Annotated in this window: 51 protein-coding genes and 1 CRISPR repeat array (1 of these 52 running past the window's edge); of the genes, 13 read left to right on the top strand and 38 right to left on the bottom strand. The window is 38.7% G+C overall.

The window, feature by feature from the left end:
* Nucleotides 1–221 precede the first annotated feature (221 nt).
* Complete coding sequence (locus BQ9859_RS03810) at nucleotides 222–554, bottom strand: type II toxin-antitoxin system PemK/MazF family toxin (protein WP_075876952.1); 333 nt, start codon at nucleotides 552–554, stop codon at nucleotides 222–224.
* Entirely contained in the window at nucleotides 551–1,543 is a 993-nt protein-coding gene (locus tag BQ9859_RS03815; protein WP_075876953.1) for a LolA family protein, read from the bottom strand. Before BQ9859_RS03815 ends, BQ9859_RS03810 begins: the two co-directional genes overlap by 4 nt.
* Before the next feature lie 95 nt (nucleotides 1,544–1,638).
* On the opposite strand from BQ9859_RS03815, the gene BQ9859_RS03820 reads away from it, so the two are divergent.
* Nucleotides 1,639–1,833, top strand: coding sequence for a hypothetical protein (locus BQ9859_RS03820; RefSeq protein WP_075876954.1), 195 nt, complete (start codon nucleotides 1,639–1,641; stop codon nucleotides 1,831–1,833).
* Nucleotides 1,834–1,869: 36 nt separating this feature from the next.
* Here BQ9859_RS03820 and BQ9859_RS03825 read toward each other — a convergent pair whose 3' ends face one another.
* From BQ9859_RS03825 to BQ9859_RS03885, 13 genes are all read right to left on the bottom strand, one after another.
* A complete protein-coding gene (locus BQ9859_RS03825; RefSeq protein ID WP_075876955.1) occupies nucleotides 1,870–2,061 on the bottom strand; it encodes a heavy-metal-associated domain-containing protein in 192 nt (63 codons plus the stop codon).
* A gap of 54 nt (nucleotides 2,062–2,115) precedes the next feature.
* Complete coding sequence (locus BQ9859_RS03830; RefSeq protein ID WP_075876956.1) at nucleotides 2,116–2,835, bottom strand: aspartate kinase; 720 nt, start codon at nucleotides 2,833–2,835, stop codon at nucleotides 2,116–2,118.
* Between the two features lie 64 nt (nucleotides 2,836–2,899).
* Entirely contained in the window at nucleotides 2,900–3,463 is a 564-nt protein-coding gene (locus BQ9859_RS03835; RefSeq protein WP_075876957.1) for an NUDIX hydrolase, read from the bottom strand.
* 2 nt (nucleotides 3,464–3,465) lie between these two features.
* Entirely contained in the window at nucleotides 3,466–4,533 is a 1,068-nt protein-coding gene (mutY, locus tag BQ9859_RS03840) for an A/G-specific adenine glycosylase (RefSeq protein ID WP_075876958.1), read from the bottom strand.
* A 78-nt stretch (nucleotides 4,534–4,611) separates the two neighbouring features.
* Entirely contained in the window at nucleotides 4,612–5,757 is a 1,146-nt protein-coding gene (locus tag BQ9859_RS03845; RefSeq protein ID WP_075876959.1) for a D-alanine--D-alanine ligase, read from the bottom strand.
* Nucleotides 5,758–5,774: 17 nt separating this feature from the next.
* Entirely contained in the window at nucleotides 5,775–7,358 is a 1,584-nt protein-coding gene (locus BQ9859_RS03850) for a Mur ligase family protein (RefSeq protein ID WP_075876960.1), read from the bottom strand.
* Nucleotides 7,346–8,068 (bottom strand): alpha/beta fold hydrolase, encoded by a 723-nt coding sequence (locus tag BQ9859_RS03855; protein ID WP_075876961.1) that lies wholly within the window; start codon nucleotides 8,066–8,068, stop codon nucleotides 7,346–7,348. The genes BQ9859_RS03850 and BQ9859_RS03855 overlap by 13 nt, the downstream gene beginning before the upstream one ends.
* Nucleotides 8,069–8,292: 224 nt before the next feature.
* A CRISPR array of direct repeats spans nucleotides 8,293–9,444; the repeat unit is 36 nt; unit sequence GTTCAAAAAATACAATAAAATACAATCCTTAAGAAC.
* 29 nt (nucleotides 9,445–9,473) lie between these two features.
* Nucleotides 9,474–10,358: a hypothetical protein gene (locus BQ9859_RS03860; RefSeq protein ID WP_235846385.1), complete on the bottom strand. Its 885-nt coding sequence runs from the start codon at nucleotides 10,356–10,358 to the stop codon at nucleotides 9,474–9,476.
* Nucleotides 10,339–10,692, bottom strand: a complete 354-nt coding sequence (cas2, locus tag BQ9859_RS03865) for a CRISPR-associated endonuclease Cas2 (RefSeq protein WP_075876963.1) — start codon at nucleotides 10,690–10,692, stop codon at nucleotides 10,339–10,341. The genes BQ9859_RS03860 and cas2 overlap by 20 nt, the downstream gene beginning before the upstream one ends.
* Nucleotides 10,679–11,581: a type II CRISPR-associated endonuclease Cas1 gene (gene cas1, locus BQ9859_RS03870; protein ID WP_143404370.1), complete on the bottom strand. Its 903-nt coding sequence runs from the start codon at nucleotides 11,579–11,581 to the stop codon at nucleotides 10,679–10,681. Before cas1 ends, cas2 begins: the two co-directional genes overlap by 14 nt.
* A 98-nt stretch (nucleotides 11,582–11,679) precedes the next feature.
* Complete coding sequence (cas9, locus tag BQ9859_RS03875; RefSeq protein WP_075876965.1) at nucleotides 11,680–15,660, bottom strand: type II CRISPR RNA-guided endonuclease Cas9; 3,981 nt, start codon at nucleotides 15,658–15,660, stop codon at nucleotides 11,680–11,682.
* Between the two features lie 119 nt (nucleotides 15,661–15,779).
* Nucleotides 15,780–17,318 carry a sensor histidine kinase gene (locus tag BQ9859_RS03880; protein ID WP_075876966.1) on the bottom strand — a complete coding sequence of 513 codons (1,539 nt, stop codon included), beginning with the start codon at nucleotides 17,316–17,318 and terminating at the stop codon, nucleotides 15,780–15,782.
* Between the two features lie 3 nt (nucleotides 17,319–17,321).
* On the bottom strand, nucleotides 17,322–17,981 hold the full coding sequence (locus BQ9859_RS03885; protein WP_075876967.1) for a response regulator transcription factor: 660 nt from the start codon (nucleotides 17,979–17,981) through the stop codon (nucleotides 17,322–17,324).
* Between the two features lie 301 nt (nucleotides 17,982–18,282).
* On the opposite strand from BQ9859_RS03885, the gene BQ9859_RS03890 reads away from it, so the two are divergent.
* The gene (locus BQ9859_RS03890) at nucleotides 18,283–19,539 is read left to right on the top strand and encodes an IS110 family RNA-guided transposase (protein WP_075876486.1); all 1,257 of its coding nucleotides are present in this window, start codon (nucleotides 18,283–18,285) and stop codon (nucleotides 19,537–19,539) included.
* Between the two features lie 226 nt (nucleotides 19,540–19,765).
* On the opposite strand, the gene glmM is transcribed toward BQ9859_RS03890, so the two are convergent.
* Genes glmM through BQ9859_RS03910 form a run of 4 tightly spaced genes read right to left on the bottom strand, consistent with a single transcriptional unit; the run spans nucleotide 19,766 to nucleotide 24,174 of the window.
* Nucleotides 19,766–21,100, bottom strand: coding sequence for a phosphoglucosamine mutase (gene glmM, locus BQ9859_RS03895; RefSeq protein ID WP_075876968.1), 1,335 nt, complete (start codon nucleotides 21,098–21,100; stop codon nucleotides 19,766–19,768).
* A gap of 17 nt (nucleotides 21,101–21,117) precedes the next feature.
* Nucleotides 21,118–22,452 (bottom strand): CdaR family protein, encoded by a 1,335-nt coding sequence (locus tag BQ9859_RS03900; protein ID WP_083662642.1) that lies wholly within the window; start codon nucleotides 22,450–22,452, stop codon nucleotides 21,118–21,120.
* Nucleotides 22,449–23,381: a diadenylate cyclase CdaA gene (gene cdaA / locus BQ9859_RS03905; RefSeq protein ID WP_083662644.1), complete on the bottom strand. Its 933-nt coding sequence runs from the start codon at nucleotides 23,379–23,381 to the stop codon at nucleotides 22,449–22,451. Before cdaA ends, BQ9859_RS03900 begins: the two co-directional genes overlap by 4 nt.
* Before the next feature lie 28 nt (nucleotides 23,382–23,409).
* Complete coding sequence (locus BQ9859_RS03910) at nucleotides 23,410–24,174, bottom strand: HAD-IIB family hydrolase (protein ID WP_075876969.1); 765 nt, start codon at nucleotides 24,172–24,174, stop codon at nucleotides 23,410–23,412.
* A 219-nt stretch (nucleotides 24,175–24,393) separates the two neighbouring features.
* Between BQ9859_RS03910 and BQ9859_RS12585 the strand changes: the two genes are divergently transcribed.
* The 3 genes from BQ9859_RS12585 to BQ9859_RS03920 all read left to right on the top strand — a co-directional run bounded on the left by BQ9859_RS12585 (nucleotide 24,394) and on the right by BQ9859_RS03920 (nucleotide 26,057).
* On the top strand, nucleotides 24,394–24,555 hold the full coding sequence (locus BQ9859_RS12585) for a hypothetical protein (protein ID WP_178682797.1): 162 nt from the start codon (nucleotides 24,394–24,396) through the stop codon (nucleotides 24,553–24,555).
* A 109-nt stretch (nucleotides 24,556–24,664) separates the two neighbouring features.
* Nucleotides 24,665–25,591 (top strand): RluA family pseudouridine synthase, encoded by a 927-nt coding sequence (locus tag BQ9859_RS03915; protein ID WP_075876970.1) that lies wholly within the window; start codon nucleotides 24,665–24,667, stop codon nucleotides 25,589–25,591.
* Nucleotides 25,566–26,057, top strand: coding sequence for a pyridoxamine 5'-phosphate oxidase family protein (locus tag BQ9859_RS03920; RefSeq protein ID WP_075876971.1), 492 nt, complete (start codon nucleotides 25,566–25,568; stop codon nucleotides 26,055–26,057). The genes BQ9859_RS03915 and BQ9859_RS03920 overlap by 26 nt, the downstream gene beginning before the upstream one ends.
* Here BQ9859_RS03920 and ftsH read toward each other — a convergent pair whose 3' ends face one another.
* The 3 genes from ftsH to BQ9859_RS03935 all read right to left on the bottom strand — a co-directional run bounded on the left by ftsH (nucleotide 26,058) and on the right by BQ9859_RS03935 (nucleotide 30,620).
* Complete coding sequence (ftsH, locus tag BQ9859_RS03925) at nucleotides 26,058–27,917, bottom strand: ATP-dependent zinc metalloprotease FtsH (protein WP_075876972.1); 1,860 nt, start codon at nucleotides 27,915–27,917, stop codon at nucleotides 26,058–26,060.
* Nucleotides 27,918–28,052: 135 nt separating this feature from the next.
* Complete coding sequence (gene asnB / locus BQ9859_RS03930; RefSeq protein ID WP_075876973.1) at nucleotides 28,053–29,882, bottom strand: asparagine synthase (glutamine-hydrolyzing); 1,830 nt, start codon at nucleotides 29,880–29,882, stop codon at nucleotides 28,053–28,055.
* A 66-nt stretch (nucleotides 29,883–29,948) separates the two neighbouring features.
* On the bottom strand, nucleotides 29,949–30,620 hold the full coding sequence (locus BQ9859_RS03935; RefSeq protein ID WP_075876974.1) for an MBL fold metallo-hydrolase: 672 nt from the start codon (nucleotides 30,618–30,620) through the stop codon (nucleotides 29,949–29,951).
* A 170-nt stretch (nucleotides 30,621–30,790) separates the two neighbouring features.
* Between BQ9859_RS03935 and BQ9859_RS03940 the strand changes: the two genes are divergently transcribed.
* Entirely contained in the window at nucleotides 30,791–31,777 is a 987-nt protein-coding gene (locus tag BQ9859_RS03940) for a LacI family DNA-binding transcriptional regulator (protein WP_235846387.1), read from the top strand.
* Between the two features lie 237 nt (nucleotides 31,778–32,014).
* On the opposite strand, the gene BQ9859_RS03945 is transcribed toward BQ9859_RS03940, so the two are convergent.
* The 8 genes from BQ9859_RS03945 to BQ9859_RS03980 all read right to left on the bottom strand — a co-directional run bounded on the left by BQ9859_RS03945 (nucleotide 32,015) and on the right by BQ9859_RS03980 (nucleotide 41,311).
* Complete coding sequence (locus BQ9859_RS03945; protein ID WP_143404371.1) at nucleotides 32,015–33,877, bottom strand: IS1182 family transposase; 1,863 nt, start codon at nucleotides 33,875–33,877, stop codon at nucleotides 32,015–32,017.
* 210 nt (nucleotides 33,878–34,087) lie between these two features.
* Nucleotides 34,088–34,564: a flavodoxin domain-containing protein gene (locus BQ9859_RS03950; protein WP_075876976.1), complete on the bottom strand. Its 477-nt coding sequence runs from the start codon at nucleotides 34,562–34,564 to the stop codon at nucleotides 34,088–34,090.
* Nucleotides 34,565–34,932: 368 nt separating this feature from the next.
* A complete protein-coding gene (locus BQ9859_RS03955; protein ID WP_075876977.1) occupies nucleotides 34,933–35,676 on the bottom strand; it encodes an SIS domain-containing protein in 744 nt (247 codons plus the stop codon).
* A 1-nt stretch (nucleotide 35,677) separates the two neighbouring features.
* Nucleotides 35,678–36,952 (bottom strand): PTS ascorbate transporter subunit IIC, encoded by a 1,275-nt coding sequence (locus BQ9859_RS03960; protein WP_075876978.1) that lies wholly within the window; start codon nucleotides 36,950–36,952, stop codon nucleotides 35,678–35,680.
* A gap of 16 nt (nucleotides 36,953–36,968) precedes the next feature.
* Nucleotides 36,969–37,256 carry a PTS sugar transporter subunit IIB gene (locus BQ9859_RS03965; RefSeq protein WP_075876979.1) on the bottom strand — a complete coding sequence of 96 codons (288 nt, stop codon included), beginning with the start codon at nucleotides 37,254–37,256 and terminating at the stop codon, nucleotides 36,969–36,971.
* Nucleotides 37,257–37,276: 20 nt separating this feature from the next.
* Nucleotides 37,277–37,714: a PTS sugar transporter subunit IIA gene (locus BQ9859_RS03970; RefSeq protein WP_075876980.1), complete on the bottom strand. Its 438-nt coding sequence runs from the start codon at nucleotides 37,712–37,714 to the stop codon at nucleotides 37,277–37,279.
* Nucleotides 37,715–37,724: 10 nt separating this feature from the next.
* Nucleotides 37,725–39,653: a BglG family transcription antiterminator gene (locus tag BQ9859_RS03975; RefSeq protein ID WP_075876981.1), complete on the bottom strand. Its 1,929-nt coding sequence runs from the start codon at nucleotides 39,651–39,653 to the stop codon at nucleotides 37,725–37,727.
* A 194-nt stretch (nucleotides 39,654–39,847) separates the two neighbouring features.
* Entirely contained in the window at nucleotides 39,848–41,311 is a 1,464-nt protein-coding gene (locus BQ9859_RS03980; RefSeq protein ID WP_075876982.1) for a hypothetical protein, read from the bottom strand.
* Between the two features lie 282 nt (nucleotides 41,312–41,593).
* Here BQ9859_RS03980 and BQ9859_RS03985 point away from each other — a divergent pair, with 282 nt between their 5' ends.
* The 3 genes from BQ9859_RS03985 to BQ9859_RS03995 are packed head-to-tail and all read left to right on the top strand — an operon-like array spanning nucleotide 41,594 to nucleotide 45,944.
* Nucleotides 41,594–43,510: a sucrose-specific PTS transporter subunit IIBC gene (locus BQ9859_RS03985; RefSeq protein WP_075876983.1), complete on the top strand. Its 1,917-nt coding sequence runs from the start codon at nucleotides 41,594–41,596 to the stop codon at nucleotides 43,508–43,510.
* Nucleotides 43,503–44,951: a glycoside hydrolase family 32 protein gene (locus BQ9859_RS03990; protein ID WP_075876984.1), complete on the top strand. Its 1,449-nt coding sequence runs from the start codon at nucleotides 43,503–43,505 to the stop codon at nucleotides 44,949–44,951. Before BQ9859_RS03985 ends, BQ9859_RS03990 begins: the two co-directional genes overlap by 8 nt.
* Before the next feature lie 12 nt (nucleotides 44,952–44,963).
* Nucleotides 44,964–45,944: a carbohydrate kinase family protein gene (locus BQ9859_RS03995; protein WP_075876985.1), complete on the top strand. Its 981-nt coding sequence runs from the start codon at nucleotides 44,964–44,966 to the stop codon at nucleotides 45,942–45,944.
* A gap of 197 nt (nucleotides 45,945–46,141) precedes the next feature.
* On the opposite strand, the gene mreB is transcribed toward BQ9859_RS03995, so the two are convergent.
* Nucleotides 46,142–47,113, bottom strand: a complete 972-nt coding sequence (gene mreB / locus BQ9859_RS04000; RefSeq protein ID WP_075876986.1) for a rod shape-determining protein — start codon at nucleotides 47,111–47,113, stop codon at nucleotides 46,142–46,144.
* 20 nt (nucleotides 47,114–47,133) lie between these two features.
* Nucleotides 47,134–47,712, bottom strand: a complete 579-nt coding sequence (gene lepB / locus BQ9859_RS04005; RefSeq protein ID WP_083662646.1) for a signal peptidase I — start codon at nucleotides 47,710–47,712, stop codon at nucleotides 47,134–47,136.
* A 286-nt stretch (nucleotides 47,713–47,998) separates the two neighbouring features.
* Here lepB and BQ9859_RS04010 point away from each other — a divergent pair, with 286 nt between their 5' ends.
* Nucleotides 47,999–49,201 (top strand): L-serine ammonia-lyase, iron-sulfur-dependent, subunit alpha, encoded by a 1,203-nt coding sequence (locus tag BQ9859_RS04010; RefSeq protein WP_075876987.1) that lies wholly within the window; start codon nucleotides 47,999–48,001, stop codon nucleotides 49,199–49,201.
* A gap of 32 nt (nucleotides 49,202–49,233) precedes the next feature.
* Here the strand turns inward: BQ9859_RS04010 and BQ9859_RS04015 are convergent, their stop codons facing one another.
* Both BQ9859_RS04015 and BQ9859_RS04020 read right to left on the bottom strand, forming a co-directional pair.
* The gene (locus tag BQ9859_RS04015; protein ID WP_075876988.1) at nucleotides 49,234–49,758 is read right to left on the bottom strand and encodes a P-loop nucleotide/nucleoside kinase family protein; all 525 of its coding nucleotides are present in this window, start codon (nucleotides 49,756–49,758) and stop codon (nucleotides 49,234–49,236) included.
* 17 nt (nucleotides 49,759–49,775) lie between these two features.
* On the bottom strand, nucleotides 49,776–50,540 hold the full coding sequence (locus tag BQ9859_RS04020; protein ID WP_075877049.1) for a sulfite exporter TauE/SafE family protein: 765 nt from the start codon (nucleotides 50,538–50,540) through the stop codon (nucleotides 49,776–49,778).
* Between the two features lie 172 nt (nucleotides 50,541–50,712).
* On the opposite strand from BQ9859_RS04020, the gene BQ9859_RS04025 reads away from it, so the two are divergent.
* The 3 genes from BQ9859_RS04025 to BQ9859_RS04035 are packed head-to-tail and all read left to right on the top strand — an operon-like array spanning nucleotide 50,713 to nucleotide 53,239.
* Nucleotides 50,713–51,876 carry an NAD(P)-dependent malic enzyme gene (locus tag BQ9859_RS04025; RefSeq protein WP_075876989.1) on the top strand — a complete coding sequence of 388 codons (1,164 nt, stop codon included), beginning with the start codon at nucleotides 50,713–50,715 and terminating at the stop codon, nucleotides 51,874–51,876.
* Complete coding sequence (locus BQ9859_RS04030; RefSeq protein WP_075876990.1) at nucleotides 51,873–52,715, top strand: fumarate hydratase; 843 nt, start codon at nucleotides 51,873–51,875, stop codon at nucleotides 52,713–52,715. The genes BQ9859_RS04025 and BQ9859_RS04030 overlap by 4 nt, the downstream gene beginning before the upstream one ends.
* Complete coding sequence (locus BQ9859_RS04035) at nucleotides 52,715–53,239, top strand: Fe-S-containing hydro-lyase (protein WP_202613448.1); 525 nt, start codon at nucleotides 52,715–52,717, stop codon at nucleotides 53,237–53,239. Before BQ9859_RS04030 ends, BQ9859_RS04035 begins: the two co-directional genes overlap by 1 nt.
* 251 nt (nucleotides 53,240–53,490) lie before the next feature.
* Here BQ9859_RS04035 and BQ9859_RS12590 read toward each other — a convergent pair whose 3' ends face one another.
* The 4 genes in view from BQ9859_RS12590 to BQ9859_RS04055 are tightly spaced (each overlapping or abutting the next) and all read right to left on the bottom strand, a layout consistent with a single transcriptional unit that may run on beyond the window.
* Nucleotides 53,491–54,573 (bottom strand): ABC transporter substrate-binding protein, encoded by a 1,083-nt coding sequence (locus tag BQ9859_RS12590; protein ID WP_075876991.1) that lies wholly within the window; start codon nucleotides 54,571–54,573, stop codon nucleotides 53,491–53,493.
* The gene (locus tag BQ9859_RS12595; RefSeq protein ID WP_075876992.1) at nucleotides 54,554–55,360 is read right to left on the bottom strand and encodes an ABC transporter permease; all 807 of its coding nucleotides are present in this window, start codon (nucleotides 55,358–55,360) and stop codon (nucleotides 54,554–54,556) included. Before BQ9859_RS12595 ends, BQ9859_RS12590 begins: the two co-directional genes overlap by 20 nt.
* Nucleotides 55,357–56,199 carry an ABC transporter permease gene (locus tag BQ9859_RS04050; RefSeq protein WP_075876993.1) on the bottom strand — a complete coding sequence of 281 codons (843 nt, stop codon included), beginning with the start codon at nucleotides 56,197–56,199 and terminating at the stop codon, nucleotides 55,357–55,359. The genes BQ9859_RS12595 and BQ9859_RS04050 overlap by 4 nt, the downstream gene beginning before the upstream one ends.
* Nucleotides 56,199–57,671 carry the 3' portion of an ABC transporter ATP-binding protein gene (locus tag BQ9859_RS04055; protein ID WP_075876994.1) on the bottom strand. The gene runs 105 nt beyond the window's last position, so 1,473 of the gene's 1,578 nt are visible here — the last part of the coding sequence; the start codon falls outside the window, past its right edge; it ends in the stop codon at nucleotides 56,199–56,201. Before BQ9859_RS04055 ends, BQ9859_RS04050 begins: the two co-directional genes overlap by 1 nt.

Consider the following 57,671-nt stretch of genomic DNA (forward strand, 5'->3'; position numbering starts at 1 on the left):
CAAAAAATTAAATCAACCAATAACAAATTATTATCTAACAGATAAACAAATAAAAATGATGCATACTCGATAATCAAATATCGAGTGTTGCACCATTTTTTACTATTCAACCTCTAAAGTCAGGTATAATAGCATGCACAATTTTATTTGGCAATAGTTTTCCCCATTTTTCTTTTCTGATCTTTTTATACAAAAGGGAAAAGCGAACATTGCTGTTCGCTTTACACATTTAAACTGACGCGGATTGCCTGACTTACTTTTGCTAATGTCTCTTCATCTAAGGTACAGATCCAATGCATCAGACGGCTTTTATCAATTGTCCGCAACTGTTCACATAAGATCATCGAAACGTGACTCAAATGTTTTGCACTAAAAATCACATGAGTAGGAATCGGAGGTTTGCTCATCTTTTTCGACACCGGTGCAATGATCACTGTTTTTGAATAGCGATTGCCTTTATCATTTTGGACAACGACAACAGGCCGTATTCCTCCTTGTTCACTGCCAACGACCGGCGATAAGTTTGCATAGTAGACATCACCCCTGCGGATCACTTCATCACGACCACCTGCATGCTCGATAGAATCGCAGCCATTTCCTGCGCATCTAGATCTTCACTATAAATCGTATACTGCACGGAATCCATCACCGCATTCATCTGTGTACCGTCATATTGACCGATCATGCCAATCGAATCGATCAGATCTCCGCTCATGATCACTGTTTGTGTCGTATCTTCACTTTCTGCGATCTGTTCAACGATCGTAAAGCTTTTATCCCCGCTATATTCTAATATATGCTGCAATGTTCCGTTGTTTTCAACAACGGAGCTGTTGGTCAGCGTTGCATCCATCGTTTCCATCGGAAGCAGCGGGAGATCTTCCTGCATCGCTCCTGTCGCTGCAGTTTGTTTTTCTAATTGCTGCGGAACTGCAAAATCTTCTTTTTTCAGACCTGGTTCATAGTCTACTTTATGAAATACAAGTTTCAGTTGCGACACATGATCGTCATTAAATATTTCCAGATAGGAGATCTTTGCATCAGATGTGAATACCATCTCCTGCTGTGTAAAATTATGGTTATTCGGATAGGTGACTTTCGCACTTACTTGATACCCGTCTTTTGTTTTTTCCACCTGTGTTCCTTTTTCTTCCATGATCTCACTCATCGATTGCAGCAAATAAGGCTTTAAGGAATTGGTCGGCCAATTTCCCTCAAACTTAAAAATTTGATTTAATGATGGCGTAATGACGTAGACCCCATCCTCATTGCGAATAATTTCCTGTTCCTGATTCAGGTCTTTATCCGTCAAAGATACCTTAAAATACTCTTGGTCTTCTTCTTTTAAGTACTTCACATTGATCGCATAGCTTCGGATATCTTCCCCTTTCGTAAGTTCCATGTCCCCTTCTAACAAATAGCTTTTCAAATTTGCTGTCGTCTCTTGAAATTGTTGTTCAAATGGTTTTTCTTTCAATAAGAGAAGCAAAGCTGCGACAAGCACAAGTGCACCAGCGATCAGAATGATTGCTTTCTTTTTCATTTTCGACTCCCTTTCTTTCATCCTAATGTATGTAAGACCAAGCTGAAACATGCATATTCACTTGACTCATTCATACAATGTCATGGGGAGATATCATGAAAAAAATCAAAATCATCGCTTTGCTGCTGCTTGTGTTATTTGCTATCGATCATATGTGCTATATCTTTTTCTCTTTTCCTTCCATTTATCACTATGCCACTTTACATCCAGCTTTCGAAAAATGGTATGCTTTGATGCTTGGCCTCGGCGCAATCATTTCATTATTATACCTGGGAAAAGAGGACACATAAAAACAGCAGATATCATAAGATGCCTGCTGTTTCTTTTTATTTTACTGTATACCCAATATCGCCGATGACGCCACGTGCTTTCATCACATCATCCTGTGTGCCTTCCACGATGACTGCCTTTCGTGGAAGATCCACTGTATACTTAACAGATGTTTCCGATAAAGCACGATCAATTTTTGCGGCACAATGTTCACACGCCATATCTTCAACTAAAATAATTGTCTGCATCTAATTTCACCTCTTTGTTCCTATTATAGCACTCTGTTTTGACAAATGCTATTTTTATGCAATGATCGTACCTGTTTCTTTCGTGAAGGTGCCGCGCAGATGGATCTGTATATTTTTTTCTTTCGCATACTGTACACAGCGGTCATGCAATACACGTACTTTCATATTTAACATTTCATCATATGTCAGATGATCATAGCGTTTTGCGAGCGGAGACAGCTTTGGATCTATATCATACACCCCGTCCACATCTGTATAAATATCTACTTGTTTCGTTCCCAGCATATCTGCAAATAAGACAGCGCTGAAATCACTGCCGCCTCTTCCTAACGTCGTTACATCTCCGCATGGCGCCTGTGCAATAAAGCCGCTGGCTACTGCCACATCATGATGAGCCAATGTCTGTTTGATACAGCGCGGCGAAAGAGAAAGCACATTTGCATATTCATAGTGATAATCCGTCAAGATCCCATTTTTATGAAACGGAAGTGCATAGGCCGCTATCCCCATATTCAGCAATTCGCTGCATACGATCAAAGCAGACAGCTGTTCGCCCATGGAGACCAGCCGTGCCTTTTCTTCCTTTGTCAATCGTGAAGAACCCATGCTTAACAATGTATCTGTCGCATAAGGACTAGGATATCGCCCCATTGCCGATACGACCACCAATACTTTTGCCTGTTTTAACTCTTCGATAATGTGTGAATATGCTTGTTTTCTTGCTTTTTCATCACTTAAGGAAGTGCCTCCAAACTTCATGATCTTGATATTCATATCTCCACCCCACAGTCCTTATACCCTATGCAGAAACAAGAAAAAAGGATAGGCATTTACATGTCTATCCAATCTGAGAGGCCTTGTTGTTCAATTTTTCATATACCGGCAGCATCTCTTGTTCTTTCACTATTTTTGCTATCTGAGCAGCCGGAAACCATTTAGCTCCTTTCACTTCATCTTCTTTGTGAGACAAAGGAGCAAGCGGATCGCCATAGAACAAATAGGTAACATTGATATGCAGATGTGCACTGACAAAACGATCATTTTTCCAATGCCGCGGCACCCGCAACACATCAATGGCTAGTGGTGTTGGATCAGCCAGCTGTAATGCTTCTATTCCTGTCTCTTCTTTCCCTTCGCGCTGAGCTACCTGCCACAGGTTTGCATCCCCATCACAGTGCCCGCCGCTCCATCCCCAGGAATCATAAATACGATGATACACGAGCAGCACTTGTTTTCGATCCTTGGACATGATCCATGGCGACGCACATAAATGAATGATTGGATTCTCTCTTGTCAATAAATTATGAAAAGAAGAAAATGCCTGCAAGATCAGCTGCCGGTCTACTTGTTCTTGTTGATTATATGGGATATAGTTTTCAAACAGCTCTTTTAACTCTTGCATATTTATTTTCCTTCTTTCATTTTGATCCAGGTGCAGGCAGCATCATAAAAAGTCCGATAAGCAGTAGGGATCGCATAATTGTCTTCGATTTCTTCTATGCTGTGATAATGGTGATCTGTATCCATTGTCTCAATCAGAAAGGCATGCATATGCCATTCGACATGTGAAAATATATGTACATGGGGATGTAAAGCGATGATCTGCTGCGACTGCGGATACATTTCTACAATTTGTTTTTGATCCAGCTTTCCTTCCTTCATCGGAAAACCATATAAATTAGCTAACAATCCTTTGGAAGGCCGCTGAACTAATGCGATCCTATTTTTGTAAACAAATACCAATACCGTATATTCCTCCACCCGCCGTGCTTTTTTCTCTCCTTTTTTCGGAAATTGATCTTCTACTCCCCTTCGATGCGCTTTGCATTGCAAAGAAAGCGGACAACGTTCACAATCCGGTGTTTTATTCGGCATACAGATCAAAGCGCCTAATTCCATGATTGCTTGATTGAAATCACCGGCATCCTCTGCATTTGGCAGAAATGCACTTACATAGTCTCGATAATGTTTTTTCGTTATTTCTTTGCTGACATCTTCCTCATTTGCCAGTATTCGTGAAAAAACGCGCAATACGTTGCCATCCACTGCACAAACACGCTCTTGATACGCAATAGAGGCAATTGCACCGGCAGTATAGGGGCCAATGCCTGGCAACGTACACAATTGAGCATACGTTTTCGGCAGCTCTCCATCATACTGTTCCACACATGCCTGTGCGCATTTTTTCATATTCCGCACGCGGTTATAATATCCTAATCCTTCCCAAAGCTTATGCAACAGATCATCGTCAACAAGCGCCAGGTCTCTTAGAGTCGGCAAAACAGCAAGAAAGCGTTCATAATAAGGAATTACCGCTTCTACTCTTGTTTGTTGCAGCATGATCTCGCTTACCCAAGTACGATACGCACTCACTTGTCTTCTCCAAGGCAGATCGCGATGTTCTTTGCGATACCATCTCAACAAATTTTGCTGAACCTGTTGGATTTCTTCTTGTTTCATTGCTATTTCCATCTGCTGCAGCACTCCTTTTACAAATCGTTTTCATTATAAGTAAAAAGTGCCGTAAACGCAAACACGGCACTTTCCATCTTACATGATTTTCTTTCCTATTTTCTCTGGAGCTTCTTGCAAAACATTGCTTTCATAGCTGGTGATATGCTTTCCTCTTTTACGATAAGCCTGTATGCCATCTTGAATGATCAGATCTAACAATTGTGAAAATCCAACACCTTCCCATTCCCACAAATAACAAGATAAAGAGCCAGGAATGGTATTTAATTCATTGACATACAGTTTTTCCTGTCCTTTATCATACAAATAATCAATGCGTGCCACACCCTGAATTTCAAACAATCGGGCAATTGCTACTGAACACTTTTGTACTTCTTCCACCAGTTTTTCTTCCCGGACCCACAAACGTTTTTGATTTATACTCTGTTTTTCCGTTTTGCCGATATATTTTTCGTCATAGCCAAGCAAATCACCATGATGGATCACCTCTTCTACCGCACTGCTGCGATATCCATAAGGTGTATGCAAAATGGCACAGTTTAATTCACGCATATCTTCCAAACATTCTTCTACCACGACATGTTCGCCATAATTCCAGGCCTGTTGAATGGCCTGTTCACATTCCGATGCAGAATTTACTTTTTCAATGCCGATGCTGGAACCAAGCAGTGCCGGTTTTACCATCAATGGATAACGCAAAGAAGCTATCTTCTTTGCGCAAAGTTCTGTTTCCTCTCCTTCCCGTATCTCAATAAAGGGGACAACCGGGAAGCCTGCCTCTTTTAATAAGCGTTTCTGTATTCCTTTATCTTGGCCGATCGCAGAACAAAGAAGATCGCTCTCGCAAAATGGAAGCTGCAGCATGCGGCAGAAACCAGCTGCACTGCCATCTTCTCCATTGATTCCATGAAACAAAGGCAATACCACATCAAAAGGAATCGCAAAACCTAGCCAATTTGCTTGATTCTTTACTAACATCGGCTGTCCTTTTCTTCGTTCAATATGCACAGGATGCAGCTTTTCACATAAGCTCTGCAAGTCACGATAGTTTGCCATATGCCGCAACGCTTGTCCATGATAAAACTGCCCCTGTTTGCTCACATAACATGGAATGACTTCATATTTTTGTGTATCCACATTTTCCATCACCATCAATGCTGTCAAGATACTGATTTCATGTTCTACACTGTTTCCGCCAAACATACACAATACACGTATCTTCATTTTCTCACCAGTCCATTCTATGCAATCCCTTTTATTTCATGATTAAAAATATCAGGAATGTCATTTTCGATCAAAATTGTTTTCTTTCGAGAAGTCAAACTCTTTGCGAATGTAATTGCCTCCTGCATCGTGCCGCAAACATGGATCTGCTCTTCTGGAAACTGCTGTTCGATCAAAGAACCATAAATTTCTTTGGTCTGCTCCTTTCCTACCAATACGACTTCATCTGCACTTTTCGCAATTTCTTCCCCAAAAGCACGGCTGTGCGATTGCTGCAATTCGCCTAACTCCATAAAACCAGGCGTAATGATTACACGCCAATTCGGCATTTCTTTTAATACCCTGCATGCTGCCAGTGCGCCTTGCAGATTGGAATTATATGCATCATCGATCAAAATATCCGCACCCATTTTTTTCATTTCTAACCGGTGTTCAACAAACGGCAAATGTTCCACCGCCTGTTGCAGATCAGCCATCGGCACATGTAAGATCCTTGCCAAAGCAATCGCTGCTGTTATATTCAGAATATTGCATTCGCCTAGCAGCCGGGTATGGAACGGATAACATTTATGACCAATCTCTAAAACAAAATGTGTGCCCTCTTCTCCCATATTTGCAGAAATTATTCGCACATTTGCCTTTTTTGAATACCCATAAGTGTAAATGCTTGCTGTTGTATGCAATGGATAGGAACAGATAAACGGGTTATCCACATTCAGGATGCCGATGCCCTCCGGAGGCAACATTTCTACCATCTTCATCTTTTCTTCCACAATTGCTTCCTGCGAGCCAAACGTCTTCAAATGCTGGGGTCCGATTGCTGTTACAATTGTGATCTTGGGTTGAACAAACGAAAGCAGCTCTGCTAATTCCCCGCTGTGATCGCTTCCCATTTCACAAAGAAACACTTCATGCAACGGATCCAATTCTTCACGTATCGTTCTGGTTATGCCCATTCGATTATTATAGGAATGCGGTGTCTTCAGCGTATAATAATGATCTTTTAATAATGCATATGCAATATATTTCACACTTGTCTTGCCATAGCTGCCGCTGATGCCTACCCGGATCATTTGCGGACAGGCATTTAAACGTGCTTTTGCATCTTGTACATAACTATTTTGGATCATATGTTCCATCGGCAGCACCACATAAGATGCTATCGGCAGCAAGATCCATGGTATCATCCACAGCAGCGGCAAACAGCAAATATAGAGTTCATAACTCAACGTATAACGCATCCCGATAATGGTGATTCCAGTCAGCAGAAGCAGACAGATACTAAAACGGCACATCCGGTTTGTAAAACGTAACATGAATGATCGCTTCTTATCTTTTAGACGCTGGAACTGCACATACAGATAAATAAGCGTAAAACAAAAAACAGAGGGACTGCGCGCTTCTTCCACCTTTAAAAACAAAAGCAATAAAAAAGGCAGTAAGAGCTGGATCCGTTTCCAGACACGCTGAATGGAAAATTCATCCGCAATCCAGTTTCGATAACGATCCAAATGATAATGACATTGTTGAAACACCCCTAAGGAAGCATACAGATCATGCCCCTGCATTGCCAAGACACCAATCAGTTCTAACCACAACATCTGCTCACCCCCAAAAACTGCTGGATATCTTCTATAAAGCGAAACCCTTGATGATAATATGCAAAATGATCTTCTCCCCGATAAACGATCAGTTTTGCCTGCGGCAATAATGACTCCATCTTCCTGGCCATCCAAAGCGGCGTCTGCTGATCTTCACTGCCCCAAACCAACAATACCGGACAGTGAATATCAGGCAATAATGAAGACAGATCTTCATTTACCGCTTGTACCAATACCTTTTTTAATGCAGGATCTGCATTTCGATAGTCACTGCTCCCAAAGTGAATGGGCAACTTCAGCTTTTGATTGATGCGATACGCCTTCTGTTTTGCACGCTTCCATAGCGATAAAGGTGCCCGTAATCCTGCTGCCCCCGTTAAAACCATTTTTTTCACTGGAAATCTTGCCGCATAACGGATTGCGATACGTGCTCCAAACGAATGTGCAATCAAAATGGGATTCTCTATTTCATACCTGTTTAAGAGTTCAAAAAGACAGGTAACATAATCATCCATACCCCATCCTTCCCGCAATGGAATACTTTCTCCAAAACCTGGAAGATCCAGATTTACCACACGATAAGATTCCTGCAGCTGACATTGCAATAAGCGCATCATCGAAAGATCTTGTCCCCAGCCATGCAGCAACACAACACCCTGTCCTTCCCCACTACACTCCACATGAAGATGTACACCATCCATTTCAACCATTGACTTCCTCCCATGAAATCATATGCAAAGAATCGACAAGAGATGACATTCCAACATCTTCCTATAATAAAAAGGTCATAAACAGGAATCCCATTCATGACATAAATAGATATTTAACTAAATACTAAACAACCTCTACATGATTGATTATAACTTCTCTAAGGTCATATGATATAAAAATACGATTTTTAAGATCATAAAGTTCATATTCAAACAAAAACAATAGTTCAAAAATACAATAAAATACAATCCTTAAGAACGACGATCATCATAAATCGTTGTATCGCTTGGTTCAAAAAAAACAATAAAATACAATCCTTAAGAACCGATAAAATGTATTATGTAATATATGTGAGGTTCAAAAAATACAATAAAATACAATCCTTAAGAACACTCGTTGTAAATCCTTTACCAATGCGCTGTTCAAAAAATACAATAAAATACAATCCTTAAGAACGTGTGTTCTCTACTTTTTTAGGTTCTGCTAGTTCAAAAAATACAATAAAATACAATCCTTAAGAACAACGAATCAACAAACAAAATCGAAAACAACGTTCAAAAAATACAATAAAATACAATCCTTAAGAACAACCCGTCATAGTTTTTAGCTCCGTTGAAGTTCAAAAAATACAATAAAATACAATCCTTAAGAACTGATGGTCAACAGCGCTCAAACGCACTGGCGTTCAAAAAATACAATAAAATACAATCCTTAAGAACTCTTGGCAATGTACTTAAATAAAAAACGCGTTCAAAAAATACAATAAAATACAATCCTTAAGAACCACAGTGGAGAAAGCAACAGTTTCGAGCAGTTCAAAAAATACAATAAAATACAATCCTTAAGAACTGTTTTGTGGAAGATTCCGACGTGCTTGTTGTTCAAAAAATACAATAAAATACAATCCTTAAGAACTAGACGCTTTACGCTGATAATGCACTCATGTTCAAAAAATACAATAAAATACAATCCTTAAGAACCAGCACCACGTATAAATCTATGATATCTGTCGTTCAAAAAATACAATAAAATACAATCCTTAAGAACAGCATATCAATTTGCTACAACTACCGTTGTGTTCAAAAAATACAATAAAATACAATCCTTAAGAACACTCTGCTTTCAAACCAACGTCTGTACAATGTTCAAAAAATACAATAAAATACAATCCTTAAGAACGTAAACTGTTTTTTTAAAAAAAGAGGAATTGTTCAAAAAATACAATAAAATACAATCCTTAAGAACCATGCCCAACCTATTATATTACAGGCGAAGTTCAAAAAATACAATAAAATACAATCCTTAAGAACGATAACTACACAACAAATACCGTTCAACCGTTCAAAAAATACAATAAAATACAATCCTTAAGAACCGTCATTAGAATTATAACATAAAAAGCTTTTATTTATCGGTTATTTGAGTATTATCTTTGTCAAACATTAAATAAAAAGTAGTTGTATGATCATGTAATTGTGTATAATATTCCATTATTTTTTCATTTTGTAACTCAATATATTGCTGTACGAATGGGGTAAACATATAAGAAATGAAAGGAAATTCAGATAATTCATAATGAATGCATTCCAAAAAATCTTTATTTGACATAGAAATAAGTGAACATGATTCTAGTTCATCATAGTTACCCTTTTCAAAGCAATTATCTATTATAAACAACAATCCATCTTTAGCATATTCTTTCATCCACTCTAATACCTTTTGTGTAACAGGAAAATCGATATAAATCAAACTATTCTTTTCTCTATTTAAATATATCAGCAAATTATACAGTGCCATATAGAAAGTATCTGCTGTTTTTGTATCAATATCAATTGACAGCATTTCAACTAGTTTACTGATATCAAAATCGATAGAGTTAATATCTATAAAATCATTTGTATATTTTGACAGCAATTGTTTTAATTTGATCATACCTAAATCAGTTAATAAGTCATGCATATCTTCGCGAATGCGATCTATAGAAGTAAAGTATTCCATATTACTTTCTATGATCTTTGTGAATTCTGTATTTAATAAAGACTTTGCGCTGAAATGGAAATTCTGCTCAATGCTTGTTTTAGCATATGGAAGATAAATGAATTCTAATTCATCATACAGAATCTGTACACCATCATCATTAAAGACTTTGCAAGCATTCTTTTTCTTTTTCCCAAAATAATTAGACAAACAACTAATAAAGTTTTCTTTATATTCATTGTCAACTAAGAAATTCAAGTTTCTTTTTGTCGGAAAACAATAAGTTTCTTCTTCATATATCACTTTCATCATTCAACCCTCCAATCATGAATGTTAAGCTAGTTGTTGTAATTTGTTCTTGCAAAGAATAACTTCCATTTATATTCGATATATTTTGAAATTGTCGTTCTGTTACGATTAAAAAACGAATATCACCTTGTGGCGGTGCATGAATAATTAAACGCCGTTCAGCAGTATGAACAGAATCACTATTGATACATAGTTTCGAATAAACGGAATATTGTAAACGAATAAATCCTTCACTTTTCAGATACTTTATAAAATCCCGATACCATTTTAAATGAAGCTTTGTTTCTGTCGGTAAATCAAAAAGGACAATCAATCGCATAAATCTATTCTTCTCCATATAATTGAATACCTTGTTTAAGGTCCATTGTAAGAAATGCCTCTTCACCTGTATTTAAATAAGCGATATATGTATCAATAATTCTTTCAATTGCCATATTTAAGCGAAGCCATTTACCGTCTACGAAAATCTTTGCTAATGGTAAGTGAATCAATTCTTTTTTATGTTTTACTGTAAATACATCTTTGATATATAAATATACCCATGCATCTACAATTACTCGAAATGGTTCTATAAAATCATATGTTAAGTTAAAAGGATTTGACTCTCCCATATGGTGAATACCTAATTGTGTTAACATCCCTCTAGCTGCAATACATTTCGATATATAGCTGGCAATGATTTTATAGCCGTAATTTAATGCATAATTAGTAGCTGTCTGTTCTTCTCTAGTAAATTCTTTTCCAAACAAAATAGAGAAATATAAGCGAGCACTGACTGCTTCACGATTAGTTTGATCATCATTATACACATTTTCTCTGTATTTTTTTAACATGATACTATTTTCATCTTGAATATTCAGAAGCTGCAAGATATCGATTTCAGATTGGATCTTTTGTTCTATTATTTTTTTCCATAGATGTTTTTTTCTTGTAACTTTCCATTGTATCTGTTTATTTAACTGTTTAAACACTAAAGAATGGGTGTTATATGGTTGAAAAATGCCAATTGGATCATTCTTGGAATCACAGATGATCACATTAATATTTTTTTCTATTAGTTTTGCTAATAATGGAATAGTAATCGTTGTTTTGTCATGTGAAAAAATGACTGTATTGATGTCATTTAATGGAATATTTTGATAGTTATGATCTACAGTTATTTTCATTCTATTTAATGTTAATGAGACAATACACTCAGAACCGATAATGACGGTTTTCCAGCCCATATTGACTATGAAAAAGGCAGCCACAATTAGCTGCCTCTGATAGTCTACGAATCAATCTTATTCTTCCAGATTGTATTCTATTGTATTTTTTGACAATATTATTCTACCATGGATTTACATATTTTCCAAGAGAAAGCTTCTTTTTTAATTTTTGAATATTTTTGTACAGCTCCTTTCGGACCATCGATCAGTAGAGTGCCTTTTTCATTATACGCATATCGAATTCCCAGTATGCTGCTTTTGATTTTGATATAACGTGCTTCCTCTCCTATTGCACTTGCAGTTGGACAAAATTGACCAAATATCATTGGCCATGTACATGGGCGATTGACGACCAGATTTAAAAAAGCCGCTTTTTCTAAAAAAGTTTGGAAGTTTGTTTCTTTTTCAAGAAATTGTACGATGCCTTTATAATAGCGCTCTTTCTGCTGTACCTCCATCAAATTGTCCACACAGAAATTGATCATTTCATGAATGTCTACATCTTGAAATTTCTTTTGTCCGGATGGATGTATATGCGCTAGTTTAAAATCAAAGTGAATCGAGAGTGCTTTGCGGAAGAACGCCACCTGTTCATAAATTGCATTGTAGCTGAATTGATAAATGTGTTTCAATTCTAACTTTTTCTTTGCTATCGATCCAATATTAAATTTCTGTATGACTTGATTTTGGGTATCGTAAATCAGATCATTTTTAAATGCACGGATACAGAAATAATATTCTTTCAGGTTTCCATTTTCATCTAACAAATCAGTTTCTTTATAGTAATCCCGAATCAACCGAATATATTTTTCTTTATCAATCGTACCATCGCTGTGAATGATGACTTTCGGTATATGAATTGCTACATGTTTCTTTTTCCCTTTTTTTGTCGTGTATTTATAAAAATCAACTGCTGCACAATTAATAGAGGAAAAAGCATGAACGGCATTATTCACTCCTAAAATGCTCAATGGAGAACGTGGATCTATATCGGATGGTTTTAAGATCGTTGCATTGAAAAATTCCCCTTTATAATTTTTTTCTGCTTTGATCGAATACAACGGTGTCGTTGACTTGATCTGGGATACCAGAGAATCTGGATGTGCAGGATAATCACCATACGTCTTCCAATAAGCAATCTCAATAAATGTATTCAATTTGGACTGCTCGCTTTTTTCTTTCTGTTTTGGATCCGACTCCGCCTGCATCATCTGAAGAAAGTTTTGATAGTTTTTCTGATTTCCCCGTTGATCATAATTTGGATAGTATGTAGACAATACTTGATCAGCAATGCTTACAATAGCAGCGTCATGTGCATGATGCTGGCTGCCAATGTCACGATTTTTCTTAAAGCGCAATGCCTGACGGTACACAGAAGTAAATGCAGAACGCAAAGACACGATATGTGTCGGATAATCATTCACTGCATTATATGCACGTAATATTGCCATAAGTTCGCGAATGATATAGCGTGTATCTACTAAATTACGGTTGATAAAGCCGAAAACTTCTTCACTAGAAGATAGCATCAGTTGTTTTACTTTCTTTTCCGATATCATTCGTAAATCGAACAACTCATTTACGCGGCGAATAAAGTCGCTGGAAGTAATCACTTTACCTGCTTTATTTTTAACTAGATCTTGTTCGATATACTCCAATGGTACACGATCTCCTTTTGCACTATTGTATACCTTATGGATCAATATCATATTATCCATTGAATTATCGCCAAAACCTCTAGGCAATACATGATCCATTTCATAATCCTGTAAATGATGCAAATCAATTGGATCGCCGGAAATCATATCCAGCCCGTTTTGTCGAATATACAATTCAATTTTTCTTTTATTCGAAGAAAGATAAGAACTTACTTCTTCCCAATCTTCTATTGCGTGTGCATATAATTTTTTTCCTGGCTGCTTCAATTGTTCTTCTAAATAATGATAACAACGTTTCATTTCATCAAAATGTTTTGCAGGCACTTCTCCTTGACGAGAACTGTCTTTCAGATCTCTTGCGGTTTCTATTACTACACGGGCAGGCACACCATATGTATGAATAATTTCCTCATATAACTTGAAACATTCATTTAATGCACGAATGACTGGGCGGGAAATAGGAATAAACGGTTTTCCGTTTTCAATCAATAAATCAATAGAAAGGTGCGGATTCTTATTTAACTTCTCCATATATTTATTTGCAGCAAAGTTCAAAGGTTTGCCGTCTTGATCTTTGGCTTGAGAAATCAAGGTCATCTGTTCATTGGTGTATTCCGCACAATTATCATTAAACAACGCATCGATCAAACATTGTCCGCCCTCATTTATTGGTGTCTCCAATAAGAATTTCTTAGAAAAAGCATAGAAACCATTTGATTTCAACTTACTTAATTTTTTCGCACTTCTTTCATCAAAACCCATTTCTTGCTGGAAGTAAATTGACTTAGAAGTTTCTTCGTCAAACAGATTAATATTTAAAATGATATTCTCTAACTGCTCGATTCGTTCACTCTTTTCAAATAATTCTGTAATCGAAGTAATGGCTAACTGTGGCAATATTGAACAGATAGAATGATATAAAGTATAACATGAGCGGAATTTTTGACTTCCGCTGTTCTTTCTTGTTCCAAATGTTTTTAACCCAAGAAGAGCAGCCACCTCTTGATAGTTTACCTTGGTATTTTTTAAAAACAACTGATCAAATATCAATAACTTGTCTTCCAGCGTTAAATAGTAACGATTTTCATTTTTATCCACTGCCTGCAGAACGTTCAGCTCATTTAATATATGAAAAGTCTCAGCAATAAAAGACCCTTTAGGAAGAGCAAATTCCTTCGGCAAATAAGTACAGTGCGATATCATTGCAAGCTTCCAGCGGCGGATACTTTCATATTCATCAACTGCATCTTTACATGAATAAGCATAACTATAACGAAAATTCCCTTTTTTTACCAGCCAGGCATTTTTTGCATTTTCTGATAACGGACCGATAAAGTATGGTATACGAGCCTGCATGATGGTGATACAGACTTCAATAAAAGAATCCGTCAGTATCGTTGGGTAATAGCTCTGCTGCTTTCTTAGAATAGCACGTGCTTCTTTTACATATAAACCATTTGGATATTTGTTTTCAATATTTTTAATTACCCTTAACTTTTTCCCTGGTGAAGATACCTTCATCTTGCTTTGAATTGATTTCACAGCTTCTTTATAAGCAGCTGCATCGCTTTGCTCTAAAGCATAGATTTCTTTCACATGATTTAATTTATCGACATCCAGTTCACAAATATATTGATATTGTTGCAATACTTTTGATACTTCGATCATATCGTGCAATTCAATCACGCACTCTAAAAAATCGTTTGTCTCCTCTTTTTTTATTAAAGTTAAAATATCCACATTTCCTGATGTATCTTCTAATGCAACAGACTCACTGATTTTGGAAAGATTTGCCTTATAGCCCGATAGCAAATACAACAATTGCTCTAAAGCTTCCTCATCTAGATTTTCTTCGTTTAATAACTGTTTTATTTCTTTCTTTGGGATTTTTCCATCTGTAAACAAGCGTTGCAAGATCTTCTCTTCAAATGCTTTCTGATTTTCAATCTCCACATAAGCAGAAACTGCATCATAGAAACGTTCTTTAAACAAAGCAAATGTAATACCATCTTGAGAGTCAAAATTAACATTCTCCATTAAAAAATGACCGCGCGTACCGCAAATATTGTAAAGTGCTAATAGCAATTCACGAAAAGACACTTGTTCCTGCAAAGCACGTTTGCGAAGATGATAGATCGTCTCATCTTTAGGCCTTGTTATCGTTGAGGTATCAGTTGTAAAGCTTAGAAACCCTGGTTGCATGATTTCTTCTTTCATTATGACATGAAAGTCAACAAATGCTTTTTTTAATTGTTCCTTTCTCCATTTTTTGCGTCGCAAAGTTCTTCTTGCCTGTCGATTGTTCCTGGCATCAGCAGCAGGTTTTGCCTCTTCAAATAAATGGACTCCCAAATCAACTAAATGATTGGTCTTCGTATCAATCACGCTCCAACCAATCGAAGTAATTCCGATGTCCATCCCCAATGTAAATTGATCCATTTCTTCCTCCCCTTTACATTCTTTTCTTTTATTATATCAGATGTAACCGGATACAAAAGGTTTTGATTTCAAAATATAAAAAGCAATCTCTTAAAGAACCAAGGATTGCTTGTTTTCAGTTATTCTTTTTCGTTAGTTGCTTGTGAACCTTCTTGTTTCTGTTCGTTTTTACTATCGTTTTTTGTTTCTCTTCTATTTTTACCTCTTATATTTTTTTGTTTCCGCTCCGGTTTCGTATGCTTGCGTTCACGGAAAATACGGAAGATGACACCATCTGCTGTGTTTTCGCCGCGAACCTGGTAATGATTTGCCTTTACAACTTTGCTGACAATAGACAATCCTAAACCGAAACGCCCGCCTTCTCCTTTTTCATACGGTTTGAATAACGTATCGATCCGGCTTTCATCCATGCTCGGTCCATCATTGGCAATAGTCAAACCTTCCTCTTCATTCAGATGGATCACAATGATGCTTTGTGCATAGCGCAACGCGTTCTCTAATATGTTTTCCACAACAACACGCCAGGATTCCCATAATCCATCGAAGAATATTTCTTCCAGATCCGTTTCAATGCGAATATCGTTGCGGATAACGGCAATATTCAACAAGACCTTTTCTACGACCTCTTTCATATTGGTGACAACGCCTTCCGCATCTTGTGAAATCAAATATTCCACTCGATTCATATACAGCAGGCTGTGTACCTTATTTTCTAATCGGTCCGCATTGTCAATAATGACATCTACGCTTTTCTCTAATGTTTCATAAGGATAAATACCGTCTTTGATGCTTTCGCCATACGATTTGATCGTCGCGATCGGCGTTTTTAAATCATGTGAAATATTATGGATCATTTCTTCTTTTGTCTTTTCCTGCCGCAACAATTCTTCACGCATGCTGACTAAGGCTGCCGCCAATTCTCCGATTTCATCTTTACGATTCAAGTGCAGCTCTGCCTCTTTTCCAGCTTTGACTTTCTCTATATAATTCCGCATTTGATTCAATGGATGAATCAAAGAAACGACCCAAAGCATCATGATCAAAAAGATAAAACAGAATGCCATGACAGTGATATATAAGATGCTGTTGATCATCATGTCCTTCGCGTCTTGTGCATAGTTCTCATCCATATAGGACATCAGCACATTGCTCGTACCATCATTCATCAGACGGACGCTATAGCAGTATTCCACTCCATCGATTTTCATATGACCGTGTTCATATTGCAATTTTTTAGGAGCTGTCTGGTATAACTGCATTCCTTTTTCCATCATCTTTTGAATCAATGCATTGTTTGATGAAAGTTCTTCCCGGACCAGATCCACATCACTTTCACTGCTGATATATTGAATCTTTGGATCATTTTCACCATTGATGACATCTTGTATATCTACGATCAAATGCATCTGTGAATTCGTCAATGCTCTGCGTAACTGACTTTGTGTAAAGTTTTCATTTCCTTCTCCGCCATATAAGCTAACGATCATATCCTGGGAAGTATCTAGCGTCGTGTACATTTGTTCACGAATGACGTTTTCCACACTACCGGTAAGATAGACAAAGAAAAATGCCGTGAAAAAGGAAATGAGGAAAAAAATGATAGCCGCTAACTGCTGGGAAAGAGACAGTGAACGGATAAATTCCCCAAATCGTTTCATGTTTTATCCTAAACGATATCCATATCCATAAATCGTATGGATATTTAAATTCGGCAGTTTTTTACGAAGTCGGCGCAATGTATCATCTACGACACGATCACTGCCGTAATAATTTTCTTCCCATACATTTTCTAATATCTTGTCACGCGAAAAAGCAATTCCTTTGTTTTTGATGAACATCATCAATAAATCAAATTCTTTTGTCGTCAGATCGATTTCATCACTTCCGGCAAACACTTTACGCTGCTCTTCATCTAATTCATAGCCATCGATCAAGATACGATTATTATCATTTTTATAGACACGTTTGATGACATTATTTACACGCAAGACAAGTTCTTTCGGTGAAAAAGGTTTTGTGATATAATCATCACTTCCTTTTTCCAGACCGATGATACGGTCAAATTCCTTGTCTCTGGCTGACATGAATATAACAGGGATATCACGGCCTTGCAAACGAATTTCTTCGATCAGATCAAAACCGCTTTTATCATCCAACATGATATCCAGTATCCACAAATGTACATCATCATCCACTACATGTTCACTTGCTTCCTCATATGTATAATAGGAACGTACTTCATATCCTTCTTTCTTTAAATATTGAGCAACAAGATCATTGATTGCTTTTTCATCTTCTACGACACAAATGACTTTTTTCATCTTTTCCTCCATTTCCCCGCGCCTAAAGTCGCGCGGACACAAATATTTCATCAATAAATCCCACATGCTTTATTTTCGTGTTACCCTATAAGAGAGGTGGTATACTACAGAGCACGTGGAGGTGAGTAGGAATTCTACTCAATTGAATATCCTGTATTTTTATAAGTTGCCGTCATCATATCAAGCACAAATAAGTAGGACTTTGAGCCTGGACACTTATGATTGTTCAATCAACTGTTGTCGATTCGCTTTGATGACAGTCAATGCCACCTCTCCTTTTGTATGAAAGGAGCTTTTTTATATGGCAATGAAAATCGTTCGTTTCAACTGCTGTGGCATGGATGTTCACAAAGATCTGGTCGTCGCTACTATTGGTATCACCGATAGACAGTCGAACATCACAGAATATTTCCAACAATCTTTTTCCACTTTAAACTCGGACCTATATCGTTTAAAGGATTGGCTGAATTCTTATCACTGTTGTGATGTCTGCATGGAATCTACCGGTAAATACTGGATCCCTATCTTCAACATTCTTGAAGGTGAGATCAATGTCCATTTAACTCATCCCAAGTATGTCAAAGCCATCAAAGGCAAAAAAACTGATAAGAAAGATTCCAAATGGATCTGTGATCTCTTCAAACATGATCTGATCAAATTCTCGTTTATCCCTCCAAAAGAAATCCGAGAACTGCGTGAGATCGCCCGTTACCGATACAAGCTGGTCTGCATGCGTTCTTCAGAACGGAATCGTTATCAGAACTGTATGACCGTTTCCAATATCGGATTAGCTTCTGTTGTCTCCGATCCTTTTGGCAAGACAGCTTCCAATATCATGAAAGAAGTCATGAAGCCAAACGTGATTGATGATGACAAGATCTTAAAACTCATTCACAAAAATTGTAAGAACAAAGATAAGATACTAGACTCCCTTCACGGCTATCACATCGAAGCGGATCAACGATTCAAGATGGAAAAATCATTGAATCATATGGAGTACTTGGATCAACTCATCAATTCATGTGAAGCAGAATTGGTCAAGCGGGCTTATCCTTTACGCGAATCTTTCCAGCATATCACACAAATAAAAGGAATTAGTTCCTTATCGGCCATTCTGATCATCTCTGAAATAGGAATCGATATGTCTCAGTTTGAATCCGACAAACAACTTGTCAGTTGGGCTGGACTTTCTCCTGCCAACAACGAAAGTGCCGGCAAGAAAAAGTCAGTTCGTATCTCCAAAGCTGGACAATATCTCAAACCACTGCTTGTCCAATGTGCTTTATCGACCATCAAAGATAAGACATCTTATTTTGGAAGAAAGTATTCCAATATCAAGAAACGACGTGGTCACAAGAAAGCCATCATTGCGATCGCACGCATGATGTTGGTCAGTATCTATCACATGATCCTAACAGGCGAAGTATTTCAACCAACGGATTATGAATCCTTCATGAATCCACGATCCGATACCAAACAATCACTAACAGTTGAAGAAGCATTAAACTTTTTGAAACAATCCGGCATTGATATATCTTCTATTCAAATCAACTTATAAATTTTTTCGATATTTTTACTACTTATTTTTAAGTCGGCTTTTTTTTTACAGTTTTATTCACACTTGATCACCTACATTCCTCTCTTTTTTACTGCCCTATCAATGTTATTGTATCAAAACCAGAAGAAAAAAGCAGTGTTATTTTATGTTTCTTCTGTGGAAATTATGTGATTGCCGAAAATGAAAAAGCACCTTTGTGCACGACATACACAAAGATGCTTTGATTTTACAGATTGTTTTCTTTGATAAAATCTACGATGCGATATACATAGTCATGGCAAAGTTCATCTGTTTTTGCCTCTACCATCACACGTACCAATGGTTCTGTTCCACTTGGGCGGACCAAGATACGCCCTTCGTCTCCCAATTCAGCACTTACTTGATCGATCTGCTCTTTCAATTCTGCAGATTCCATCGTTTTATTTTTATCTTGAACTTTTACATTGACCAACAGCTGCGGATAGATAAAGAGATCTTTTCCTAATTCTTTCAAGGATTTCTTTTCATCCACCATGATCTGCAGCAGTTTTAATGCGGTCAGCAAACCGTCTCCGGTAACCGCATGCTCTAAGAAAATGATATGTCCGCTCTGTTCACCGCCGATGCGGAAATCATTTTTCTGCATGCATTCAAATACATACTTATCGCCGACTGCTGTTTGCTCGTAATCAATCACATTATCGCGCAACGCATGATAAAGTCCCAGATTGGCCATTACAGTTGTAACTACGGTATTTTTATTCAATGTATTTTTCTTTTTCATATAACGGCCGCATACATACAATGTGTAGTCGCCGTTAAATAGATTGCCGTCTTCATCTACTGCAATCAAGCGGTCTGCATCGCCGTCAAATGCAAAACCGACATCATAATTGCCTTCCCGCATCATCTCTTGCAAGCTTTCCGGATGCGTAGAACCACAATTGGTATTGATATTGATGCCATTTGGAGAACTATGGATCGCTTCCACCGTAGCCCCTAATGCTGTCAATGTTTCTACTGCGGTAGCTGTCGCACTGCCGTTTGCCAGATCGACAGCAATTTTCATGCCGCTCAAGTCAATATTGACGATTTCTTTTAACCATGATTCATAGATTTCCAATCCTTCGCTCCATTCAATGACGCTGCCGATTGCATCATCTTTTGCCAGCGGGATATCGATCTTTCCATCAATATATTGTTCAATGGCATCCTCTACTTCCGGATTCATTTTACATCCTTCCTGGTTAAAGAGTTTGATACCATTATCATAGTATGGATTGTGGGATGCACTGACCATGATACCGCAATCAAAATGTTCCTTGCGAATCAAATAAGAAACACTTGGTGTTGGACACACGCCCAGCAAATAAACATGTGCACCGGTTGATGTCGCACCAGCCGCTAATCCCATTTCAAACATATCACTGGATAGACGGGTATCTTTGCCAATAATGATCTTTGCATGACGATTTTTGCCATAATGCCATCCTACATATTGTCCTATGCGGATCGCCATCTGCAATGTTAAATTTTCATTGACTCGCCCGCGTGCTCCATCTGTTCCAAAATATTTACCCATATTGTGTTCTTCCTTTCCTAATTACTAACAGTAACCGTGACCTCATTGCTCGCCAACTGATAGTTTACCAATCGGTTTTTTCCAGTTACTTTTAAAGTAACTTTGCTTTCTCCATTTGTAGAAATTCCTTTGAGATCTGCTGTAACAATGATATCTTCTTTATCGATGTTTTGCAACATTTCTTCGCTTCCATATACGGTTACATCTACATTTTTCGGATTTGTCGTTATTTGTTTGCCGTCTAATTCTTTTGCCTGATTTGTGAACTGTATGGAAATATTCTCAATCTTTTTGCTTGTTTCTTTTCCAACAGTAACGCGAATACTAATTTGATTTGCATCTGCACTCGTCACACCGCTAGGCAATGTGATCGGCATATTTAATGTTCGGTTGCTGTTAATTCCCGAAACCGGCAAAGAAACCTCAATTTGGTCAATCTTATCCAAGACGCTTTGTTTGCCGTAAAGTGTAATTTCATTTAATGAAGCAGTGCATGTTTCAATAGCTAATCCATCCTCCATCGAACCTACCGCAACAATTTGGATCGGCACTGTCTTTTTCGGTCGAGTAACCGTAACTTTCGTATGCATGACGTCCGGAATGATATCCACATCCAGTTTCTCTCCTTTTTCATTGTATGCAGCCAATGGTGCATCCACTTCAAAATCGCCATTTACATTTTTGACATCAATCAGTGCCTTTACATAAGATACTTGTTTCAACGTATCTTCACTGGCACGCACATTGACAGTATCACTGTCAAATTGCGGTTCACCCAAATCATACGTAGCATCCATCTGTGCTAAATTGACATAATCATACCCTAAGGTATAGGTCTTCGTCACTTTTTTCTTCAAAACAACATTCACATTCCCTGACTCAATAAAGGCAACGACACGTGACGGTATATTCTTTACTTCTAATTGAATCTCACTGCTGCCTTCACCTAACTGCCGTAGATCTGCTACGACATTCAAGTTATTCTGCTGGCGAATCATCTGCAGATCATTGATATCGCCTTGTAACTGCACATCCACTGTCTCCGGCACGCCGCTGACCTCATAGGTTTCCTCATTGACCAATACGGTAACTGGCTGTGAATAGAAAGTATATACCTGTCTTGTTTCAAAAAGAGAAGATGCATCATCGCTGATATTGACCACTGCATAGACCAGTATCGCCAGTAACAAAGCAACTGCTTTTCCGTATCTTTGTGAAAACAGAATACGGTCGGTCCAAACCGAGATCCATTTATAAAACCGGCTGAACGCTTGTTCTACTTTCGAATACTGTTCAAAAAAGTTCTCTTTGATCTCTTTTCTATCTTCCTTTTTCTTTCGTCTGCGAATCATGAACGATCACTTCCCTTCCGGCGGCGTCTTGAGGTATTCCGCCGTCCTTGCAGTTTGACAACGACTGCTTCTGTTGGAATATAATCATTCTTTTCCTGTAGGGGTGCTGCTTCTTCTTTTAGTACTAGTTCCCCCTCATCTTCATCTTGATCAAACGGTCCATCGATCTGATAGCGTTCCATCAGATATTTGCGTAACTGCGATACACTATATACGCGCAGATCTCCATTTTCCGCAATAGAGATGTTTCCCGTTTCTTCACTAACAATAATCGTAATAGAGTCTGTGATCTCACTGATACCGACTGCTGCGCGATGACGAGCACCATAACTAGTCGGCAGCTCTCTTGTCGTTGGCGGGAAATAAGCGGCTGCGCAGGCAATTTTTACGCCCTGGATGATGACAGCACCGTCATGCAGCGGTGTTCCATATTGAAAGATCGAACACAGCAGTTCACAAGAAACCTGTGAATTCATACTTGTTCCAGTCTTAATATAATCACTGAGATCCTGTCCCTGTTCCAGCGAAATCAATGCACCTGTCTTTGAAGCAGACATCTGTGCACAGGCTTTCACTAATTCGTCCACCAGATGCGCTCTCTCATTGTTCGTCAAAGACACCAAACGTGTTAAAACGCTGGTTTTTCCAAGTTTTTCCAACAGCATTCGAATCTCCGGCTGAAAAATGATCACAACTACGATCACTCCCCAGCTCAGCACCATGTCCGCAATGTAATTGATCGTCGTCAATCCGATCATCATTGCCAATCCTTTTACGATAAAGATAAATAAGATACCTTTGAAGATTTGTATTGTCCTAGAATTATTTCGAACGATACGCAGACCAAAAAAAATCACTGCCCAAACGATTCCAATATCAAGAAGCGCCCGTACGACATTCCATATCTCGTTAATTGTTAAATTAAACATAGACACTCCCTTCTAACATCCATATACTTTATCTCATCAGATCTTTAATACAATCTGCTACAGATAGATAGACTTGTTCACTTTTCTCCCTGATTTCTTCTGGAGCCATTCCCACGCTGAATCCATGGTAAGCTTCGATCATCGGCAGATCATTAAAAGAATCCCCGATCGTATAGACATCGTCATCATCGATTCCAAGATACTGCAATACATATGACAGGCCTTCTGCCTTTGAAATACCAACAGGTACGATGTCGACACAATTGCGATTTGCATAGGCTTCAATATATCCATTAAACTGCTCATTGACATAACGTACGATTCGCTGTGCCAATTCATCATCATTCAATGAAATAACGATCTGTGCGATCTTCCCTCCATTCAACAATGCTTCTTCATCTTTTTCCTGCGGCATATTTGCATATTTTACATCTTCTTGTGAAGGATCGATCACAACACGATGACGGTGAAAACCATCATTCAACACATAGCTTGCACAAGGCAATGTGCGAATATACTCAATAAGCTCCAATGCTTTATCAAAATCCAGATAACTGACCTGCAGACATTTTCCAGATCCGTCATAAACGACACCGCCATTGTTTAATACGATAAAATCACAATGAAAATCATTGTTTTCTAATTCCTGTAAAAAAGATTCCATGCTTCGTCCTGTCACGACAACAAACAGATTTCCAGCATTCTGCCAACGTTTCACTGCATCCAGATCTTCTTCTACCACCTTTGGCTCATAGCGTAGCGTTCCATCATAATCACTGGCTAATAGTTTCATAAGGTGCCCTCCTCACTTTTTTAATCATCCTTATTTTATCACACTCCATCTTCATATTCATTCTTATTTTCGGAAATCAACTGGAGAAATATCCTTCCTTGATGTTTTGACAGAACATATCATTTTATTTTTTCTATTTCGGCTGATCAAAAAAGATATAGACTTTTTTGCATAACACTTTTCTGAGCAGACATACTAGCTACTGGGAGGTGCTAAACAATGGCAAACAAAAAATACCGTCCAGGTATGAACTGTGAGAAAACCGGAAAATATTCCCGTTACAACGCTGATGGAAAATGTGTAAGTGAAGACATTGACGTTGAAAAGGGAAGACGATTCCCACCTGCTCAGGAAGAAGGCTGTTACTATAAAGAACAGTAGTTCTTTCTGAGATAGCCAGAGTCAAAAGGACTCATCCCCAAAAGCCGGCACATGCCGGCTTTTCTTTTTACGATGCGGTTGTTATAATGAGTTGCAAGGAGGAAGATCTATGCATAAATGGCTGTATACAGTGAAAAGTGAAGAAGCACAAATGCGGTTGGATCATTTATTGCGCACTAAGCTGCATCTGACCAGAAAGCAGATCAGCCGATTAAAGTTTATCGAACATGGCATCATGGTCAATCAACATTCCGTAAGAACAAATTATATAGTGAAAAATGGGGATGAGATCGCTTTATTGCTGCAACAGCCCTGCATAAAAAATGAAATTCCGCCATTGAGCATTCCATTATCCATATTATATGAGACAAATGACTTCATTGCCGTACACAAACCCAGCGGTCTTACTTTTCATCCAAGCCCGGGTCATTACTATGATACATTGAGCATCCAATTAGATCATCTGTTAAAAATAAAAGGCAGAGGGACAAGATTGTATGCTGTCGGTCGTTTAGATAAAGATACATCTGGGATTGCTTTATTTGCCAAGCATACGATCGGTGCACAGCGTTTGCTCAAACAAAGGGCAGAAGGCATCTTAAAAAAAGAATACCTGGCTATCGTTCATGGCCATACGCCAGCAAAAGGAACAATTACTTCTCCTATACAGAAAAAAGCGAATATGCTGAATTTTATGGAAGTACATCCAGAGGGAAAAGAAGCCTTTACTCAGTTTGAACAAATCCATGCCAATGAACACTTCTCTCTATTGCGTGTACAGATCAAAAGCGGCAGAACGCATCAGATACGCGTACACATGCAAAGTATCCATCATCCAATCGTAGGGGATCCTCTTTATGGCAACAAAGATGAAAAATACCCATTATGTCTGTTTGCCCACCAATTGCAGCTGCAGGATCCTTTTACAGAAGAAATGATTTATATAGAAGATCCTGACCAGAGCTTTGCTTCTTATTACTACCAAATCTTTAAACTGGAGGATGATGACAATGTTTCAAAAGATGCGCAGAAGTAACCAGCAGCTTTCAAAAGAAGAAAGTGTTCTTTTATTACAACAGTGTCAAAGCGGCATATTAGGTGTGATCGGAGATGACGGTTATCCTTATACGGTCCCTATCAATTACGTTTATCATGATGGCCATATTTATTTTCACTGTGCGAAAGAAGGACATAAACTGGAAGCAATTCAAAAACATGAAAAAGTTTCTTTTACCGTTGTTGCAAAAGAAAAAATAGTACCTTCACAACTGACGACCTTTTTCCAAAGCGTCATCTTATTTGGAAAAGCACATATCATAGAAGATGCGCAGCTGCGTTTACAGACTATCCGTCTTCTTGCATCAAAATACAGTCAGGATAAAGAGAATATAGAAAAGGAAATCAAAACAGAATGGAATCGTCTATGTTGTGTAGACATCGAAATTGAACATATCAGTGGAAAGGAAGCAATTGAATATACAAAAATGAGAAAAAACAGCTGATTACTCAGCTGCTTTATTCGTATACGTATTCGATGCCTCTAAGATCTGCATGAATTCATCACCTGTGATCGTTTCATGCTCATATAAATATTTTGCTAGTTCATGCAATTTCGACATATGATCTTTCAATAGCTGTTTTGCTTCATCATGTGCTTTCTGAATAAGGGCAACCACTTCTTCATCTACCCTTGCCGCTGTTTCGCTGCTGCAAGCAAGAGTTGCATCACCGCCCAGATATTGGTTATTCACAGTCTCTAAAGCGGTCATGCCAAAGGTATCGCTCATACCTAATCGTGTGATCATGGCACGTGCAATCTTTGTTGCTTGTTCAATATCATTGCTGGCACCGCTGGTAATTGAATCAAAGATCAGTTCTTCTGCACAGCGGCCGCCAGTCAAGGTCATGATCTTCGTATACGCTTCTTGTTTGGTCATCAAGTTACGTTCATCTTCTTCGACCTGCATCGTATAACCTAATGCTCCACTGGTCCGCGGTACGATCGTAATCTTATGTACAGGAGCACTTCCTTTGCTTAAAGCCGCAACCAAAGCATGTCCAATTTCATGATAGGAAACGATCATCTTTTCTTTATTTGAAATAACTTTGCCCTTTTTCTGGTAACCGGCTATAACCGTTTCAATTGCTTCTTCCAGATCCTTTTGTACAACAGATTTTCTGCCGTCTTTTACAGCCAATAAAGCAGCTTCATTAATGATATTTGCTAAATCAGCACCGCTGGCACCTGCACTAGCTCTGGCAACTGCATTGAAATCAATTGCAGGAGAGCATTTGACATCTTTTGCATGCACACGCAAGATTGCCTCACGTCCTGCAAGGTCAGGTAATTCAACCGGAATACGGCGATCAAAACGTCCCGGACGCAATAATGCAGGATCCAGACTTTCCGGACGGTTGGTTGCGGCTAAAATAACAACGCCTTTGCTGCCGTCAAAACCATCCATTTCAGCCAACAGCTGATTCAGTGTCTGCTCACGTTCATCATTTCCGCTGATGCCAGCGCCATCACGTTTTTTCCCGATCGTATCGATCTCATCGATAAACACGATACATGGTGCCTTCTCGCGTGCCTGTGAGAATAAATCACGTACTTTAGCAGCACCTCGTCCAACGAACATTTCCACAAATTCACTGCCGCTGATTGAGAAGAATGGAACACCCGCTTCTCCCGCAACAGCTTTGGCCAACAACGTTTTACCAGTTCCAGGAGGCCCTACCAACAAGGCACCTTTTGGCATCTGTGCACCAATTTCTTTATATTTTTCCGGCTTATTCAAGAAATCGACAATTTCTTTCAAAGCTTCTTTTGCCTCATCTTGCCCGGCAACATCTTTAAATGTTTTGCCGTCTTGTGCCGGTACATACATCTTGGCATTGCTTTTGCCTAAATTGCCAAAACCAAAACCGCCGCCGCCAAATGTCATCGAATCATTGCCCATCTTCTTTTGCATTCGTCTAAATAAGAAGGAACCAATGCCCCAGAAAATCAATAACGGCAGGAACAGAGTAATCAAATAAGATATGATCGGGTTCATTTGTTCACTCTGCACTTTTGTGAAAGTTGCTCCTGCTTCATCCAGTCGATCAACCAAACGGGAATCCTGCATCGTGGCTGTTTCATATACGACGGATTCATCGCCTTTCAGCGTATAATAAATTTCTGTATCGTGTACTTCTACCTTTTCTATCTGTTTTTCTTCTATACGATCAAGAAATTCACTGTAGGAAACTTCCTTTATTCGATTGTTATCTAACATTGGGAAAACAATAAAATTAACTGCCAGCAATGCCAGCAAGATCAGAAGATAGTATCGATACAATGGTTTTTTCTGCTTGTTCATACACTTACCTCCCTGTGTTGCTTTTGATTATACTCCTTTTTAGCACTTTTTCAACAAGAGTGCTAAAAGTTACATAATTCCACATAATTTTACGTCTTTGTAATAAAAAAGGAAGCACATAAAGTGTTTCCTGTCTTATTCGAATAACAATTCTACATGATAATGCTCTAACCAGTAGTTGATTTGCAGCAAATACGCAATCGTTTGCGGTGTTGTCATCAACTGCCCATACCAAGGAATGCTGCGTTCTTCTTTTAACAAATTTTCTACTCTTTGCTTTTTTAACAACTTAAACAATGGCGCATCTGCATTCGTTAACACTTCTTGCATCTGCCTGCTGACACATGTGCGATAAAGCGGATGCCATGTTTTTGGATAAGGACTTTTCTTACGCCATAGCACTTCCTGCGGCAATAAACCTTTCATAGCCTCGCGAAGCAGTCCTTTTTCATATCCGTCATGATCTTTCATTTCCCATGGGATGCTGTAAAGATACTTTGCTAACCGTACATCACAAAATGGAACACGCACCTCTAATGATGAGTACATGCTCATTCGATCTTTTCGATCCAGCAAAGTCTGCATGAACCATTTCATGTTCAACATGGTCATTTCACGCAGGCGGCGCTCATTGGGATCAATGCCTTGTACACAATCCGTATGTTTGCAAGTATCTTGATACCAGCTTGTTACATACGCTTTTGGATCGATGTCTTCTAACCATTCATCTTTTAAAAAAGATGCGCGATACTGCGTGGTCTGCGACCAAGGGAATCCCTCTTTCATGCGTATCTGCGGATCTCGAAACCACGGATATCCCCCAAACAGTTCATCTGCACATTCACCTGACAAAGCCACTTTGACGTACTGTGCAATTTCTTTGCAGAACAATAGCAACGAACTGTCGACATCCGCCATGCCTGGCAGATCCCTCGCATCCACTGCAGCATACAAAGCTTCTGCCACATCCTGTGGTTTTAACACGATATGGTGATGTACACTGTGGATACACTTTGTCATCTGTTCAATATAATATGGATCTGCATTCGGCTGAAATTTTGTTGTATGAAAATATTTCGCATTATCCTCATAGTCTAAAGAAAAAGTATGCAATGTCTTTCCTTCTTTAGCAAACTGTTTACTAGCTAAAGCCGTAATGATACTAGAATCCAGACCTCCAGATAAAAAAGTACCAACTTCTACATCAGCCTGCAACTGCCTATGAATGGCATCCGTTACCAGCATCCGTACTTTTTCCACCGTTGTTTCAAATGAATCCTTGTGAACACTATCTTTCATATCCATGTAGATCCACGAATGTATACCATGGATATCGACATATCCGCAAGCACCTGGTTTTAACTCTTTGATTCCTTTAAATACGCCATCTCCGCCGATTCGGCCGGGTCCAAGCAGCATCAGCTGCAAGATACCGTTTCGATCTACCTGAGGTTTTACGAAAGGGTGTGCGAATAATGTTTTGATCTCGCTTCCAAATAGAAATGCATCTTGAACAAATGTATAAAAAAATGGTTTGACTCCCATCGGATCACGTGCAATAAATAACTCTTTGCGATAACAATCCCAAATAGCAAATGCAAAGATTCCATTAAACTTCTCTACACATTTTTCTTTCCATTGCAAATAAGCACACAGCACTACTTCTGTATCGCTATGTGTTGTGAAAGTCCAACCATCTTCTATTAGTTCTTTTCGCAATTCAGAAGTATTATACAGCTCTCCATTATAAACGATACAACAATGTTCCTTCTGCATCGGCTGTCTTCCTCTTTGCAGATCCACAATGCTTAAACGGGCATGGATCAAAGTGACATATTCACTCTCCCAAACACCTTTTTGATCAGGTCCTCTTCGTTTCATCGTCTCTTGCATCGCATTTACATATGCATTCTGCATCGAAAGCAGCGGATGCTCATAATCGACGATTCCAGCAATTCCACACATGGCCATCCTCCTTGCAATATCACTGTATGTTTCATGCAGAAGAGGAATTGGGCAACTGCCTAGATACTAACGATCATAATAAAATTGTGTCCATTTCCCAAAATAAGTATAACAAGGGAACGTTGGATGTTTTTCACGTCTTAATTCATGATTGGCCAAGGCAATGGCATCTTCTTTATTTTTTTCAATATAATCAGGGGTAATCGGACAAGCATGATGACAAGGAAATACTAAGTCCACTTGATCCATCAAAGGCATCAGCTTGTCAAAGCTTGCAATATAAGCATCTAAACTTCGATGTGCCCCGAATAAATAAATCGGCCCTTCTTTTTGCACACTGTCTCCGGGGAACAACAAACGTTTGTTTCTTTCAATAAAAGCAACACTTCCATGCGTATGGCCCGGTATCTCTATGGCTTCTAAACAATAGTCACCACATGTAAAGACATCTCCTTCTTTTAATGGACGTACCTTTTGCTTCTCTTTGATCAATGGCCAATCTCTTTCGTTTACATAGCAGAAATCAAAATCAGCCAATCCTCCGCAATGATCGTGGTCTGCATGGGTCAATATGACTGTGACCGGCAATGAAGTTATTTGCCGCACTTGTTCATATACATGACTGTCTTCAAAGCCCGTATCCATTAATAATGCATCCTTTGCGCCAACAAATAAGAACTGCCGTACACGCTCATCTCCTAAAATAAACAGATGTTCCATATATTCATATGCTTTCATATCATTACCTTCTTCCTGCTTTCAAAATAGCACAAACAGATGGTTCATGCAATTGAGAATTCCGTCAAAATCGATATATACACCCTATATAAAACCGTTCCCAGTTTCCCTTTTTTTTATGTTTCTCCTGTGCTATCATTAACTTAATCATAAAGGTAGAGGTGTTTGTTTTGGGTACTGTTCGAAAGATCACAATGAAAGAAATCGCACAACTAAGCGGCGTAGGCAAAAGTACGGTCTCCCGCTATTTCAATGGCGGTTATGTAAAAGAAGAAACACGTCAAAAAATCGCAAGTGTCATCCAGCAATACAATTATGAACCGAATACTTTTGCTCGTTTAAAAGCAAAAAGCAGCAAGATGATCGGCATCATCGCTCCTTGTTTAGACTCTGTCGTTACATCACAAGTATTGATGAGCATTGATCGTCATCTTCGTCAAGAAGGTTATAGTACCATGATCATCAATACAGATCATCAAGAAGAGCTGGAATTGCAATATTTAGAAAAGTTATGGCGAATGAATGTGGATGGTCTTATCCTAAGTGCTACCCATTTAAGTGAAAAACATTATGATCTGCTTTCACAAATTGACATTCCTGTCGTTGTAGTAGCCCAAAATTATCGTGACGGCGTCTGTATCATCAATGATGATTATTATGGCGGAAAATTTGTGGGTAATTACATTGGGCTTCACCACCATCATCAAGTTGCCTGTTTATGTGTAGATACCTGGGATGAAGCTGTCGGCGTCGTTCGCCGGCAAGGAATCATTGACGGATTAAAAGAAAGCGGTGTAAGTGACCCTTATATTTATCTATCTGATTTTTCATTTGCTCATGCATGTGAACAAGTAAACCGGATCTTGGAAGAACATACGATCGATGCCTTGATTTGTTCTACCGATCGCCAGGCTCTTGGTGCCTATAAAGTTATTCGTGAACACGGTCTGCGCATTCCGCAAGATATTTCGATCATTTCCTTTGGCGGCTATGATATCAGCGAACTGATCACTCCGCGCTTGACCACCGTGCGTTTCGACAGCGAATATAGCGGAAAGTGCTGCGCTCGAACGATCTTACGCATGATCAATGGAGAAGAAGTACAGCCGATTCAATATGTCAACTATACATTTATCGAAGGCGAAAGTGTAAAATGAAACTATTCCAGCTATCCATTAGAATAGTTTAAACAATCATAAGGCAATCTCCAATGATACATATGCATTTATACATGAGGCTGTAACGAAATAGAAGATTTTAATTAAACGAATCTGTCTATTGAGGTTACGACCTCTTTTTTCTTTTCTTTACTTTGAAATTGTTTCAATTCTCCCAATTATCCCTGTTTTTTGGCATTATGAAAACACCTATTGTGGAAAACCCATCAACATTATTTATGCTTGTGCTTTTTTTCTTATTTTTTTGTTATGATATTTCATCAGATTAAAGCCTACGCACACCAACAGGAACTCCATTTCTACATTTTTGATGCTTCTCCTATGTAATCTGTCATAAGCATAATCTTCTTTTATCACTCCAAAAGCTCCTTCGCTTTGTATGGATCTTTGCACTCGATGATGGATTCCTTCTTCGCTATTTAGTTTTTTTCTCGCTGTTCTTTCAAACTCCTCAAGTATCGGATTCACGCTTATCGTTCGATCTCCCTTGGCTTTCGTACATTGAGATTTNAACAGGAACTCCATTTCTACATTTTTGATGCTTCTCCTATGTAATCTGTCATAAGCATAATCTTCTTTTATCACTCCAAATGCTCCTTCGCTTTGTATGGATCTTTGCACTCGATGATGGATTCCTTCTTCGCTATTTAGTTTTTTTCTCGCTGTTCTTTCAAACTCCTCAAGTATCGGATTCACGCTTATCGTTCGATCTCCCTTGGCTTTCGTACATTGAGATTTGAGTGGGCAATCCGTGCATTTGCCACAACTGTGCGTTTGATTGATTCGATAATATTTGCTTCTCTTATCAACCGTTTCATTGATACAGCCAAATTCATGTCCTGCCGGGCAGATATATCTTCCATTTCCATTTCTGTTCCAGTTTGATTTGATGAATGTTTTTTTCTTGTAGCTCGTTTCTTTTTCTTTTGAATACATCATATATTTGATATAGGCTTCCATATCATTTTCTAAACAGAAGAAATAATTATCATAGGATCCATATCCTGCATCCGCTGCTACTGTTTTAGGCATCCTGTTATAAAGTGCTCTGAATGTTTCAAGAAATTTGATAAATGTCTTTTGATCGGTTCTATCCTGATAGATACAAGCCAATTGGATATATTCGCTGCTTACTGCTATCTGTGCATTGTATCCTGCCTTGAAGATTCCTGTCTTCATATAATGGTCCTCTTTCATGTGCATCATCGTTGCATCGTGGTCTGTTTTCGAACAGCTGTTTCTGTCAGGTCCGCATAGTTCAATTCTTTCCAAACAGTTTTGCAGTGTTTCTTTGTATTTCATCAATTCATCATAATAACGCTGGATCTGGCTTTTTCGCTTACCTTTTCCATAAATGAAAGTGATTCCCTCTTGTTCAACGATATGAAAAATTTGGTTAGCCATATTCTCTATGTCTTTTATTGTCCACTCCTCTTTTTGAGATGCTTCAATACGATCACCCAGTTTCTTGACCCATTCGTTTAATCGAGTGAATATTTTATCTCTTGTTTTGATTGCGGTCTTTTTCCAGATGAAAGTAAACTTGTTGGCATTGGCCTCAAGCTTGGTTCCATCAATATAAACCGTATCATGATCAATTGACGGATCTAATATCTCAATTGATTCAAATATATCTCTAAAAATGAATTGGATGTCATATTTTAAATACTTTTGGATGAAACGATGAAATGCCATGTGACTTGGCGTTTCCTCCTGCATCAAGAACATGAAACGGATGTCTGTTCTACAGCTTTTTTCAATATCTCTTAGACTATAAATATGATTCATGAACGCAAACAGGATGACTTTGATCATCTTGAAGGGATTATATTCTTCACGCCCTCTGTGAGCAGGGTGATCAAGATATTTGTTCCAGTTGACTCCTTCCATCACTTCAAGAAAACTGTACACCGGATCAGAAGAATCGATCTTTTTTTCACAATCCAGTGGTAAAATCATCTGAAATGCGGTATAATTCCTATTGCTCAAATAGGAATGATTTAGCTCTAACACTTCGATGTTTTTCATAGCTAAATTATACCAAAAAATGCATCCTTTCTCTTTCGAGATTAGATGCATTTTTTATTTTTGGCTATTCCTTATTCGTTACAGCCTCTTTTTATTTGCTATTTCAATGATACAAAAAGACTCCTCCTGATAAACAATTTTTATCTATTTCAAGGGAATCTTATTTTAATTGAAATAAATTATGGCAGCATGTCCAAAGATACTTTTCTACACTTTTGCATTCATTGTATATACAATTCCATCTGCAAAAGCATCCAGTTCTTATTCTTTGCTGTTTTGCAGTGTGGAAACAACAGTCATCTCTGTATCCAATATGCTCATCTGCTTCATTTCTTCATCTAAGAACTGATGGATCAGTGAATCGGCTTTGGGCGTCCATGAACCATTTTCAATGATATCACATATGCGGTTTTGCACATTCAATACTTTCATATCGATCAACAGGTTATGCATCAATGAGTAAATGCCCAAATTATACGTAACCGAAGAAAATACAATATGGCTGTATTGAAATGTTTCTGCAATTAAAGTAGAGAAATGTGTATTTGATACATCATACACTGCCACATCCTGAATACCGCGTTCTGCTAGTTTACCAGCCAATGACTGTGCAACAGTTTCTGTATTGCCATACATGGAAGCATAAACGATCAATACTCCTTCTTTCTCTGGTGTATAGGTGCTCCAATGTTGATATTTATCAAACAGATAGTCAAAATCAAATTCATCGTTAAACAATTTACCCTCTAACGCTCCAAAAGAGCCAAAAGCATCTACGGAGAAACAATGCTAGGTTTGCCAAACGTCATCGTATCGCCGCCCATTCCACCATATTCTTTTGGAAACAGATTATTCTGATCCATCATAAATGCAATTGGTTTGATTTCTTTCTCAGCAAACGCGCGTACTTTCTTGCTCCTTGCTTATAGTAAACTTCATGTTTTCCTCCTTTTGGCATATTTTACCTGCCTCTATGCTCAGCATAGCAAAAGGAAATCGCTTACACAAAAGTAATGCCCAACTTTTTTTGCACTAAAAAAGCGAATATCTGCATCCGCAAATATTCGCTGAAAGATCATCCTTTTCAAAGATGACTCTGATTTTTGTTAAAACTGATAATGAATGATCTCTTTATATTCATTAAATAATTTTTGATTCAGTTCATCACCGCCATCAATATTCGCACTATAGAAAATCGGAGGATTTTTCATACCGCAATCGACTAATTTTTGCGTTAAAGCTGCAACAATGGCATTTAACATCATTGCTCCAATTACCGTAGAAGTAGGAGATACCTTTTGATCCAATCCTTCGATTTCTACACAGGCATCGCCAACATCACCATGATTATCTAAGATGATATCTGCAAATTCATATAATTTCTTATTCGATGGATGTCTGGAAGTCACTTCTTTCGAATATGCCAGATTTGTAATGGCTATCACCTGGGCGCCTTTTTCTTTTGCGGCCATCGCTATTTCAATAGAAACCGGATTCCTTCCAGATACAGAATGAATGATGACTACATCTCCTTCTTTGATATCTGCTTTACTGTTCGCTAAGATCGTTCCATAACCAACACATCGTTCCATTTTGCTTGTCATAGTAATTGGTTTCGTGTCCACCATGATTTCTCTTCCAAAGATGGGATTGAACAACATTAATCCGCCAGCGCGATAAAATAACTCTTCGCTTAAGATACCGGCATGGCTGGCTCCAAAAGTATAAATCGATTTTTTATTTAATACTGCTTCTGCCAGCAAGTCTACACATGCTTCCATGGCAGCACTTTCTTCTTTTTCAATAATATCCATTAACTCATGGATTCGCTGTAAATATTTAAATTCCATACTATGCAATCAATCCTGCAATGAAGCCTTCTACAATTCCCCATAAAGAGAAGTCTTGACCGCCATATACCAGCATCCATTGCTGGATTGTATTATTGAAGAAGTATGCTCCGAAACCAACTAAGAATACCATAACAATACCACAAGCAGCTGCACCAATGATACATCCGCGAATTCCACCTTTTGCATTACCTATGATGGCAGCACATCCTGTTTCAAAGAAACAAGTCGAAATTAACGGAATGACCACAGTTGGGAACATGCCTGATGTTAACAGCAAGGTAATGATGGACGTGATCATTGCAACAATAAATCCAATCAACAACGCATTTGGTGCATAAGGGAAAATAACCGGTACATCCAATGCAGGAATAGCATTTGGAACCACTTTATCGGCAATTCCTTTGAATGCAGGTACAATTTCAGCAATCATCATACGTACACCTTGCAGCATAATGGTAATACCAACACCAAAGTATATTGCATGAGTAAAAATGTATGTGAAGACGCCAGTCGTACCTCCTGCATATCCCCAGATCTCGCCTGGATCTTTTCCATTCGCCACTAATATAAAGTAAAGCACGATATACGTAACGGCAATCGTAATAGATCCTGTGATCGAGATTTCACGCAAGAAGCCTAATGATTTTGGTACATTTAAATCTTCAGTAGAATGTTTCTTATTACCAAATACACTAGCTAATCCGGCAGATAACAGAGAAAGACAAGTTGTAGGATGACCAATCGTAAATGAATCCTCCCCTGTAACAGATCTTACTAATGGTCTCATCAAATTTGGTGAAATAATCATGTATAATGCTGTAAATACGGCTGCTAAACCAATTAATTTACCACCTGTCAGCCCTGCATCTACTCCTGCAGCGATAAATACAAACGGGAACCAATATAACATATGTCCTGTTAGGAAGATTGATTTCCATTTAGTAAAACGAGCAACCAACAAGTTAATAGCAAACGCTACGATCATAACGATACCGATCTGTGTACCATACTCAGCACCAATATCGACCGTAGTTGATGGAATCGCACTAGGAGTAATCGCATTAAACGCCAGAGAAATTCCATCAATTGAATTTCCTGTAATCAAACCAGTACCACAAGAAAGAATGAAAAAACCAATCGCTGTCGTTAATGTACCGCGAACAATTTCAGAAAAAGACTTCTTTTGCAAGATCAACCCGATACAGGCAATCAATGCCAAAAAGATAGCCCCCTGGTTAAAGATTTCATTAATGATAAAATTCAAAATTCCCATAATCTTTTCTCCTTTTTTACTTTAGTGATTCAAGATAAGCTAGTGTTTTCTCTTCTACCTCGGCCTTGTTCATGAAGTTTTTCAATGCAATGACTGGTACAGGCGCACGATCTTTAATACGATCTGCCAGTTCTTCAGAAATAAAGATGACATCACATTCATTTGCACAACAAGAACCAACGTCTCCACAGAATGCCTCAATTTCATAATTATGCTTTTTTGCAATTGATTCAATATTCATTCGCAACATTAGAGACGATCCACATCCAAAACCACAAACTGTCTGAATTTTTGGAATTTTCATTTCAACCTCACTCCTTTCTCCTATTTATCCTGAAACAAAGAATACAATTCTTCTTCGTTTTTACAGGCAATCATTTTTTCTACGATATCTTGATCCATTAATATCTCTGCGATTTTCTGCAATTTGTTGATATGGCTTGTCTTATCAGTACAAGCTAAACACATAACGATTCGCACCGGATCATGCTTGCAATGAAATAAAATGTCATTTTTAAATGTAGCAATCGATATGTCACTTTGCTTAACTTCGGCACATGGTGCAGCATGTGCCAATGCAAACTGAGGCATTATGACGATATATGGTCCAAGAGTATTTACGCTGTCAATCATATTTTGTACATATTGCTTGCTGATCGCTCCTTGTTTTACTAACGGCTGGGCTGCAATTTGAATTGCTTCTTCCCAGTCTTTTGCTGTCTTTCCTACTTGAATATTCTCCAATCGAATTCCTGTACTCATATTCCCTCTCCTAATCATGTAAACCTAATATGGAACAAACATCAGATAATTCATTCATCTTTTGAACATTTTCTTTTTTATCAAGAATATTTGCAATATTCATCATCTGGTTTTGCTCTTTATCATACACACCTAACACAACGATCATATTGATCTGTTTAATATTAAACGAACCAAATGGAAGTTCATTCTTTAACACCAATAACGATACACAATTTTGACGAACACCATCTTCCTTGCTTGCATGTACATAGGCAACTTTTGGTGTAAACACCATATATGTGCCATAATCATTGACTGCATTGATCATTGCCTGTACATATTTTTGATTAATATAATTTTTCCTTATCAATGGTTTTGCTGCCATGCGAATAGCTTCTTCCCATGAAATATTTTTTTCAAAACAAATCTGTACATGATCATATGGGATATACTCTTTTAAAAAGTGCCTGTCTTGCTTTTGATCATTCTTTTTTGAAAAAAATAAAGAACACATCTTTGAAAAAGACTTTTGAAATAATGTATCCCTGATAATTTCAATATCGCTTTGTTTCAAGAGCGGATGAATATACAACACGGATTCATCTTCTATTTCAAATTCATTTGTAGATAAAATCAGATCTACTGTATTCTGTTTTAGATATTCTTTCGCTTCTTCAATAGAATAAGGGCCAATGATGTCACAATCGCCAAATATTTGATACATCCTTGCTTTTAGTATGGAACTGGTTGCTAACCCAAAAGCACAAATGATCATGATGCGTACACGCAATGATTCCTGAATTCCCGTTTCAAAAATGGAGGCTAAGTACAATGCAATATAAGAAATTTCATTTTCATCAAAAGATAAATCATAATTTTCCTCAACAACTTTTATTTTTTTCTTTGTAAACTCATAAATGACAGGAATCGTATAGTATACTTGTTCTATCAGTTCGTTCCGTATATGGATATTATTTTGACATCTATATATGGCTGCCTTCATGTGTAAATGCAATCCATGAATCGTATCCTGTAATGACTCCCGGTCAAAGTCATGAATATCCTGCAATTCATCAATCAAATATTCAGAAATAGCACGAGCTTCATGCAGAATTTCATCTTCATCAGTCATCCGCCCTTCTATACGTTCCGATACCAGAATAGAACTAATATATTCTATTTCTAAATCTGCAGATATATACTGATGCAGGATGCCTGCTATCTTTTCTACTTCTTCATTGGTCATTTTTAAATTGGAAGTTTCTTTTAAATAATGTTTATGATCGATCCGATCAAGTACAAATGCTAAAATTAACTCTACCCGCTTTTTATCCAAATATTTATAATGCAATACTGTCTGTATTTTGTTGATCATGGCATTGCATATATCTATATATTTTTTCATCACCTGATTATGACAACAAACTTCCAATATTACACGCGAATGATCACTGCATAAAATCAAATCTAAGAAACGGCGCCGTATTTCTATTTCTTCTCCTTCAACATGCAGTCCAACTCCCTGCACCTTTTTTATTTGTATATGATTTTCATTTAAATTTCTTTTTATTTCTTCAAAATCATTTATGACCGTTTGCTTGCTGACATAACAAAAATTGGCAATTTTTTGAAAGGTTATGTTAGGAAAAATCAATAATAGAGTTTGCGCGATTGCTAACCTTTCGCTCTTGGAATAAACAATATTTTCCTGCTTATTCAAAATTGATCCCAATTTTTTTATTGCATCGCTTCCTGCTTGAATATAAACACCTTTTCCTTGTTTACGAATCAATAGAACATCATTCTCTTTTAAAAAAAGCTGTACATGATCCAGATCTTTTCGTATCGTTCGTGAACTAACTGCATAAAAGCTTGCTAACTCCTTACTTGTCACAAAAATGTTTTTTTCAAGCAGGAATTCAATGATCTCTTTTTGTCTTGTAGTTAATGTGATCATATTTCTTCTCCTAATAACAAAATAAATTATTTACATTTATTTCTCAACAACAAATAAGTTCCCCTATTGTGGAACTTTTTTTAACATCTATGGATGATCTATCATCTATATTTCTATATGAAAACAGATGCTTTTCTTCCTCTTTAAAACGAAAGAAAAGCATCTGTTAAGCACTCTGTATTGTTCTTTTTAAGTTAAGAATTATTTTTTTCTACCCTGGAATCTTTATAGACCTCATCCGAAAGATTCTCTTTTACTGTCTGTAAATCGCTATAACAGCGAGAAAAATTCTCAATTGCTTTTGCATCTGTTTTTTCATCCTCATATGAATAAATTTCAGTAATATTCAGATCGTTTGATGTCGAACTCAAGTCTAATGTATATTCACTAGAAATCGGCGAAATACGCACACTGTAATAATCTGTATTTTGTTCTGTTTTGTATTCATCTTCTTCACTTACATTCACACGATAAATGTAATACGCACTGCCTTCTCCAAAGTATTCACTATACTCATAATAGACAGCTATCATATCCATGCTGTTTATTGTGATCTTTTCTGGGCCGAATACATTTCCTTCTGCTTCCATGATCTTTTCGTTTAATGCATCCTTTGTAGATTGTTCGAACTGTTGTGAAATTTCGACAGGAATATCTGCAAAACTGCGGTACACTTCTGTCAAGCCTTCTACTTCGACCTCCCGTTGTGCATTTTCTACTTTTAATTTCAAGCTGCGTGCAGTTTCCTCACTATAGTTTGCTGTTATCGTAGTCGTATCTCCATTGGATAAAGCTCCGTCATTTTCTACGACATAATCGACATCATATACAAAGGAAGCAATCTCTGGATTATTGATGTCATAATCGACATCACAGCTTACGTATGCGCTGCCTTCTCCATTATAGCCGTCAAAAGTGACCTCACAAGAGCTTGTCAAATCAATTGGCGTGGTACGGGTAGCCGACCAAATGGATACAGCTATGATGATGACGAATACGATTGCTGCAATCACACCAAAAATCTTGATATTCTTCTTCCCTTTTTCGCTCTTCGCGTACGTTCGCCATTTCTGTGATAATTTTGCTGTTCCCTGCGCCATCTCTTCAGCGGCTTTCTTGGCTGCAGTTGCTGCTGCATCGCCTGCTTGTTTAGCCGTAGCCTGCATTTGAGAAAGATCTTCCTGCGACAGTTCTTCTCCCTTTTTGATAAAGCATAAATAACCCGCCATCACACCGATCACCAGCTGCAACAAGATCATCAAGATCAACCATACATCTGCATTTGCTCCAGAATACGCTAAAGACCAAATTGCAGAAAAATTACCGCTTAATAACTGCTGGATCGCTCTCACTGCCGAAAAGCTGAGCAATGCCATCAAAAGTGCAGCGACGCTGCAGCCTCCTAAAATATACAATGTCATATTCTTTTGCTTTAAATAGAAGATGACAAAAGCATGGCACAAAACACCAAGCAAGAGCAGTACAAAATTTATGTAGAACAATGTACATAAAACGGATATCATGGAAAGAATGCTTTGATAGTTTCCGCTGCTCATCGCAATAAAATAAATTGCCAACATGAGAACACCCAGAATACCATCAGCGAAAGATAGGTACAAACAACGTTTCCGTGTAATGTATTGTTTTAATTTTTCCATCCCTGTTCCTCCTAAGTTTAATTGATTATATTATATCACATAATTTCACACAGTCATTATTTGAGCTGGTTAAAAATGCAAGAAACAACTAAAAATGATTGTCCTGTAAATATAGAAAAGATGTATTTATATCTTTACGAAATACCCGAAACTAAAATTTTATGGAATCGGTACCAGATTTTTAGTGAAATCTATTGACATTCATTGTAAGCGGTTATAAAATAACAATGTAACTGATGTGGTACCGATTCCACATATGCCGCATAAGAGGAGGATACGATTATGGATTATGCTGCAATTGCTGCACAGATCATTGAACATGTCGGCGGAAAAGACAATATCCGTAGTGTTCAGCACTGTGCGACCCGACTACGTTTTCAATTAAAAAATGCAGATCTTCGTAATGAAGAAGCAATTACAGACATTGAAGCTGTCAAAGGTGTCTTCATGACAAACAGTCAGTTTCAGATCATCTTAGGCTCTGGTTTAGTAAATCTTGTTTGTGACGAGGTGCAAAAACAAATTGGCATGACAACCGACAGTGCACCTGTCGAAGAAGAAAAACAAGGTTCTGCCGTTCAGCGCTTTATTAAAATGTTCTCAGATATCTTTGTGCCGATCATTCCAGCCATCGTTGCGGGCGGTCTGCTCATGGGTATCAACAATGTATTGACTGCAGCAATGTTCGAAGGTGGAAAATCGATCATCGACATGTTTCCGCAGTTTCGCGACTTGGCAAGTGCTATTAATATTTTTGCCAATGCGCCATTTACTTTCCTGCCTGTATTGATCGGCTTCTCTGCTACAAAGCGTTTTGGAGGCAACCCTTATTTAGGTGCTGCGATGGGAATGATCATGGTCCATCCTGACCTGTTAAATGCCTATTCGCTTGGTACCGGTGTAGAAGTCCCTACCTGGAATTTATTTGGTCTCAGTGTGCAGGCTGTCGGTTATCAAGGAACTGTCTTGCCAGTACTTGCGGTTTCCTGGATCTTGGCAAATATTGAAAAACGTTTGCATAAAGTAACACCTACCTGGTTAGATAATTTGACTACGCCGTTATTGTCCATCATGGTTACTGCATTCATCACCTTCTTGTTTGTTGGTCCAGTATTACGCGGTGCCGGCAACATCTTGGCGGATGGCATTACATGGCTGTATAACACATTAGGTCCAATTGGCGGCGGTTTATTCGGCTTAGTCTATGCTCCGATCACTTTGACTGGCATGCATCATTCTTTCATACCGATCGAAACACAGTTATTAGCTTCCATCGCTGTCACTGGCGGAAGTTTCATCTTTATCACAGCTTCCATGAACAATGTTGCGCAAGGTGCTGCTGTATTGGCCGTTCTCTTTAAAACCAAAGATGTGAAGTTAAAATCTATCTGTAGTGCCGCTGGAGTCAGTGCTTTATTAGGTATCACAGAACCGGCGATGTTTGGTGTCACTTTAAAGCTTCGTTATCCATTTTATGCTGCCATGGCAGGATCTGCAGTCGGCAGCGCATGGTGTGCCTTGTTCCATATCTTGGCACAGGCATTAGGTGCTGCCGGATTGCCTGGTTTCATCTCTGTTTTGCCGCAGGATTGGGCAATGTTTGGAATCGGATTGCTATTATCTATGCTGACATCTGCTATCGTAACTTTATTCTTCTGGAATAAAATAGAAGAAAGCAGCCAGACTGAGAAGAAACAATCAAAGAAAGAAGAAACACCTGTTATCGATGAAGAACAGCCGTTGGTTTTATTGAGCGCAGTCAACGGTAAAGTACAAGATGTTACGAAATCAAGCGATGCAGCATTTGCAAGCGGGGGCATGGGCAAAGGTGTCTGCATCGATCCAACAGACAACATGATCTATGCGCCATGCGATGGCAAAATTGCCTTTACGTTTCCAACCAAACACGCGCTGGGTCTTGTCAGTGATCAAGGAGTAGAAATTATGATCCATTGCGGTATCGATACCGTGAATATGGAAGGGGAAGGATTTGAAACACTTGTATCGCAAGGGGAACATGTACACGCGCACACACCTCTGATCCGCTTCGACAGCGAGAAGATCAAGGCTGCCGGCAACAGCGATCAAACGATGATGATCATTACCAATAGTGATCAATATGATATAGAAATACATGAACATGAAGCCGCTGGTTTTGATGCACCAGCCATCACAGTTAGGAAGAAAGCAAATGATTAAAAAATACCATCCCGTTTATAAAGAAGAATATGAACAATGGATTGCCGCACATCAACAAGAAATTGAAGAAGTAAGCAAAGATCCAAGACGATTGCATTATCACTTAATGCCAAAGATCGGCTGGTTAAATGATCCAAACGGGCTTTGCCAATTGAAAGGTACCTATCACATTTATTACCAGTATGATCCTTTTGATGTCAGAGGAGAACTAAAACTCTGGCAGCATGTTACTACAAAAGATTTTATTCATTATGAAGAACAGGAACCATTTTTATTCCCGGACAGTGAATTAGATACACACGGCGCTTATTCAGGTTCAGCTTTTATTCAAGGAGATACGATTCATTACTTTTATACAGGCAATATCAAACTGTTTGATCGTGATGACTATGATTACATTCACAATGGACGTGTTGCCAATACGATTCATTTAACAAGCAAAGACGGTGTCCACTTTGATGAAAAGCAGCTGGTCATGGGCATGCAAGATTATCCAAAAGGGTTTACACAGCATATTCGCGATCCCAAAATAATAGAAGAAGACGGAATATTCTATATGGTACAAGGTGCCCGCGATATGAAAGATCATGGTGCGATCTTGCTCTTTGCTTCCCAAGATCTGAATCATTGGCAGTATGTACGCAGTTTGCAAAGCGACGAGCCGTTTGGCTATATGTGGGAATGTCCGGATCTCTTTGAATTAGAAGGACAAAAAATACTGATTACTTGCCCGCAAGGAGTAGATACGCAAGGCGTGGATTATGCCAATGTGCATTCTACTGTTTGGATGCAGGTAGATGGTACAATAAAAGATTCCCTTCGCATTTCACAGATTCATCAGTTAGATCGCGGTTTTGATTTCTATGCACCGCAGTCTTTCCAAGACGAACAGGGAAGACGGATCCTGATTGGCTGGATGGGCATTCCGGATGCGGATTATACAAATCCGACAACGGAAGACGGATGGCAGCATGCGCTGACGATTCCCCGCGAATTGCACTGGAAAGACGGCAAATTATTTCAACAGCCATTGAGTGAATTAAAAGTATTGCGTAAAGAAACACTGCATTTTAATGCAAAAAGTTTATGTGAAAGACAATACGATGGCGAATGCTATGAATTAGAAGCATTGTTCCAGGAATGTGAACAGATGACCCTTTCTTTGAATGAAGAAATACAGATTACTTATCAAGATCACTTGTTCACTCTTGATATCACAAAATGCGGTTACAAGCGCACTACCCGCAGTGTCTATCTCGATTCATTAAACAATATGCGTATTTTCTCAGATACTTCCTCATTAGAAATATTTCTCAATGACGGCAGTGAAGTTTTTACGACAAGAATTTATCCAACACGTCCAAGATGTGTTACACTAAATACAAAAGAAGGGGATACAAAGATTACACTCTATCCTCTAACTGCACATCAAGTCAAATAAAGGAGGCATTCCATGAAACAGAAACTTTGTGTTATTGGTGAGGCATTAATTGATTTTATTCCTGAGCGAAAAGGTTGTGATTTAAAAGATGTAGAAGGATTTCGCCGCGTTGCTGGCGGTGCACCTGCCAATGTGGCTGGTGCCGTTGCTAAACTGGGAGTTCCTGCAATGGTACTCACTCAGTTAGGAAAAGATGCATTTGGCGACCATATCATCCAATCATTAAAAGAAAGCGGTATTGACACATCCCATATTCTGCAGACAGCAGAATATGACACTTCTCTTTCTTTTGTGTCATTACGTGAAGACGGCAACCGTGATTTTAAATTCTATCGCCGCACAGCAGCAGACCTGCAATATGATCCAAATAATATTACCGAAGATTTATTAGATGACTGCGGGATGGTTCACTTTTGCAGCGTATCCTTAGTGGAATCTCCAATGAAAAAAGCACATCAAGCATTATTAGATCTCGCGATGAAAAAAGGGGTGCTCATTAGCTTTGATCCAAATTTGCGTTTCTCTTTATGGGAAGATCAAGATGCACTTTACCATACGATACAAGAGTTTCTGCCTTATGCAGACATCATTAAATTATCTGATGAAGAACTAGAGTTTATCACAGGAAAAAAGACAATTGAAGAAGCATTGCCAATGCTGTTCTCCCATCGCTGCAAATGCGTGGTCTATACACAAGGAAAAGATGGAGCCACCCTATATCGCAAGAACGATCATATTTCTGCGAAAGGGCATCAAGTACAAGTGGTTGATACGACCGGAGCTGGTGATTCTTTCATTGGTGCATTCTTATACTGTCTGTTGAAGGAAGGAACAGACAATCTGGAAGAGATTTCATTAGAATCAATGAAGCATCATTTAGAATTTGCAAATTTATATGCTGCCCACACGACTACGATCGCTGGCGCATTAGCTGCTATGGCTGATCACGAGCAATTACGCAATTTCCAACACATGTTAGATGAAGATGAATAAGAATTAGAAACAGCATGTAAAAACAGTCATTTTTATGGAATGCTTCATCAGGCCTGACTTAAGTCAGGCCTTTTTTGATCATTCTCTTTATGAAACAGCATTTAAGTTTCAAATTGCCGTGTTTAAGATAATTATTCAAAATAAAAACCCTCTCTGCTAGCTTTATATATCCAGCAAAGAGGGTAACTATCATTTTTTTAATGTAATTGTTCCAGCATGATGCTGCAGCCGTCTACTACACAATGCAATGCATTTTCTGCAACAAATACAGGAATTTTTAATTCGTTACGCAAACGGACATCAAAATTCTTCAACAAGGAACCTCCCCCTGTCATCACGATACCGCATTGTACGATATCTGCTGCTAATTCCGGCGGTGTAATTTCCAATACTGTGCGTACTGCACGTACGATTTCATCAACAGCGCCACGCAAAGCAGATTCAATTTCATTTGAGTTTACCTCAATGGAAATTGGTAGACCGCTGTCTAATGCCAATCCGCTTACTTTCATTGTCAACGGTTCTTCCATCGGCAATGCCGAGCCGATGCGGATCTTTACTTCTTCCGCCATTTGTTCACCAATTGCCAATTTCCGATATTTACGCAAATAATCCATGATCAATTGCGTAAAGCGATTTCCAGCTACTTTCAGTGATGTAGAACATACGATATCGCCCAATGAAAGAACGGCAATGTCACTGGTTCCTCCACCGATATCTAGTACCATGCTGCCGCAGGCTCTGCCGATATCTAATCCCGCTCCAACAGCTGCAACTTTTGGCTCTTCTTCCAAATAGACACGTTTTGCTCCTGCACGATAGGCACAATCTCGTATAGCATTTTTCTCTACTGTTGTAATATTCGTCGGATGACAAATCAGGATAATATTTTTTCGAAACATACCTTGTAAATTGCACTGTTTGAAAAAATAATTCAGCAACATCTCTGTTGCTTCAAAATCAGCAATGACCCCATCTTTTAATGGACGAATACTGATCATGCTGCCCGGTGTACGTCCTAACATTTCTTTTGCTTCTTTTCCTGCAGCTATGCATTTTTTTGTTTGCGCATCAACTGTCAAGACAGAAGGTTCATCCACAATGACCCCTTCATTATCCACACAGATCAGTAAATTAGTCGTACCTAAATCAATCCCTACTTTACGCATTCTACTCACTCCTCAATGTCCTATACCAGTTTGATTCGATTAAACGGGAAAAGAACTAGCATATCCTTAGATATAATTTCACTTCGATGAAAAGGTCCAAAATAACGGGAATCAGTTGATCCTGTCCGGTTATCTCCCATCAAAAAATATTCATCGACGCCTAACTTCACCTCATAAAAATCCATGTCTGCATGATGTTTGGTTGGTTCATCGATGATATAATCCTCAATAACCGTTGTTCCATTTACAGTTAATACCCCATCTTGATAACTAATGACATCGCCTGGGATCCCAACGACCCGTTTTACGATCTCACCTTCTTCGCTTTGTGCTACCACAATATCAAAGCGATCAATAGAACCACCCAAAACTATCGAAAGACGATTGGAAATACAGATATCAAAGTTGTTGAGCGTTGGATTCATACTAGAGCCGCGTACAACAACCGGTTTCGCAATAAAGTTTGTAATAATCAAAATGATTGCGACACCAATGACATAATATTTCAGCAGGGAAAAAATCTGTTTGGTTAATGGCATGATTGCTTCCAAATTCCGTCTGATTCGTGTCTGACCGGTATTCGACATTTTTCTTGCCATAACCGAAAATCCCCCTTCCTATTACCGTCATTTCTAATGTGTACTCTGCTTTTGCGTATTTCCAACAATCACCCGCTTTCTGCTAACCACATTCTGATTCTATCCTATTATAGCATAGAGCCCCTCATTTTTACCTACCTACTTATGATAATTTTATTTCATTTTTGTAAGTCGTTCACCACTTTTTCACCTGTCCATGATATTTCTTCCTTTTTTCATCCCTATCTGTTTTTTTTCCTCTATTTGCGATACACTAAGAGGGGAAAAATCAAGGAGAAAAATTTATATGAATTCATTAAAAGAGTTATTTCGCATTGGACCTGGCCCTTCCAGTTCACATACAATGGGACCTCAACGCGCCTGCTTAGAAATGCTGCAGCGTGTTCCTTCAGCAGATCATTTTTGTGTTACCTTATATGGATCGCTTGCCTTAACTGGAAAAGGCCATTTAAGTGATGTTATCATCCAAAAAACATTTGTGCCAAAACCATGTCAGATCATCATGAATACAACAGACACCATGCCACATCCAAACACATTAAAGTTATGCGCATATGATGCCGATAATAATCTATTAAAGGAAATGATCGTTTATTCAATCGGCGGCGGTGCCATTGTGATCAAAGGGGAAGAAAGCAAAGAAGGAAATCATATCTACCCTCATCACTCATTAGACGAAATCAACGCCTACTGCAAAGAAAAACAAATGGATTACTGTCAATATGTTGATGAGATGGAAGGTGAAGAAATCAATACATATCTCAATGAGATTCTCATTCAGATGTGTAAAACGGTGGATACCGGCCTGAATGCCACAGGGATCCTGCCCGGCAAACTAAAAATGGAACGGATCGCCCGCTCCTTATTAACAGAAGCCATTTCCTGTGACGGATCTGAAAAGGAAAAACTTTTATTAAGTGCCTATGCATATGCCGCCAGCGAGGAGAATGCTGCTGGGGGAATGACAGTCACTGCACCAACCTTAGGCAGCAGCGGCCTGCTTCCATCTCTTTTGTATTATTATTACTATGATTGTAAAATGCAAAGAGAACAGCTGGTCAATGGATTAAAGATTGCTGGTTTGATTGGCAATCTGATCAAATACAATGCAACAATTTCAGGTGCACAAGGCGGCTGTCAGGCAGAGGTAGGTGCTGCCTGTTCCATGGGAGCTGCCATGGTTGCTTACTTAATGGGGCTCAGTATGGAACAAATTGAGTATGCGGCAGAAATGGGAATCGAGCATCACCTAGGTTTAACATGTGATCCGGTAGGAGGTTATGTCATGATTCCATGCATCGAACGAAACGCTGTTTGTTCTCTGCGGGCCATTGATGCTGCCGTCTTGGCAAAACATTTACGAAAAGTACATAAAAATCGAGTTAGTTTTGATATGGTCGTAGAAACTATGAACAAAACAGGAATGAAATTGCCAATTGAATTAAAAGAAAGCGCACTAGGCGGTTTAGCCAGTGTCATCAAGATTTAAAAAAAGAAACTCTAAGAGAGACTTGTTTCTTCTTAGAGTTTCTTTTCTATTAGCTTTCCACTTTTTTCATCAAAATATAAGCATCTTGTATGAGACTTTTCTTCTTCCGTTAGTTCTTCGAACCATTGATCGAAACGTTCTAGTTTTTCTTGATCGATGAGATATCCCTTCTCATGTTTTTTTACTAACGTTTCATTTCTTTTCTGCAACCGCTGTAAGCGAATCCATTTTGGACAACGCAGCCAGATAAGCTCATAATTTATTTTATGTGCTTTACAAAATTGAATGACTTCTTTACGCGATTCCCTGCTCCAATGACCATGATCTAAGATACAATTCATTCCCTTATTGATCAGCTGCTGCATCAGCAGACAATCATAAGCACGAATATTTCTCTCTAAAGCTTGCAATGCCTGCGGTCCTTGACAATGATCTTGTAATCGTATTGCCAGATCATCAATAGACAAAATGACCGTTTGTTGATCATCACTATATTGTTGTGCAAACGTAGTTTTGCCCGCAGCCACTTTTCCACACAAGATCATTACCTTTGCCATAAAGTTTTGCTCCTTCCCTACAGCATTTCTGTAATGATCTTGATAAACAAAATCACCAGGACAACAATGATCAATGGACGCACAATGCGAATTCCTCTTTTCATCACCAATGTGCTGCCAATATAATTTCCCGCAATGCTGCAAATAGCTGCGGCAATTCCTAAAGTAAACACAATCTGTCCATTGATCAGAAAAACAAGCAAAGACATGACATTGCTTGCCAAATTTATAAATTTACTGTTACCGTTAGCTGTAGCAACACGCATACCGGCAAATGTCGTAAATAACAAAATTAAAAATGTTCCCGTCCCAGGTCCATAAAATCCATCATAGATGCCGACAACAAACGAACTCAGTGCAACGACTTTATACACATGTCGTTTTGGCAGATCGATTTCCGATTCACGCTCCTGCAGGCCTTTTCCGCGCAATACATGCCATGCAACAAAAGGCAATAACGGCAATAAAATGATGCGAATGATATCTTCACTTGCTAACAAAGATACATTCGATCCGATTGCGGCACCTAGCAATGCGCAACCCACACCAATGAGAGCTGTATCTACTTCCACTAATCGTTTGCGATAAAAACGAACAGAGGATACCAATGTTCCCACCGAAGAAGACAGCTTGTTGGTCGCAATCGCCATATGGGCAGGCAGGCCGGACAAGAAATAAGCAGGGAGCGAGATCAAACCGCCACCGCCTGCTATCGAATCTACCAAACCAGCTAAAAAAACAAATGGACAGACAATCAAAAACATCTGTAATGAAACTTCCATATCCATAACCCCTCTTTATTCCCGTTTCATTATATTGATTTTCTATTCCTCACGCAAGAAATCCAATCATCTTTTCAAAATAAAATATAATTTTGATTGGAAAACCAGTGTCTATGACAGATTATTTTACATTCGTGGTATAATAAACCAGTAATCAATGGAGGAAGATAGAATGGCAGACGTATATGAACAATCATTAAAATTACACGAAGAACATCATGGAAAGATCCGTGTGGAATCAAAAGTAAAGGTAGAAACGATGCAGGACCTCTCGCTTGCTTATACTCCCGGTGTTGCACAACCATGTCGGGAGATCCACGCTAATGAAGAAGAAGTATATCGCTACAGTGCAAAAGGCAATCTAGTAGCCGTTGTATCCGATGGCAGCGCCGTATTGGGATTGGGAAACATCGGCCCAAAAGCAGCCATGCCTGTAATGGAAGGAAAAGCAATCTTATTCAAAGAATTTGCTGATATCGATGCTTTTCCAATCTGTTTGGATACACAGGACAGTGAAGAGATCATTAAAACCGTCAAATATCTAGCACCTACTTTTGGAGGCATCAATCTAGAAGATATCAGTGCACCTAGATGCTTTGAGATCGAACAGCGCCTAAGAAAAGAATTGGATATCCCTGTTTTTCACGATGATCAGCACGGCACAGCCATCGTGGTCAGCGCAGGGATCTTAAATGCTCTTCGCCTAGTAAAAAAAGAGATTGCCTCAGCACGTTTTGTCATCAATGGTGCAGGCAGTGCAGGAATCAGCATTGCGACCTTATTAATGGAAATCGGAGCAAAAAACATCATTATGGTCGATCGTCTTGGTATTTTATGTGAAGGGGAAGACTGGATGAATGATGCCCAAAAAGAAATGGCAAAAAAGACAAATCAAGAACATCTGCGAGGTGATCTGCGTGATGCGATAAAAGAAAGAGATGTTTTTATCGGTGTCAGTGCGCCAAATATCGTAACAAGCGAAATGATAGCAACAATGCATTCAGATGCAATCGTCTTTGCAATGGCCAACCCTGTTCCGGAAATCATGCCGGATGAAGCAAAAAAAGGCGGAGCACGCATTGTTGCGACAGGACGCAGCGATTTTCCAAATCAGATCAATAATGTACTAGTTTTCCCAGGCATTTTCCGCGGTGCATTAGATGCGCGTGCCAAAGACATTACTGAAGAGATGAAGATTGCCGCCGCAAAAGCGATTGCATCCATCGTTTCAGATGAAGAACTAAATGAAGAATATATCATTCCCGATGCTTTTAATAAAAAAGTAGTGCAAGCTGTTGCACAAGCTGTCATGAAAGCAGCAGGAGAAAAGAAATGAGAGAAATTTCGGTAAATCAAATACGCGATATCATTGCCCAGATGGTCATGAAGATCAATGTCGTTTATCCAGAGGATATCCAGACATGCATGCAACAAGCAGCAGAAACCGAAACACATCCGATTGCTCAATCTACGCTGCAGTTCTTATTAAAGAATGCTGCAATCGCAAAAGAAGAAAAATTGCCTATTTGCCAGGATACGGGCATGGCAATCGTTTTCCTCAGTATTGGTCAAGATGTTCACTTTGTTGATGGTTCCCTTTCAAAAGCAGTAAATAAAGGCGTTGCTCTTGGCTACCAGAAAGGATACTTGCGTAAATCTGTCGTTGATGATCCTTTGTTTGACCGCATCAATACCAAAGATAATACTCCTGCGATCCTTTATACTAATATCATAGAAGGTGAACATGTAGAAATTTTAGTAGGCGCAAAAGGATTTGGCAGTGAAAATATGTCTACGATCACTATGTTAAAGCCTGCACAAGGAATACAGGGCGTAAAAGAAACAGTAATCAATGCCATACGTCAGGCAGGTCCAAATGCATGTCCTCCGATGGTCGTAGGTGTTGGTATCGGAGGTACATTTGACTATGCAGCTATGCTGGCAAAAAAAGCAACACTGCGTGCAGACTTGCATAACCCAGATCCTCGTTATGCGCAACTGGAAGAAGAATTGCTTGCAGAAGCAAATAAACTTGGTATCGGACCGCAAGGGATGGGTGGAAATACGACCGTTTTTCGTATCAATGTCGAACAATTCCCAACACATATTGCCGGTTTGCCTTGTGCGGTCAATATTTCCTGTCATGTAACACGGCATGCAAAGGAGGTATTATAATGAAACATATGCAATTACCTCTTTCTATGGAAGAAAGAATGCAGCTCAAAGCTGGGGATCTCCTTTTATTGACTGGAACGATCTATACAGCAAGAGATGCAGCTCATAAACGGTTAAACGATTTACTAGACCAAGGAAAGCCCTTGCCGCTTCCTTTGCAAGACCAAGTCATTTATTATGTAGGTCCCACACCTGCCCCTCCAGGACATATTTATGGAAGTGCCGGTCCAACGACCAGCATGCGTATGGATGCCTATGCGCCCCGCTTATATGATCTAGGTTTGGCCGCAACGATCGGCAAAGGCTATCGTACACAACCCGTTACAGATGCCTGCATTCGAAATCATTCTCTTTATTTGGTCGCAATCGGCGGAGCAGGTGCATTATTAGGAAAATGTGTAAAAAAAGTGGAACCAGTTGCATTTGAAGATCTTGGTGCCGAAGCCATCACAAAATTAGAAGTTGAAGATTTCCCTGTAACGGTTGCCATTGATGCACAAGGGAATAATGTATATCGAAAATAAAAAGTACTCTAATATGAAATGAACACAATTTAAGTATTCGTAGATCAAAAGGAATAATTCCTGAATTAAATAGGAATTATTCCTTTTATTGTTATCGTGATTCTATGCATAAATTTCCTGTATTCTCTACACGCATGATATATATTTGTTTAGCTTGCATCTTTGATGCTCAACAAACCAAAGATGCCTATTCACAATTCTATGAATAGTAAAAAATCCACTTGTCTATACAAAGACAAATGGATTTCACGTTAAGCATTGCTTGCAGCAACTTTTACTTTACTGAAGAGTTCGGCAATGATCGTACGTGTTTCTGCATCATATTTGAACACTTCATCATTCTTGTTATCCGTACGTGGGATATAGGCATTGATTCCTTCATACATACCGCCTTCACCGCTTAGTTCATCCATTACTTCCTTATTTGGAGAAGTGTATCCTACATAACTGGAGTTATCCATTGCGGCATCATATGTACAGACATAATCAATAAATGCATGTGCTAATTCTGGATTTTCCGCATTCTTAGGAATGACCATTGCATCTGTCCACAAGTTTGTACCTGTTTCCGGCATATAGAATCCCATATTTTCATTCTCGCTCATAACGTAAGCTGCATCCCCAGAATAAATCAATCCAAGTGCTTTTCTGCCTTGCGCCATGTTATCGATGATCTCATCGGTTACGATTTCTGGTTCCATTGTTTCTACACATTGCAATAACCACTCATATGCTTCATTCAGCTCATCCCGGTTGGTCGTATTCATAGAATAGCCTAATGCTTTTAACGCCATCATAAAACTGTCACGCTCTGAATCATATAAGTAAATATCCCCTTTATACTTTGTATCTAAGAAGATATTAAATCCTTCTTTTTCAAGATCAGCTTCATCTACTTTTGTTTTATCATATACGATACCAACTGTTCCCCAGAAATATGGAACAGAGTACTCATTTTCCGGATCATATGATAATCCCATAACGCCATCATATAGCTGATCTAAATTCGACAATTTACTTTTGTCCAGCGGTTGTAACAAATCTTCCTGAATCAGGCGTTCGATCATATAGTCACTTGGCACCAGCACATCAAATGATTCTCCATTTGCTACTTTAATGTACATCTGTTCATTTGAATCAAAATAGTCTACTTTGACCGTTGCTCCTGTTTCCTGTTCAAATCCAGAAATTAAGTTTTCGCCCATGTATTCGCCCCAATTGTATAGGTGCAGTGTTTGTCCTTCAAATGGACGATCTCCTCCACCTGAGCTTCCGCATCCGCTCATAGTCAGCACCATTGCCCCTGCTAGTGCACTAGTCAACAATTTTTTCATGTCTTTTCTCCCTTCTTTGCCGAATGATCGGTATTACATTGATAATCACAAGGACTACCGTTATCAATACTACTACTAAAGTAGATATTGCATTGATGCTCGGGTTCACCCGCTTGCTCATGGTATAGACCATGATGCTCAAGTTTTTGACTCCTCCTCCTGTAACGAAGTAAGAGATGATGAAATCGTCAAATGACATTGTAAATGCGATCAAAGCTCCGGAAACGATACCCGGCATGATCTGCGGTACCAATACCTTTGTTAATGCCTGCCAAGGTGTTGCCCCTAGATCCATGGCAGCATCTGCTAAATTAGGATCCAAAGAACGGATCTTTGGCATGACACTTAAGATAACATACGGTGTACAGAATGCTATATGTGCTAATAACATCGTTAAATATCCACGTTCAATATGAAATGTGATAAATAACAGCATTAATCCAATTGCAGTAACAATTTCTGGATTCATGATTGGAAAGTCATTGAGCTGCATGACCAGCTTACGTAAAAATTTCCGGCTTTTAGAAAGGCCGATTGCACTGATCGTACCTAACAAGGTGGACACGATCGTCGCAATCAAAGCGATGCTGATCGTCGTGTACAATGACTGCATCATATCCCGATTGTGATACATGCGTTCATACCAGATGAAGCTGAAGCCTTCAAAATTCGTTAATGATCTCCCTGAGTTAAAAGAGAAGATCACCATAAAGACAATTGGAAGATAGAAGAACAGCAGAATCAGTGCCATCAGCACTTTTCCAACTACACGATTATTTTTTTTCATGCGCGTTTCTTCCCTCCTCCCGTATTATGCTCATCTACACGGCGGATCAGATACATGCAGAGCATCATGATCACTGCCATGATCATCGAAATGGCAGAACCAAAATTCCATTCTCCTACTGTAATGAATTGATTTTCAATGACATTACCTATCAAGAAGAAAGAACCGCCGCCTAATAATTTAGGAATGAAGAAAGAGCTGACAGCCGGTAAGAATACCAATGCAATTCCGCTGATGACACCTGAAAGAGAAAGTGGAAAGGTGACGCGCAAAAATGTCTGCACTTTATTTGCCCCCAGATCCGCACTTGCCTCTAACAGCGAATTGTCCATCTTGCATAAAGAAGTATTGATCTGCAAGATCATAAAAGGAATGAAGTTATAAACCATGCCGATCAGCACAGCTCCTTCGCTATAAAGCAACTCTGTATCACCCATTCCAAAAAAGCTTAGGATACTGGAAACCACACCGCCTTTCGTCAATAAACCGATCCATGCATATGTACGAACCAGCATATTGATCCATGTTGGCAGCGTGATAGCTAAAACCAGGATATTGCGCATGCGATCTGAACTGCGTGCGATAAAATAAGCAATTGGATAGCCTAACAAGACACAGATCACCGTTGTCTTAAAAGCAATCACCAAAGAACGCCATAAAATCAATAAAAAATCTTGGTCGGTAAAAAAACGAATAAAATGATCAAAAGTGAAAGTAAAGTTCACAATGCCATTGCCGCTGTCCGTCAATGCATAAAAGAGGATCAGCAGCATTGGCAGCAAGATCATTAAAATTGTCCAGATCACATATGGAGCAGCTAACTGAGAAAATCGTTTCATCAGAATCCCATCTTCTCCATTACATGGATATCTTCTGGGAAGAAAGTCAAGCCGACCTCTTTGCCTTCTTCTACATAATCCGTTGTATGTATCTTGAACTCACGTCCTGTTGTAGAGAACGTGATCTGATAAACACCTTCGCTTATATTTTCATCATCAAAATCATAATCAACATTGATATCGATGGATTGACTTTCATCACTCAATTTCCATCCTTGTGCATTGGCCCATGTCTTCAGGTCTGTGTCCAAAGCAACGGATTCTTTGATCTCGTCTACCGTTTTAAAGAAGTTAAACGCCATTACTGCTTCATTCGCCCGCTCATTCTTTACGAATGGTTGGTTTACAACAAAGATCCGTCTTTGCACACTAGTTCCTGCGGAAGTGGAGAAGGTAACCGGGTATTGTCCCAATTCCTCTTTCAGATCATATTCAATCTTCGAGATGGAAATATATTCATCTGTTTCTGGATCCCAAGCCTGTGCATCTGCACGTGCAACGATTTCTTTATCATCCAGATCTTTTAGATCTTCAATATCCACATAAAAATCATTAGCGCTGATTTTTTCTTTCCCATTGTCGCCTGTTACATCCTGATTGCGGATCACATGCATGTTGACCGTAACCGAAGTACCCGGCAGCGTTTCTACCATGACCTCATAATGCACGCCTTTAAACAATACGCTCAGCACTTCACCTGTTAATTTGCCTTTATCAACCTCAACGATATCAATATCCTCCGGTCGAATGACAACATCTACCGGTTCATTCTGTTTAAAGTCACGATCTACACAATCAAATACGATATCATCAAATTTCACCTTGTAATCTTCCAGCATCACACCTGAAATGATATTGCTTTCGCCGATAAAGTTGGCAACATAGCGATTGATAGGTTCATTGTATATTTCTCGCGGACTGCCGGCCTGCTGGATTTCTCCATCTTTCATGACAACGATTTTGTCGGACATTGTCAATGCTTCTTCCTGATCATGCGTAACATAGATAAAAGTGATGCCGACCTCTTGCTGAATGCGTTTTAATTCATACTGCATTTCTTTTCGCAATTTCAGATCCAATGCTCCTAATGGTTCATCCAGCAACAGCACTTTTGGTTCATTGACAAGGGCACGTGCGATTGCCACACGCTGTTGTTGTCCTCCACTCAATAAAGTTACATTTTTATCCTCATATCCTTCCAAGCCAATCAGTTTTAACATTTTCATGACTTTTTGCTCGATGACATCTTTGCTCATTTTTTTGATCTTCAAGCCAAATGCAATATTCTGATATACGCTCATATGTGGAAATAATGCATATTTTTGGAATACAGTATTTAATTCTCTTTTATGCGGCGGCACTTTCGCAATATCTTCGCCATCAAAGATGATCGCACCTTCATTTGCCTCTAGAAAACCGCCTAATATACGAAGCAGCGTTGTTTTTCCACATCCGCTTGGGCCTAACAACGT

This window comes from Merdibacter massiliensis, from assembly GCF_900155395.1.
GTDB lineage: Bacteria > Bacillota_I > Bacilli_A > Erysipelotrichales > Erysipelotrichaceae > Merdibacter > Merdibacter massiliensis.

Bases quoted from the DNA above. Each gene is read 5' to 3' on its own strand.
- BQ9859_RS03815 (WP_075876953.1), bottom strand. From the start codon at position 1,543: ATGAAAAAGAAAGCAATCATTCTGATCGCTGGTGCACTTGTGCTTGTC.
- BQ9859_RS03820 (WP_075876954.1), top strand. From the start codon at position 1,639: ATGAAAAAAATCAAAATCATCGCTTTGCTGCTGCTTGTGTTATTTGCT.
- BQ9859_RS03825 (WP_075876955.1), bottom strand. From the start codon at position 2,061: ATGCAGACAATTATTTTAGTTGAAGATATGGCGTGTGAACATTGTGCC.
- BQ9859_RS03830 (WP_075876956.1), bottom strand. From the start codon at position 2,835: ATGAATATCAAGATCATGAAGTTTGGAGGCACTTCCTTAAGTGATGAA.
- BQ9859_RS03835 (WP_075876957.1), bottom strand. From the start codon at position 3,463: ATGCAAGAGTTAAAAGAGCTGTTTGAAAACTATATCCCATATAATCAA.
- mutY (WP_075876958.1), bottom strand. From the start codon at position 4,533: ATGGAAATAGCAATGAAACAAGAAGAAATCCAACAGGTTCAGCAAAAT.
- BQ9859_RS03845 (WP_075876959.1), bottom strand. From the start codon at position 5,757: ATGAAGATACGTGTATTGTGTATGTTTGGCGGAAACAGTGTAGAACAT.
- BQ9859_RS03850 (WP_075876960.1), bottom strand. From the start codon at position 7,358: ATGTTGTGGTTAGAACTGATTGGTGTCTTGGCAATGCAGGGGCATGAT.
- BQ9859_RS03855 (WP_075876961.1), bottom strand. From the start codon at position 8,068: ATGGTTGAAATGGATGGTGTACATCTTCATGTGGAGTGTAGTGGGGAA.
- BQ9859_RS03860 (WP_235846385.1), bottom strand. From the start codon at position 10,358: ATGATGAAAGTGATATATGAAGAAGAAACTTATTGTTTTCCGACAAAA.
- cas2 (WP_075876963.1), bottom strand. From the start codon at position 10,692: ATGGAGAAGAATAGATTTATGCGATTGATTGTCCTTTTTGATTTACCG.
- cas1 (WP_143404370.1), bottom strand. From the start codon at position 11,581: ATGGGCTGGAAAACCGTCATTATCGGTTCTGAGTGTATTGTCTCATTA.
- cas9 (WP_075876965.1), bottom strand. From the start codon at position 15,660: ATGGATCAATTTACATTGGGGATGGACATCGGAATTACTTCGATTGGT.
- BQ9859_RS03880 (WP_075876966.1), bottom strand. From the start codon at position 17,318: ATGAAACGATTTGGGGAATTTATCCGTTCACTGTCTCTTTCCCAGCAG.
- BQ9859_RS03885 (WP_075876967.1), bottom strand. From the start codon at position 17,981: ATGAAAAAAGTCATTTGTGTCGTAGAAGATGAAAAAGCAATCAATGAT.
- BQ9859_RS03890 (WP_075876486.1), top strand. From the start codon at position 18,283: ATGGCAATGAAAATCGTTCGTTTCAACTGCTGTGGCATGGATGTTCAC.
- glmM (WP_075876968.1), bottom strand. From the start codon at position 21,100: ATGGGTAAATATTTTGGAACAGATGGAGCACGCGGGCGAGTCAATGAA.
- BQ9859_RS03900 (WP_083662642.1), bottom strand. From the start codon at position 22,452: ATGATTCGCAGACGAAAGAAAAAGGAAGATAGAAAAGAGATCAAAGAG.
- cdaA (WP_083662644.1), bottom strand. From the start codon at position 23,381: ATGTTTAATTTAACAATTAACGAGATATGGAATGTCGTACGGGCGCTT.
- BQ9859_RS03910 (WP_075876969.1), bottom strand. From the start codon at position 24,174: ATGAAACTATTAGCCAGTGATTATGATGGAACGCTACGCTATGAGCCA.
- BQ9859_RS12585 (WP_178682797.1), top strand. From the start codon at position 24,394: ATGGCAAACAAAAAATACCGTCCAGGTATGAACTGTGAGAAAACCGGA.
- BQ9859_RS03915 (WP_075876970.1), top strand. From the start codon at position 24,665: ATGCATAAATGGCTGTATACAGTGAAAAGTGAAGAAGCACAAATGCGG.
- BQ9859_RS03920 (WP_075876971.1), top strand. From the start codon at position 25,566: ATGTTTCAAAAGATGCGCAGAAGTAACCAGCAGCTTTCAAAAGAAGAA.
- ftsH (WP_075876972.1), bottom strand. From the start codon at position 27,917: ATGAACAAGCAGAAAAAACCATTGTATCGATACTATCTTCTGATCTTG.
- asnB (WP_075876973.1), bottom strand. From the start codon at position 29,882: ATGTGTGGAATTGCTGGAATCGTCGATTATGAGCATCCGCTGCTTTCG.
- BQ9859_RS03935 (WP_075876974.1), bottom strand. From the start codon at position 30,620: ATGAAAGCATATGAATATATGGAACATCTGTTTATTTTAGGAGATGAG.
- BQ9859_RS03955 (WP_075876977.1), bottom strand. From the start codon at position 35,676: ATGGAATTTAAATATTTACAGCGAATCCATGAGTTAATGGATATTATT.
- BQ9859_RS03960 (WP_075876978.1), bottom strand. From the start codon at position 36,952: ATGGGAATTTTGAATTTTATCATTAATGAAATCTTTAACCAGGGGGCT.
- BQ9859_RS03965 (WP_075876979.1), bottom strand. From the start codon at position 37,256: ATGAAAATTCCAAAAATTCAGACAGTTTGTGGTTTTGGATGTGGATCG.
- BQ9859_RS03970 (WP_075876980.1), bottom strand. From the start codon at position 37,714: ATGAGTACAGGAATTCGATTGGAGAATATTCAAGTAGGAAAGACAGCA.
- BQ9859_RS03975 (WP_075876981.1), bottom strand. From the start codon at position 39,653: ATGATCACATTAACTACAAGACAAAAAGAGATCATTGAATTCCTGCTT.
- BQ9859_RS03980 (WP_075876982.1), bottom strand. From the start codon at position 41,311: ATGGAAAAATTAAAACAATACATTACACGGAAACGTTGTTTGTACCTA.
- BQ9859_RS03985 (WP_075876983.1), top strand. From the start codon at position 41,594: ATGGATTATGCTGCAATTGCTGCACAGATCATTGAACATGTCGGCGGA.
- BQ9859_RS03990 (WP_075876984.1), top strand. From the start codon at position 43,503: ATGATTAAAAAATACCATCCCGTTTATAAAGAAGAATATGAACAATGG.
- BQ9859_RS03995 (WP_075876985.1), top strand. From the start codon at position 44,964: ATGAAACAGAAACTTTGTGTTATTGGTGAGGCATTAATTGATTTTATT.
- mreB (WP_075876986.1), bottom strand. From the start codon at position 47,113: ATGCGTAAAGTAGGGATTGATTTAGGTACGACTAATTTACTGATCTGT.
- lepB (WP_083662646.1), bottom strand. From the start codon at position 47,712: ATGGCAAGAAAAATGTCGAATACCGGTCAGACACGAATCAGACGGAAT.
- BQ9859_RS04010 (WP_075876987.1), top strand. From the start codon at position 47,999: ATGAATTCATTAAAAGAGTTATTTCGCATTGGACCTGGCCCTTCCAGT.
- BQ9859_RS04015 (WP_075876988.1), bottom strand. From the start codon at position 49,758: ATGGCAAAGGTAATGATCTTGTGTGGAAAAGTGGCTGCGGGCAAAACT.
- BQ9859_RS04020 (WP_075877049.1), bottom strand. From the start codon at position 50,540: ATGGAAGTTTCATTACAGATGTTTTTGATTGTCTGTCCATTTGTTTTT.
- BQ9859_RS04025 (WP_075876989.1), top strand. From the start codon at position 50,713: ATGGCAGACGTATATGAACAATCATTAAAATTACACGAAGAACATCAT.
- BQ9859_RS04030 (WP_075876990.1), top strand. From the start codon at position 51,873: ATGAGAGAAATTTCGGTAAATCAAATACGCGATATCATTGCCCAGATG.
- BQ9859_RS04035 (WP_202613448.1), top strand. From the start codon at position 52,715: ATGAAACATATGCAATTACCTCTTTCTATGGAAGAAAGAATGCAGCTC.
- BQ9859_RS12590 (WP_075876991.1), bottom strand. From the start codon at position 54,573: ATGAAAAAATTGTTGACTAGTGCACTAGCAGGGGCAATGGTGCTGACT.
- BQ9859_RS12595 (WP_075876992.1), bottom strand. From the start codon at position 55,360: ATGAAAAAAAATAATCGTGTAGTTGGAAAAGTGCTGATGGCACTGATT.
- BQ9859_RS04050 (WP_075876993.1), bottom strand. From the start codon at position 56,199: ATGAAACGATTTTCTCAGTTAGCTGCTCCATATGTGATCTGGACAATT.